Genomic DNA, 50,613 nt, shown 5'->3' with positions numbered 1-50,613 from the left:
CAAATGGACCACTTCAGGATGAAGTCAGGGACACCTCTAGGATAGAGGCATAAAGGAACACTTCAGGACGAAGTAAAGGACACCTCCAGGACGGAGATGAGAGTTGATACAGGATGTGTCGACGGGTCAGGAAGACAAATGGACCACTTCAGGATGAAGTCAGGGACACCTCTGGGATAGAGGCATAAAGGAATACTTCAGGACGAAGTAAAGGACACCTCCAGGACGGAGATGAGAGTTGATACAGGATGTGTCGACGGGTCAGGAAGGCCGAAGGATATTTTCAGGAAGAAAAGAAAAAGGAATACGCTGAAGGATTGCAGCGATTCAATGGAATGATGCAGGGAGCACCATCGTAGCGGGATTGCTGCAAGTAAGACCTAAGGGCGCGACGCAAGTCGCGCCCGCCTTTTTTTGCACAATAAACTCCCCCTACCATCACACTTCTTTCTGTTATGCATGGAATTTTCATGCTGACTATTTATTTCAAATATATTCCCATTTTTATCGTCAAGAAMGTTGTCACTTGAGTTTCTTATAGCCCCATAGCCCATAGCCCATAGCCCATAGCCCATAGCCCATAGCCCGGTCGTCATAATCTCTTTTATCTCGCTTCCGTGTGAGAGATCTCTTACAAAGCTGTGGGAGATACGGGAAAAATGCACGGGCAGATCACGCTGATATTGGCATAAGTGGTTGAATTAAATATAGTTTGCTGGATCTTCTTTAATGTACACCTTTTCCTTACAGATGCGATTGCTCGATCAAGGGTTCTTTTCTTTGCGATTGAGCGTAATCTTAATGGTGTCGGAAGGAACTGACCGGAACGGAACAGGAAATAGCCAAGGATTATGGCAGTCTCAGGATGAGGCCGGTATATCAGGATGATGTATCGAACATGGACTGTGAAGGGAACAAYCGAAGGATYGGTTAATAGTAAGTAGGATACTTACTGGTCAGGAAGRCAAATGGACCACTTCAGGATGAAGTCAGGGACACCTCTAGGATAGAGGCATAAAGGAACACTTCAGGACGAAGTAAAGGACACCTCCAGGACGGAGAAGAGAGTCGATATTGGATGTATTGACGGGTCGGGATTAGGCCAAAGGACAACTTCAGGACGAAGAATTAAGGAATACGCCGAAGGATTACGGCGATTCAATGGAATGATGCAGGGAGCACGATAGTAGCGGGATTGCTGCAAGTAAGACCTTAGGGCGCGACGAAAGTCGCGCCCGTTCTTGTTTCTGGCCCAGAGCCCAGTACGCTTCGCTGCTAGACCCTAGACCCTAGACCCTAGACCCTAGACCCTAGACCCTAGACCCCTTCAGTTTCCGGCATTCGATGTGGTGGCACATGAATGTGCATCGGTCGGAAGCCTTTCATCACCACATAACCTTGATACGCGTCATGGCCATCGGCTGAGAACTCAAACAGATACACTGTTCGCCACCCCCAATTGCCTTTCTTGTCTTTAAGCTTATGAGAGCCTCTGGCGATACTGAGTAACTGTAAGCCAAGACTTTTGCAGCGTTGTTCAATGAATTTTTGAGCAAATTCAGTTTGTCGGCGCTGCTGCCAAAACAGGTAAGCGCCGAAAGTGACCAAGAGTATTGCGAGTAAGTTATCCATTATTTAGAGAGACTGTCCTTAGTGCGGCTGATGCCGTATGTGTCGTCGTTACTGACCACGAGTATGTTGCTGAAGTTGTGTAATCGCTTCAACTAACGCCGGGTTAGCTTGGCTATGAAGCACTTGCAACATGATGCCACGCAGTAAAGGCAACATAACAAGGTCGGCAAAGAGCTGGTTGAACAAGGCTTGATCTTTGGTTTCAGCTAAACGAAGCAAGAACAGGCTTGCAGTGTCAGTATTCGTAAGGCCATTCCAGCAACGTCCCGCGATTGCCACTAATACCTCTGGGTGGCAAAGCTCAGCTCGTTGTAACAGGCGATTTAATTGCTCTGTCAGTGTTTCACTGTTACTGCCCGCCAGAGAGCGAATTAGCGCTGCAACTAAGAAGAGATCAGGCTCCGCCAATGCGGTTTCTGTTAGTAATCGCTCACTTAAACGCTGACTGAGATTATCTGGAATATCACAATGCTCTAAGCAGCCGAGTAATGCATAGAGTGGTGTCATTGGCAGGTTATTCACCGCTTTTCGCAGCAAAGTGCTGTTATTTTCTTGCTTCATACGGGCACAAACATCAGCCAAACCCTGTAGGCCGACACCTTGCCATTGGTCCCAGCCTAGCGCGCCGCTTAAGAAGTGCTGGGCATGTTCGTAATACTGGCTTGCCGGCAGAGAAAGCTGTTGACGCAGTTGGGCATGAAAAATCGCCATCTTGTCGTCATTCGGCTTAAACGTGTATGGATTTGTAGCTAGTTTCTGCTGTTCTTCTTCTGTTGGCTCAGCATTAAGGGTGGCACCCATCGCTTCGATAACATACTTGATGAAATCACCAACCGCAGCTTGTTTTAATAAACCACGCTCATCTAGTGGCAGGCGCAAGAACCAGATCCAAGGTGGATTACCGTTCTGCCAAAAAGAGATGGAAAGGTGAGCATGTTGCTGCAGCGGCCATGGATAAGGTTGGCGGTTTTCTTCAACGGCCTTAAATTGCTCGGTATCAATTTCGCTAACACGGCGACCAAGATCGAAAATCTTGTACTGACAACCGGCGTTATCCAGTAACTGGGTGAGGGTATGAAATGTATCCATGGACATAGCTATCGCTCCTAAATCTGAATCGAGAGTATATCAAAGACCACAATTAACTGACTATTCAATTGCGTAAATCGCGTTGTCAGGTTTTACCTGAGTGATGGGCGATAACGGGTAACATGTTGGGCGTAGAGGGTTGAGGTGGTATCCTTGCGCGCCCATTTCTTGAAGAGCAGGATCATGGATAAATATCGTCATAGCCAGTTGTTGTTAGAAAAGCTTGAGGTTGTCATGCATGAAGCTGGCCTTTGGGAAAGCGTTGCACCAAGTCAGGCATCATTGGCGAGTACAGAACCGTTTGCGGTAGATACACTGACCTGTAGCCAATGGTTGCAATGGGTCTTTATTCCTAAAATGACTCAGCTCGTTACCATGCAACTGCCTCTGCCTGCCCATTTTGAACTGTCACCTTATGTTGAAGAGGTGATGAAGCATGACAAGGGCGTTGATACCATTGTTCGTGTCACACGTGAATTAGATAACCTGTTTAAGGCTCAATAATCGATGGAATTAGAAATTCTTTATCAGGACCAATATTTGGTCGCGGTCAATAAACCTGCGGGTATGTTGGTACACCGTTCTTGGTTAGATAGCCATGAAACGGTCTTTGTGATGCAAACACTGCGAGATCAGCTGGGTCAGCATGTTTTTCCGTTACATCGATTGGATCGCCCTACATCGGGGGTGCTGCTGTTTGGCCTATCCAGTGAAATAGCAGCGTTAATGATGCCGAAGTTTGCCGGGCGAGATATCCATAAAACCTATCATGCTGTGGTGCGCGGTTGGATCAAAGAAGCCGCGGTATTGGATTACCCTCTAAAGAAAGAGCTGGATAAGATCGCAGACAAAAATGCGGTTGAAGAGCAAGAAGCCCAAGAGGCTGTAACGGCATACCAACCATTAGCTACTGTCGAAACGGACATTCCGGTAGGGCGTTATGCCACAAGCCGCTATTGTCTGGTAGAAATGAAGCCTGAGACGGGGCGCAAACATCAGCTACGTCGCCATATGCACCATTTAAGCCACCACATTATCGGTGATGTCAATCATGGTGATGGCCGTCATAACCGTATGTTCCGTGAAAACTATGAATGCCATCGTCTGATGCTGCATGCATCACGGCTACAGTTTGAACATCCTGTCACCGAGCAAGCGCTTGATATTTATGCTGATGTTGATGAAACATGGTTACGTGTTATGGCTGCGTTTGATTGGCCTGCAGACTTACTTGCAAACCAATAAAGCTGGTCGAGTGGTATAACGTCGGTATTCCTGCAGATTTTATAGAGCAGGAATGCCTTGGCACTTATACCCATCGAGATCCTTATCTCTGAACTCTTTCATTTTCGCTGAATGCCCAGACTATCGGTATTATTTCAGTTTTTCTAAATCTGCTTCTATTTCAGCAATCTTATGGCTGACCACCTGCTCTAAGTGGCGTAAGTCGCTGAGAATTTTCTTTTTAATGTCGACATCTTTGGGTTTTCTTTTGGTGATTTGATCGAGCTCATCAATGATGTGGGTAAGCGTGCGATTGATTTCGGTAATTTCTTTGTATTCGCGGTTGCCACTGTTCACGACAACAGATTTGCGCTGACGCGGGAATTTAAACTTCACGCTTTTGGCAAACAGTTCCCCTTTATGCTTAGCAAAATAGATTTTTAAAATATCATTTGCTGTTTCCTGCCGCAGGCTGTAACGCTCAATACTTTCTGGATATTCGATACCGATACTGGTGAGGTGTGGGTACATAGAGGCCTCATTCAATTGTTCTGGTTTGCCATTGATGGAGTGGCTGTACTGATGGAATGGTTATAATGAAATAGTTATAACAGCCACTGTAGCAAGAACCAGTTATAACTTCTTGATGTGGGTGGTGAGATTGTGGGCAAGATCGCGCATCCCTGAGCATCAGGGATCTGATGCTCAGAAGATGGAGTTATATCCCAATCGGTATTAATTGTGTGAATCAAGCCTGGCAATGAGCGCTTCTTTCAATTGCTGCTGTTGTTCGGCAGTCAGTTGAGTGCCCTGTTCATTGATCAGAATAAAGAAGTCTTCGGCCCGCTCACCAATAGTGGTGATTTTTGCGGCCTGCAGGCTGATTTTCTGCTTGGCAAAAACAGATCCCACCCTCGCCAGTAACCCAGGCATATCTAACGCAACCAATTCCATCGTGGTTTTCTTGCCGGTTTTTGTCGGTAAGAAATCGACCTTAGTTTTTACGTTAAAGTGCAGTAGCTGACGAGGAGCTCGTTTGTTTTTGCGCTCCGATTTCATGTGCGTCAGGGCTTTGATCAGGGCGCGACGTATCGAGTGGTGGCGGTTTTTACAAATGGCTTTCCCGGTCGGATCTAACACCATAAAGGTATCGAGGGCGTAACCGTCTTTGCTATTCATGATCTGTGCATCATGGACACTGAGGTTCTTCTTATCCAGCTCAGAAACCACAATGGCAAATAACTTGGCTTTGTCTTTGCTGTAAACAAAGACTTCGGTACCGCCCCGGGTCGCCTTTTTGCTGATCAGGATCAGGGGTTTGTCATGGTCGTCATGGTCCAGGATCGCTTCAGCATGCCAGGCGATCTGCTTGTGAGTGTGACGCAGAAAGTAATCGGCTTTAAAGCGTTGCCATAGCACTTCAATTTCTCGGGGCGTAAAGTTCTTGCTACGTAATATTGCCGAGGCTAGCTGCTGATTATGGCGGATACGCTCTCGAACATCCGGGGTATTTTCCAGCCCTCGGCGAAGTGCTTTCTGAGTAGCATAATAGAGCTCAGAAAGCAGGGTGCGTTTCCAACTGTTCCATAGATCCTGGTTGGTGGCGCAGATATCGGCCACCGTCAGGCAGATCAGGTGATCCAATCGTTCTTCGTCACGGACTTCTTTGGCAAACTCGGACACCACTTCAGGATCATAGATGTCCCGGCGCTGAGCGGTGACCGACATTAGCAGATGTCGTTTGACCAACCATGCCACCAGATTTGCCTCGGGGCGGGAAAGCCCATGCTGCAGGCAGAAATTATACGCCTCTGTGGCACCTAACTCAGAATGATCACCACCGCGACCTTTGGCTATATCATGGAAAATTGCCGCTAAGATCAGAATCTCTTTTTTTATGATCCGCGGATAGACTTCACAGCAGATTGGATGGAGTTGCCGGTTTTCCGGATCATTGAACTTATTGAGGTTATTGAGCAGGCGAACACTGTGTTCGTCGACGGTATAGACGTGGAATAGATCAAACTGCATTTGTCCGACGATCTGGCTCCACTGCGGCAGGTAGGTGGCTAAAACACCATGACGATGCATCAGCCGGAAGGCTTTCTGCAATGCATTAGGCTGGCGGACCAGTTCCATAAATTTTTCTCTGGCAGCAGGGATCTCAACCAGAAAGCGATTTAATCGTCGGCGAGCAGTGCGTAACTGGCGCAAAGTTGGTGCTGCAATACCTTCAATTTCAGAGTTCTGTGCAACATGCATGAACATATCAAGAATGGTTTCTGGACGAGCCTGAAAGAGAGCCGGTTTGGTTGCCTCGATTAAATGGCCGCGAAGCTGAAAATCATCATCCAGTCTGATCGTATCGGTGGTTTTACCGCTGTCGAGAATTGCCTGATCAAACAGCTGCAGCAGCATCTTGTTCAGTTCTGATACCCGGCGCAAAGTGCGGTAGAACTCTTTCATCATCATTTCGACACCGCGGTTACCTTCGCCGGTGTATCCCAGGTTTTCGGCCACTGACGTCTGATGTGCAAAGGTGAGGCGATTGTCATAGCGGCGCAATTCGATATGCAGAGCAAAGCGGATCCGCCACAGGGAGTCCTGGCACTCTACCAGCTCACGGTATTCAGCATCAGTCAGAAAGCCGAATCGACTCATCTCCAACAGGCTGGTGGCACCAAAATGGCGCCGTGCGACCCAGCTTAAGGTATGAATGTCACGTAGTCCGCCCGGGCTGGATTTAATATCGGGTTCGAGGTTATAGGTGGTGTCATGGTATCGGGCATGACGCACTTTTTGCTCTTCCAGCTTGGCGCGGTAAAAGTCTTCGCTGGGCCAGAATTTTCCGGAGTTTACTTGTTCCTGCAGGCACTGGAACAACTCTTCACTGCCACAAAGCAGCCGGGCTTCAGTCAGGTTGGTTGCAACGGTAAGATCGGCCAGGCCGACTTCAACGCAGTCATCAACGGTGCGGACACTATGGCCAATTTCCAGTCGCAAATCCCACAGTAAGGTCAGAAACTCACTGATGATTTTCCCCGTTTCCTCATCCGGCGGCTGTTCACTGAGAACTAAAAGGTCAACATCTGACAAGGGGTGCAGTTCGCCTCGCCCGTAACCACCAACGGCCACGAGGGCGAGATCGGTTTTTTGATCAAAGCCGAAATGTTGCCACAGGCGGATCAGCAGCTGGTCGATAAATGCCGAGCGTGCATGCACTAACTCAGTGATTGGGGAGTGCTGGAGAAACAGTTGCTTTTGTTGTTCTGAAAACTGTTCGAGTGCCGTTCGTAAGTTGTCTTGCGTGAGGGGTTCAGATAAAAAAGCCTGAGGAGCCGGAGAAGTGTCAGTCATCGCAGTCCATGCCATAGAGTAATAATGCTTGTTCTTACTATAACCGGATAACAATAAATAAAAAGCCGGCAATTTGCCGGCTTTCTTAGGGGATTGCGTATTCGGTGCTCTGTCTTACAGAATGCGAGGCAGAGTATCGTCTTTACGTAAGGTCAGAATTTCACAACCGGTCTCTGTGACCAGCAGGGTGTGCTCCCACTGTGCAGATTTCTTACCGTCAACGGTGTAGACCGTCCAGCCATCGTTCTCGTCTGATACGCAGCCAAATTTACCGGCATTGATCATGGGTTCGATAGTGAAACACATGCCTGCTTTCAGTACGGTACGATCGTTGTTCTTGTAGTGGACAACTTGTGGCTCTTCGTGGAATTCGTTGCCAATACCATGGCCGCAGTAGTCTTTGACGATAGAAAAACGGCTATTGCCACTTTTGATGAACTTTTGAATGGCAGTACCGATTTCACCCAGCTTGGTACCTGGCTTCACTTTTTTGATGGCCAGATACAGGCTCTCTTGTGCCACCCGGCAAAGGCGTTTGTCTTCCAGTGATACTTCACCGATTTCAAACATTTTAGAGGTGTCACCGTGGTAACCGTCTTTGATCACGGTAATGTCGATGTTAATGATATCGCCGTCTTTCAATATTGCGGGTTTGCTGTACTTTCCATTCACGTCTTCATCGTTGTCGCTAGGAATACCGTGGCAAACAACGTGGTTAATTGAAGTACAAACCGACTTAGGGAAACCGTGATAGTTCAGCGGAGCAGGAATGGCACCTTGCTCTTTGGTGATGTAATCGTGACAAATACGATCCAGTTCTTCTGTCGTGACTCCCGCCTTGACGTGCGGTTCGATCATTTCCAGTACATCAGCGGCCAAACGGCCTGCAACGCGCATTTTTTCAATTTCTTCAGCCGTTTTGATCTTGATGCTCATTTAATCTTCTCTATGAATGACGGTTTACTATTGCGTATATGTTAACAGTGAGGGCTTAGGATGGAAACCAAGTTTAGTGGCTTCGATTATATTTAGGCTGGATTTTTGGTGGCGAAATATGGTATAAAGCGCGCCGTAATTAGCTAATTCAGTTTCGACTCTGTTAGTTAAATTATACTTACTTTTATTAATCACTCACACATATCGGCACATGCTCCGGGGTGCCCGTCATTCTTTCGTTATGCGGCTGTTCTCTAGATGAGACGGCGAGTTGTTTCGAACGGGTGATAAGGGTCGGTAGGATGGGATATGTGGACGCCTAACCCCATAGAGGAATTATTCAATGGCAACTGTATCAATGCGCGACATGCTTAAGGCTGGTGTACACTTCGGTCACCAAACTCGTTACTGGAACCCAAAGATGAAGCCATTCATCTTCGGCGCTCGTAACAAGGTACATATCATCAACCTTGAGAAAACTGTACCAATGTTCAACGACGCACTAGCTGAAATCAACAAGATTTCTGCTCGTAAAGGTAAAGTCCTTTTCGTTGGTACTAAGCGTGCAGCCAGCGAATCAATCAAAGAAGCAGCGATCAACTGTGACCAGTACTACGTAAACAACCGTTGGTTGGGTGGTATGCTGACTAACTGGAAAACTGTTCGCCAGTCAATCAAGCGTCTGAAAGATCTAGAAGCACAGTCTTCTGACGGTACTTTCGACAAGCTAACCAAGAAAGAAGCGCTAATGCGTACTCGTGAAATGGAAAAGCTTGAGAAGTCTCTTGGTGGTATCAAGAACATGGCTGGCCTGCCAGATGCAATGTTTGTAATCGATGCTGATCACGAACACATCGCAGTTAAAGAAGCTAACAACCTGGGTATCCCAGTATTTGCAGTTGTAGATACTAACTCTAACCCAGACGGCGTTGATTTCGTTATCCCTGGTAACGATGATGCAATCCGTGCTGTCCAGCTTTACACTGGTGCTGTAGCACAAACTGTTACTGAAGCTCGCAACCAAGATATCGTTGTGCAAGCTGAGCAAGACGGTTTCGTCGAAGCTGAGTAATAGCCTGCTCCTTTGAGCATCTTAAGTTACCTTGTGTAAACTAAGTATGGTTAACAGGGGCCGCTAACAGGCCCCTGATTTTTATACCGAGTATTAAAACTGAGGATATAACAATGGCAACAGTTACAGCTGCCCTAGTTAAAGAACTGCGCGAACGTACTGGCGCAGGCATGATGGATTGTAAAAAAGCGCTTGTCGAAGCTAACGCTGACATCGAGCTAGCGATTGAGAACATGCGTAAGAGCGGTGCTGCAAAGGCTGCTAAAAAAGCGGGCCGTGTTGCTGCTGAAGGTACAATCCTGGTTAAAGAAGAAGGCGGCGTTGCTGCAATTCTTGAAGTTAACTGTGAGACTGATTTCGTAGCTAAAGATGCTAACTTCCTGGCATTCGCTAATACTGTTCTAGACGCTGCACTAGCTGAAAAGCTAGACACTGCTGCTGTACAAGCAAAATTCGAAGCAGAGCGTGCAACGCTAGTTGCTAAAATCGGTGAGAACATCAGCGTTCGTCGTGTTGAGTTCATCGAAGGCGCTAAAGTCGGTTCTTACCGTCACGGTAACCGTATCGCTGTTGTTGTTGCTTCTGATGCAGATGCAGAAACAATCAAGCAAGTTGCAATGCACATTGCGGCATCTAAGCCTGAGTTCGTAACTCCTGAAGATGTACCAGCTGACGTTGTTGCTAAAGAAAAGCAAATCCAGATCGATATCGCTATCCAATCTGGCAAGCCAGCTGAAATCGCAGAGAAAATGGTTGTTGGCCGCATGAAGAAATTCACCGGCGAAGTTTCTCTGACAGGTCAGGCATTCATCATGGATCCAGCACAAACTGTTGGTCAAATGCTGAAAGAAAAAGGCGCTACAGTAACTAACTTCATCCGTTTCGAAGTTGGCGAAGGTATCGAGAAAGCGAAAGAAATGAGCTTCGCAGAAGAAGTAGCAGCTGTTCAGAAGGGTTAATCCTTCGCACAAGAACTTCAAAGACCGTAGCCTAGGCTGCGGTCTTTTTACAACTCCATATCTCTTTAGTTAAGCCTGGAAGGTAATACGCATGACCACAAACCCTAAACCGACTTATCAACGCATTTTGCTCAAACTTAGTGGTGAAGCACTACAGGGCAACGAAGGTTTTGGCATTGACGCACAAGTTCTTGACCGTATGGCTCAGGAAATCAAGGAACTCGTTGAATTAGGCGTGCAGGTAGGCCTTGTTATTGGTGGTGGTAACTTGTTCCGTGGTGCGGGTCTTGCTGAAGCGGGTATGAACCGAGTTGTGGGCGACCACATGGGTATGCTAGCCACGGTAATGAATGGTTTGGCAATGCGTGATGCATTGCATCGTGCCTATGTGAACGCTCGAGTGATGTCTGCAATTCCATTAAACGGTGTGTGCGACAGCTATAACTGGGCAGAAGCTATCAGCCAGCTGCGTCAGGGCCGTGTAGTGATTTTCGCTGCCGGTACCGGTAACCCTTTCTTTACTACCGACTCAGCTGCATGTCTTCGCGGTATTGAAATCGAAGCAGAAGTAGTATTGAAAGCAACGAAAGTTGATGGCGTATATACTGATGATCCAGTTAAAAACCCAGATGCTGTTCTTTGTGATAAGCTTGGCTATAAAGATGTTCTTGAAAAAGAACTAAAAGTGATGGACTTAGCTGCGTTTACACTTGCTCGTGACCATGGCATGCCAATTCGTGTGTTTAACATGAATAAGCCAGGTGCGCTTCGCCGTGTGGTGATGGGTGAGCAAGAAGGCACTTTGATTTCAAATAGCTAGGTTTCTAACGACTAAGATTTCGAACGACTAATTCAGGATGGGGCGGCTTTGCCTCTACTTTGACCGAATAATCAAGGGAACTAATTGTGATTAACGAAATTCAACAAGATGCGCAAGTGCGCATGCAAAAGAGCGTTGATGCGCTAAAAAATCAACTGGCTAAAGTGCGTACTGGTCGTGCACACCCAAGCTTGCTGGATACTATTTACGTAGAATACTACGGTGCTAATACACCGCTTAAGCAACTGGCAAACGTTGTTGCTGAAGATTCACGTACGTTATCAATCACGGTATTTGATCGTGAGCTAGCGCCTAAAGTTGAAAAAGCGATCATGATGTCTGACTTGGGTCTGAACCCAATGTCAGCAGGTACGACGATTCGTGTTCCTCTTCCTCCGCTGACAGAAGAGCGTCGTCGTGATCTGGTTAAGATCGTACGTAAGGAAGCCGAGCAGGCACGTGTTGCGATTCGTAATATCCGTCGTGATGCGAATGCTGACATTAAAGCGCTGCTTAAAGACAAAGAAATCTCTGAAGATGATGATCGTCGCTCTCAAGATGAAATTCAGAAGCTGACAGACGTAGCCGTTAAGAATATTGACGCTGTGCTTGAAGCGAAAGAAAAAGAGCTGATGGAAGTTTAAGACGCTTGACGTAAGTCCTAGCGGCATCAAAGATTAGCTTTATGAGACTTAAAGCGCTGTGCGTGCAGTACGGCGCTTTTTTTTTGAGGGAAATGTATGGCAGAGCATACAATCGAAACTGCACTTTCTGTGGACTGTTTACCGAAGCACGTAGCCGTGATTATGGACGGCAATGGTCGGTGGGCAAAAGCGAAGGGCAAGACTCGAGTGTTTGGCCATAAGGCTGGTGTTGAAGCAGTACGTAAAACCGTCTCCACGGCTAACCGACTTGGTGTCAAGGTGCTGACTTTATTCGCTTTTAGTAGTGAGAATTGGCGTCGACCGGAAGACGAAGTGTCACTGTTAATGCAGCTATTCATGACAGTATTAGGTCGTGAAGTTAAACGCTTGCACAAGAACAACATTCAGTTACGCGTCATCGGTGATAAAAGTCGATTCAGCCGCCGCCTGCAAGACAAGATAACAGCGGCAGAAGTCTTAACGGCAAGCAATACCGGGTTGGTATTGAATATTGCCGCTAACTATGGCGGTCAGTGGGATATCTTGCAAGCGACTAAACGGTTGGCTCAGCAAGTTGCCGATCAAAACCTGACGGTTGAAGAGATCACGGAAGATATGATAGCCGCCGGAATGTCGACTGCCGATCAGCCAGATGTCGATCTCATGATCCGTACCAGTGGCGAATGTCGCATTAGTAACTTTATGTTATGGCAAGCGGCTTATGCTGAGTTGTATTTTACAGAGCAGCTCTGGCCGGATTTCGATGAAGAAAGCTTTGCCAATGCCATAGCATGGTTCGTGAACCGTGAGCGCCGTTTTGGCTGCACGGGTGAACAGATTCAAGCTTTATTACAAGAATAACCATTATTCAGCAAAATGCGTTTTTTATCATAAAGCGCATTGATTAAGATAGCTGCACATTGAACAGCTACAAGTAGGCTGAAATAGTGATAAAACAAATGATAAAACGAGAGGACGCAGCTTGCTAAAGCAACGTATTATTACCGCCTTAATCCTCGCGCCGTTAGTGATTGCAGGGATTTTTCTACTACCTTTCTCTGCCTTTGTAATTGCTTTAGCGGCGATTACCATGATCGGTTTTTGGGAATGGACACAATTTGTTGACGCTAAATCGCGTATGGCTGCCATGGTGGTGCCTGCGATTACACTATGCTTGACCTTAGTGGCGATACCGTCTGACGTTACGGCACTATCAGCATTAGCCGAATCACACCATATAATGTTACTTGTTGGTGGTATTTGGTGGCTAATTGCATCTACCTTAGCAATAACTTACCCGTCGAGTGCCAAACTTTGGATCAAAGCCCCTTCTTTAAAATACCTTTTTGGCTTGCTTACCTTAATCCCATTCTTCTGGGGTATCTTGATGCTCCGCGCCGTTAACTATGTCGAAAATCCATACCATGGCGCAAAATTAGTGTTGTTAGTTTGTTTTCTGGTTTGGTCTGCAGATTCTGGTGCATACTTCTCAGGTAAGCGTTTTGGTAAACATAAAATGGCCCCCGCGGTTAGCCCGAATAAAACCATTGAAGGTTTAATCGGCGGTGCTGCATTGGCTCTGCTAGTAACATGGGGTGGGGCTGCAATGATGGATATTCCGTTTACCAGCCTGGGTGGACTGTTTGTTATTGCCATTATTACTGTTATCGCTTCTGTTTTAGGCGATCTGGTCGAGAGTATGTTTAAGCGTGCCTCAGGTATCAAAGATAGTGGTAATATCTTGCCTGGTCATGGCGGCATTCTTGATCGTATCGACAGCCTGACAGCAGCCCTTCCTGTTTTTGCTTTATTGTATCTTTGGTTACTATAAGCAATGTCATATAGTGGGCAGCGGTTCTCAGGCTGCCCTTCATAGCTGAATTAAGTGATTTTATGCGTAAGTTAACGATTCTTGGTGCTACGGGTTCAATCGGAAGCAGTACGCTGGCCGTCGCAGCACAAAACCCACATTTGTTTAATGTCGTTGCTTTGGCTGCAGGTTCAAATAGCCAGAAAATGTTTGAGTTATGCTGTACCTGGAAGCCAAAATATGCCGCGATGGCGTCGCCGCAAGCGGCAGCAGAATTGTCAGAATTACTTAAGCAGCATGGCATAGATACTGAGGTCTTCGCTGGTGAAGATGGCCTGTGTCAGGTCGCCGCGCTTGATGAAGTGGATACCGTCATGGCCGCAATTGTCGGTGCTGCGGGCTTGCTGCCAACCATGTCGGGGGTCAGGGCGGGCAAGCGTATTTTGCTGGCGAATAAAGAAGCCCTGGTGATGTCGGGGCAGATGTTCATTGATGCCTGTGAGCAGTCCGGCGCTGAGTTGTTACCGGTTGATAGCGAGCACAATGCGATCTTCCAGTGTTTGCCGGCTGAAATACAGCAAGCAATGGGCCGTTGCGATCTCGACAAGCACGGTATCAGTAAAATTATATTAACCGGCTCCGGCGGGCCTTTCCGCTATACTGAGGTGTCAGAATTATCAGCGGTGACACCAGAGATGGCAATAGCCCATCCTAATTGGTCCATGGGACCAAAAATCTCTGTTGATTCCGCCACCATGATGAACAAAGGGCTGGAGTACATTGAAGCTCGCTGGCTGTTCAATGCGTCCCGTGAGCAACTGCAAGTGATCATTCATCCGCAATCTGTTATTCATTCGATGGTGCAGTATAAAGATGGCTCAGTACTGGCACAGATGGGCTTGCCGGATATGCAAACCCCGATCGCTTGTGCAATGTCCTATCCTGAAAGAGTAGATGCGGGTGTCGCCCCACTGGATTTTAGCAAGGTCGGTGAGTTTACCTTCCTGCAACCGGATTATTCCCGATACCCATGTCTGAAGCTGGCGATAGATGCCTGCTACGAAGGTCAGGCGGCAACAACAGCTCTGAATGCAGCTAATGAAGTCGCGGTAGCTGCATTTTTGAATAAGCAGATTACTTTTACCGATATCGCCCATATTAATGCGCATGTTCTCGAGTCAGCTCAAATGACAGTACCCGCGGACTTGGAAAGCGTGATTGAGCTGGATAAGATGGCCCGAATGTTGGCTCAGAAAGTGATTCAGAAGGTATCAGTATGATGGGATTTTTATGGAACTTTGGTGCATTTCTCCTTGCATTAGGCATTTTGATTGCCGCTCACGAGTTCGGTCACTTCTGGGTAGCCCGTCGATGCGGTGTTTACATCGAGCGCTTCTCTATCGGTTTTGGCAAATCTCTGTGGAGTAAAGTGGGTAAAGACGGTACGGAATATACCCTGGCCATGATCCCGTTAGGGGGGTATGTCAAGATGCTTGATGGGCGTGTTGATGAGGTGCCAGATGACAGAAAACACTTAGCATTCAATAATAAAACTTTGTGGCAGCGTAGTGCTATTGTCGCTGCAGGGCCGATTGCGAACTTTCTTTTTGCCATTGTTGCTTATTGGGTTGTCTACCTGATTGGGGTGCCCGCCGTGCGCCCGGTGATCGGTGAGGTTGCCCCGCAGTCGATTGCAGCAGAAGCAGGAATTCGCACAGGAATGGAACTTAAATCCATTTCAGGAATCAAAACCGCTGATTGGGAATCTGCTAATATGGCAATGATTTCTCATATTGGTGATAAAGAAATGGTTATCACGGTCACTGAACCCGATGCAGAGTATGAAGTTCAGCGCACTTTAGACCTGACGGGATGGTCTTTTGACCCTGAAAGTGAGCGGATACTGACAACCTTAGGGATCACACCCTATTCACCGCCAATTACCCTTTCTATCTCACAACTTGTTGATGATGGAGCAGCAATTGCTGCAGGTTTAAGGTTAAATGATAAGATTGTTGCCATCGATAATGCGCCTATTGTGAAATGGGAAGAGGTTGTCGAGGCAGTGCGTTCAAAACCGGATCAATCTATGCTGGTTGAAGTCGAGCGTGAAGGTGAGCGTGTTACGCTAACCCTTACTCCGGCAGTAAAAAAACTGGCTAATGGGGATATGATTGGTTACGCAGGTTTTGCACCTAAGGTGGAAGCCTGGCCTGAATCATATCGGATCAATTTGCAGTTTGGCCCGTTAGAAGCGGTGAGTAAAGCCGTTGAGAAAACCTGGCGACTAACCACCTTAACCTTTGATATGGTTGGCAAGTTGGTGACGGGTGATATTGCAATTAAGAATTTAAGTGGCCCAATATCGATTGCGAAAGGGGCAGGGATGACAGCCGATTACGGGATAGTCTATTTCCTTGGCTTTTTGGCTCTGATAAGTGTCAATTTGGGCATAGTTAACTTGTTACCGCTTCCCGTGTTAGACGGTGGACATTTGCTGTTTTTTGCAATTGAAGCGATAACTCGTCGTCCTGTTTCTGAACGAGTTCAGGATATTGGCTATAGAGTGGGATCAGCCATTTTGGTTGCGTTAATGGCCGTTGCGCTATTCAATGATTTTACCCGCCTTTAATAAATGCGTTTTTAGCAAGGAATAATTAGAACAGTAATGGCGATAAAAAATCTGTTGGCCGCATCACTTTTGCTTGGTAGCAGTGTTGCGCAGAGCGCGGAACAATTTGTAGTTGATGATATTCGCTTTGAAGGCCTTCAGCGTGTCACATTAGGTGCTGCATTGTTAAAAATGCCAGTCCGTGTAGGTGATAGCGTTGATGATCGGGATGTGGCAGAAATTATTCAGGCTCTTTTTGCTTCCGGCAATTTTGAAGATATCAAAGTCTTTCGTGATGGAAATGCGATTTTAATTAACGTATTAGAGCGTCCGACTATTGCCAATATTACATTTTCTGGTAACAAAGCAATTAAGGACGAGCAACTCACTGAAAACTTAGACGCGTCTAATCTTCGGATGGGTGAAGCGCTCGATCGGACGACGCTAAGTAAGATAGAGAAAGGCTTAGAAGATTTCTATTATAGCGTTGGTAAATACAACGCCAGCGTAAAAGCAGTTGTCACTCCACTGCCTCGTAACCGTGCAGACTTGAAGTTTGTGTTTACCGAAGGCGTCTCGGCCAAGATCCAGCAAATTAATGTTATTGGTAATGAAGTCTTTAGCGATGACGAGCTGAAAGACAAATTCAACCTTCAGGCAGAAGTGCCGTGGTGGAATTTCCTCGCGGATGAAAAATACCAAAAGCAGGTATTGGCAGGTGACTTGGAAGCACTTCGTTCGCAATATCTGAATAACGGGTATCTGAAATATAAATTAGAATCGACTCAGGTTGCTATTTCACCGGACAAGAAAGGTGTTTATATCACCCTCAAAATCAATGAAGGTGAGCAGTATCGTGTAAAAGGTGTGAAATTCCGAGGCGAACTGGTTGATCGTGACAGTGAATTCGACAAGCTGGTGACGTTTAAGTCTAATGATATTTATAACGGCGCTCAGGTAACAACACTGGAAGAAACGGTGAAGCGCAAACTGGGTGAATCTGGTTATGCCTACCCGCAAGTGACCACGATCCCTGACTTTGATGACGAGAACAAAGAAGTTTCACTGCTGGTGAACGTTGAACCGGGTAAACGTATCTACGTGCGTAATATCCAGTTCTCTGGTAACACATCGACCAAAGATGAAGTATTACGTCGTGAAATGCGTCAGATGGAAGGTAGCTGGCTGAACTCTAAATCGGTCGAGCGTGGTAAAGATCGCCTGAACCGAACCGGTTTTTTCGAAACCGTCGACGTACAAACAGTGCGTGTGCCGGGCTCTGAAGATCAGGTTGATGTTAAATACGTCGTGAAAGAATCGAATGCCGGTAGTATTAACTTCGGTGTTGGTTTCGGTACGGAATCGGGGATCAGCTTCCAGGCCGGTATTCAGCAGGATAACTTCTTAGGTACCGGTAATCGTTTTGGCATTAATGCCATGATGAACGATTACCAGAAAAACGTTAGCCTGGAATATCGCGACCCGTACTTCACCCTCGATGGGGTTAGCTTAGGCGGTAAAATTTACTACAACGAGTTTGAAGCCTCTGATGCCAACATTTCGGACTATACCAACCAGAGTTATGGTACCAGCCTGACCTGGGGCTTCCCGTTTGATGAGCTGAACTTCTTCGAATTTGGCCTGGGTTATGATCACAACAAGATCTCGAACACCCAAGAATACTACCAGATTGAGAAGTTTAAGAAGATCCATGGCTTCGACCGTGGTGAGAACATTATCGAACTGGATGATTTCGACTGGTCAGTCTCCTGGACGCGTAATAACCTCAACCGGGGTTATTTCCCAACGGCGGGTAACCATCAGCGGGCGTCGTTCCGAATGACCGTTCCGGGATCTGATGCGCAGTATTTCAAGACTCAGTATGATGTACGCCAGTACTTTGCATTAAATGAAGGGCATGATTTCAGCCTGTTATTACGTGGTCGCTTAGGTTACGGTAACGGCTACGGCAGCACTGATAACGGAAGTGATCATCTGCTACCATTTTATGAGAACTTCTACGCGGGTGGTTTCAGTACCATGCGCGGTTTCCGATCCAATACGGTGGGGCCAAAAGCCGTTTATGTCGAAGGCTGTAGTACAGGCAGTTCGATTGGTGGCAACAATAATTGTGCGACGGGTACGGATGATGCGGCCGGTGGTAACGCGGTTGCGTTAGCCAGTGTTGAGCTGATTGTACCGACCCCCTTTGCCTCAGACGAAGTGCGTAACCAGATCCGGACCAGTGTGTTTGTTGATGCCGGTACAGTCTGGGATACCGAGTATGATTTAAAAGACAATGATGGCTCTTTTTTGCATGACTACTCTGATCCATCATTAATTCGTGCGTCATATGGTGCAGCACTGCAGTGGATGTCACCAATGGGACCACTCGTATTCTCGATTGCTCGTCCGCTCAAGAAATACGACGGTGATGACGAAGAGTTCTTCACATTCACTATTGGACGAACATTCTAATCTTTAAGGAGAAGCCTTTTGAAACAGTGGATTAAAGCGGCAAGTCTTAGCCTGGTTATTCTTTCATCATCCATGTATGCTCATGCAGCAGAAGCAGCCCAGAAAGTGGGTTATGTTGCAACGGGTCAGGCGATGGCTCAGCTTGCTAAGCGCTACAATGTGCCAGAGAAGCTCCGTAAAGAGTTTAAAGATCGCATTGATGAGCTTCGTGGTCTGGAAGGGCGCATGAAGACGAAAGTTGAAAAAATGAAGCGTGACGGCGAACTAATGAGTGCGAGTGATCGTACTAAGATCCAGCGTGAATTAGCCTCTTTAGATTCAAACTACAAACTGAAAGCGAAAGCACTTCAGGAAGATCAGCGTCGTCGTGGTCAGGAAGAAGAGCAGAAACTGGTTATGAAAATTCGTCAGGCAATCCAAGCGGTAGCAAAGAAAGAAGGCTACGATCTGGTTGTTGACGCGCAAGCTGTTCTTTACGCAAACCCGAAAGATGACCTGTCTGCTAAGGTTATTTCTGCAGTAAAATAAGCAACGTATAATCTAATGGCCGCTTTTCATAGTGATAAGTGGCCGTTAGAGCGCCACAGCCACCTTGCGTGGCTGTAGTTACAAAAGAATAAGGTAAATAATGACTGGTATTACTCTTGCTGAATTAGCGGATAAACTGGGTGCAGAGCTGCATGGCGAAGGCTCTGTTGAGATTCAATCAATTGCCGGCATGGAAACAGCAGGGGAAGGACAAATCACGTTCTTGTCTGCCAGTAAGTACCGTAAACACCTGTCAGGGTGTCAAGCTTCAGCCGTGATGTTGAAAGAAGCGGATTTGCCTTACTTTGAAGGCAATGCGCTGGTACTGAATGATCCTTACCTGGGTTATGCCTTGGTGGCGCAATTATTGGATACAACCCCAGCATCTGCTGTGAGCATTGCACCTTCTGCATACGTGGCAGACGATGCAATCATCGGTGAAGGCGTTGCCATCGGTCATAATGCCGTGATTGAATCAGGCGTAAAAATCGGGGCAAACACTCAGATTGGTGCGGGTTGCTTTATCGGTAAAAATGCAGAAATCGGTGCCGACAGCAAGCTATGGGCAAACGTGACCATTTATCATGATGTGGTATTGGGTTCACAGTGTTTAGTGCAATCGAGCACTGTCATTGGTGCTGATGGTTTTGGTTATGCGAATGACAAAGGCGAGTGGGTGAAGATCCCGCAGTTGGGTTCTGTTCGTATTGGTAACCGTGTGGAAATCGGTGCGTGTACTACGATTGACCGTGGTGCACTGGATGACACGATTATCGAAGACAATGTCATCCTCGACAACCAAATGCAGATCGCCCATAACGTGCAGATCGGATATGGTTCGGCCATGGCCGGTGGTACTATTGTCGCAGGCAGTACTAAAATAGGTAAATACTGTATTATCGGCGGTGGATCTGTAGTGAACGGTCATATTGAGATCGCAGATGGCGTGACGATTACCGGTATGGGCATGGTGATGCGCAGCATTGAAGAGAAAGGTATGTTCTCTTCCGGTATCCCCTTACAGCCGAACAAAGAATGGCGTAAAACCGCTGCGCGTGTCATGAAGATTGACGAGATGAATAAACGTCTTAAATCCGTTGAAAAAAAACTGGATGAGAGCAACTAAGTAATCTTCAGTAGAGCCCGCTGAACAGGCCTGCGCATGCGTAGGCCGTTTTGCGTTTTACCTGTACGGTATTTTAAATAATTTTTCATAGGCGCTAAGCTGCCTATTTTGAACAGGAATTTAGTTTTGACTAGCGAAAACAAAACGCTAAATATCACAGAGATTCAAGAGCTTCTTCCTCATCGTTACCCGTTCTTAATGATTGATCGAGTAACTGATTATGATGAGGGTAAGACCTTAACCGCAATTAAGAATGTTTCCGTAAACGAACCTCAGTTTACCGGCCATTTTCCAAAGATGCCGATCTTCCCTGGTGTGATGATCCTGGAAGCAATGGCACAGGCGACGGGTCTTCTGGCATTCAAAACCTTTGGTGCGCCAACTGAAAATGAGCTGTATTACTTTGCGAGCATTGATAAGGCAAAATTCCGTAAGCCTGTTGTTCCTGGTGATCAACTGGTGATCGAAGTTGAATTCCTGAAAGAACGCCGCGGCATTGCTATGTTTAATGGTGTAGCAAAAGTTGATGGCGAAGTGGTTTGCTCTGCTGAGCTTAAATGCGCAAGACGAGAATTCTAATGATCCACGAAACTGCAAACATTCACCCATCTGCAGTTGTTGAAGATGGGGTTAAAATTGGCGCGAACGTAAAAGTTGGTCCATTTAGCTATATTGGTACTGACGTTGAAATCGGCGAAGGCACTGAGATCATGTCGCACGTTGTGGTGAAAGGCCCGACCAAGATTGGTCGTGAGAACCGTATTTTCCAGTTCGCTTCCATCGGCGAAGAGTGCCAGGACCTGAAATATGCCGGCGAGCCGACCCGTTTGGAAATTGGTGATCGCAACACGATTCGTGAAAGCGTAACCATGCACCGTGGTACAACCCAGGATAATGGCATTACCAAAGTGGGTAACGATAATCTGTTCATGATTAATACTCACGTTGCCCATGACTGCGTGATTGGCGACCGTTGTATCTTTGCCAACAATGCGACTCTGGCCGGGCACGTCACTATCGGTGATCATGCCATCATTGGTGGTATCTCGGCTATTCACCAGTTCTGCACCATCGGTGCACACTGTATGCTGGGTGGTGGCTCGATTGTGGTAAAAGATGTGCCTCCATATGTGATGGCGCAGGGCAACCACTGCGCGCCTTTCGGCATTAATGTCGAAGGCCTGAAACGCCGCGGCTTTGAAAAGACTGAGATCAAAGCGATTCGTGCGGTGTATAAAGAGCTTTACCGTTCAGGGAAAACCCTGGCGGAAGTGAAGCCGGTGATTGAAGATATAGCCAAAGAGCATAAAGCGGTTGGGCTGTTTACTGAATTCTTCGAAAACTCGACACGCGGTATCATTCGCTAATATGACGAAGCCACTTCGAATAGGAATTGTCGCCGGGGAAATCTCCGGCGATATTTTAGGTGCCGGTTTTATCCGTGCCGTTAAAGCCAAATACCCGGATGCTGAATTTGTTGGCGTTGCTGGTCCCCGTATGGAAGCAGAAGGCTGTGAATCGCTGTTTGATATGGAAGAGCTGGCCGTGATGGGCATTGTGGAAGTGTTAGGTCGCCTGCCACGCTTATTCAAAGTAAAAGCTGAGCTGGTCAAATACTTCTCTGATAACCCGCCCGATGTCTTTGTCGGCATCGATGCGCCTGATTTCAATCTGCGTTTAGAGCTGGATTTGAAACGACAGGGCATTAAAACCGTTCATTATGTCAGTCCATCGGTATGGGCCTGGCGCCAGAAGCGTATTTTCAAAATTGAAGCTGCGACCAATTTGGTTCTGGCTTTCTTGCCTTTCGAAAAAGCGTTTTATGATAAATTCAACGTGCCTTGCGAATTTGTTGGCCACACGATGGCCGATGCGATCCCTTTGCAAACCGATCAACATGCTGCACGCGAGTTACTCAACCTCAATGACAGTCGTTATAGCGCGACGAAACGGTGGTTAGCCGTACTGCCAGGCAGTCGTGGCGGTGAAATGGGGATGCTCGCTGCCCCTTTCATTGAAACCTGTAAGCTGCTTAAGCAGAAGCACCCGGATCTTGGTTTTGTGGTGGCGTTGGTGAACCAAAAACGTCGAGAGCAATTTGTACAAGCATGGCAGGAAACCGCGCCAGAGCTGGATTTTGTGCTGGTAGATGATACCGCCCGTAATGTCATGATCGCCTCTGATGTGGTACTGCTGGCATCTGGTACTGTCGCGCTGGAATGTATGTTGGTGAAACGTCCGATGGTGGTTGGCTATAAAGTCAAAGCGCTGACGGCCTGGCTAATGCGGCGGATGCTGAAAACCAAGTATGTATCATTGCCTAATATTTTGGCTGATCAGCAACTTGTGCCTGAGTTACTGCAAGAAGACTGTGTTCCCGAGAAATTATTTGAGCAAGTTGACCATTATTTATCGGCGGATAACTCCGCTTTGATGGCTGAATTTTCTCGTATGCACCAACTAATAAAATGTGATGCTGATAGGCAAGCCGCTCAGGCGGTATTGTCGTTGATTGGTAAAGCTTGAGCTAAGAAAAATGACTAAAGATTTTGAACCGTTCGAATATCCGCAAGCCAACCTGATTGCCGGGGTTGATGAAGTCGGTCGCGGGCCGTTAGTCGGCGCGGTTGTGACGGCCGCGGTGATCCTGGATCCGAATAACCCGATTGAAGGCCTTACGGACTCCAAGAAGCTGAGTGAGAAAAAACGCAACCTGCTGTTTGATGAAATCAAAGAGAAAGCATTAGCTTGGTCACTCGGTCGCTGTGAGCCGGAAGAAATTGATCAGCTCAACATTTTGCAGGCGACCATGGTGGCGATGCAACGTGCCGTTGCGGATCTGTCGGTACAACCTGACTATGTGTTAGTTGATGGTAACAAAATTCCACAGTTGCCGATGGCGGCTCAAGCTGTGGTTAAAGGTGATTTGCGGGTGGCTGAAATCAGTGCTGCATCGATTATCGCCAAAGTAACGCGAGATCGTGAAATGGAAGAGCTTGACGCTTTGCACCCTGAGTATGGTTTTGCCAGGCACAAGGGCTACCCGACCAAAGCGCACTTTGCAGCCTTAGAGCAATATGGTGTTATTGAGCAATACCGTAAGAGTTTTAAACCGGTGAAGCGTATCCTCGGTATAGACTAAGTCGCGACATGCTTTATATTTACAGGGTTAGCAGTGAGTACTGCTAAGTCGTACACGGTGATGATGTTAAGGCTTTAGGCTATAATCATTGCTTCGAATCAAGAACGTATCAAATCTGGTTGTCATGGCTGAACCTCGCTTTATTCATCTTCGTATCCACAGTGACTTCTCTATGGTTGATGGGCTGTCAAAAGTACCGCCATTAGTCAAAAAAGTTGCCGAACTGGGCATGCCGGCAATGGCGCTGACAGACTTCACTAACTTGTGTGGTCTGGTGAAATTCTACTTTGCAGCACATGGTGCCGGAATGAAGCCCATCATTGGTGCTGATTTTAAAGTTCAGTCCGAAGAGCTGGAAAATGAGCTCTGTGATCTGACGATACTGGCCGCCGACAATGACGGTTATCAGAACCTGACCATGCTGATATCGAAAGCGTATCTGCGTGGCCACGTTCAACACAAGCCTGTTATCGATAAAGAATGGTTAGCTGAACATAGCAAAGGACTGATTTTACTATCAGGCCGTTGTGGTGATGTCGGTAAAGCGCTGTTGAAAGGTAACCAGACCATGGTTAACCGCTGCGTCGAGTTTTATCAGACCCATTTTCCGGATAGCTATTATCTTGAGCTGGTACGAACAGGACGCGCCGATGAAGATGTATATCTGCACTTTGCTGTTGAGTTAGCTGAAAAAGCCGGGCTTCCTGTCGTTGCAACTAACGATGTACGTTTCCTTTCATCGGAACAGTTTGAAGCTCATGAAATTCGCGTTTCTATTCATGATGGTTATACGATAGTTGATCCAAACCGGCCTAAGTTATACAGCCCGCAACAGTATTTGCGTACCGAAGAGGAAATGTGTGAGCTGTTCTCAGACATTCCTGAAGCGCTGGCAAATAGTGTTGAAATCGCTAAGCGTTGTAATGTAACCGTTCGTCTGGGTGAATACTTCCTGCCTAACTTCCCAACCGGTGATTTGAGCACAGAAGATTTCTTGGTCGTGAAGTCGCGGGAAGGCTTAGAGCAACGCTTAGCGTTTCTCTTTCCTGATGATGCGGTACGTGCTGAACGCCGTCCTGAATACGACGAACGCCTAGAGATAGAACTCGAAGTGATCAATCAGATGGGGTTCCCCGGTTATTTCCTGATCGTAATGGAGTTTATGCAGTGGTCAAGAGATAACGACGTACCGGTAGGTCCGGGCCGTGGTTCGGGTGCGGGTTCACTGGTGGCTTATGCGTTGGGTATCACCGATCTTGATCCGTTGGAATTTGACTTACTGTTCGAGCGATTCTTGAACCCGGAACGTGTATCCATGCCCGATTTCGATATCGATTTCTGTATGGATAAACGTGATTTGGTTATCGATCACGTCGCGGAAATTTATGGTCGTGATGCGGTCTCGCAGATCATCACTTTTGGTACCATGGCGGCCAAAGCGGTGATCCGTGATGTGGGACGTGTTCTTGGTCACCCATATGGCTTCGTTGATCGTCTTTCAAAACTGATCCCTGCTGAACCGGGTATGACGCTGGCAAAGGCCTTTGATGCGGAACCGCAACTGGGTGAAGCGTATAATGCTGACGAAGAAGTTAAAGCTCTGATTGATATGTGTCGCATTCTTGAAGGTGTGACACGTAATGCCGGTAAACACGCGGGTGGTGTTGTTATTTCACCGACCACGATCACCGATTTTTCCCCGCTGTATTGTGATGCCGAAGGCGCCAACCCGGTTACCCAGTTTGATAAGAATGACGTTGAAACCGCAGGCTTGGTTAAGTTCGACTTCCTGGGTCTGCGAACATTAACCATCATTGACTGGGCACTTGGCCTGATCAACCCCCGTCTTGAAGCGGAAGGCAAAGAGCCGGTTAATATTGCGGCTATTCCAATGGCTGATGCTAAATCGTTCGCCATGTTGCAGCGCTCAGAATCGACCGCGGTATTCCAGTTGGAATCCCGAGGCATGAAAGATCTGATCAAACGTCTTCAGCCCGACAGCTTTGAAGATATGATCGCACTGGTCGCTTTGTTCCGACCTGGACCATTGCAATCGGGCATGGTTGATAACTTTATCGACCGTAAGCATGGCCGTGAGGCGGTCTCTTATCCCGATGAAAAATGGCAACATGAATCGCTGAAAGAGATCCTTGAGCCAACCTACGGCATCATCCTGTATCAGGAACAGGTCATGCAGATAGCTCAGGTTTTAGCGGGCTATACGCTCGGCGGTGCCGATATGCTTCGCCGTGCTATGGGTAAGAAAAAACCTGAAGAGATGGCTAAGCAGCGAACCATTTTTGAAGACGGTGCCATTAAAAACGGGGTTGATGGCGAGCTCTCGATGAAAATCTTTGACCTGGTAGAGAAATTTGCCGGTTATGGTTTTAACAAGTCTCACTCTGCTGCGTATGCATTGGTTTCTTACCAGACGTTATATCTGAAAGCGCACTATCCTGCTGAATTCATGGCGGCAGTAATGACTGCTGATATGGATAACACCGATAAAATTGTCGGCCTGGTGGATGAATGCCATCGGATGAAACTGAAGCTGTTGCCGCCTGATGTCAATAAAGGCCTGTATCGCTTTAATGTCGATGAAAACGGTGCCATTGTTTACGGTATCGGCGCAGTAAAAGGCGTGGGTGAAGGGCCGATTGAAAATATCATTGAAGCGCGTAATAAAGGCGGCCACTTCAAAGATTTGTTCGATTTCTGCGCCAGAATCGATACCAAGAAGGTTAACAAGCGAGTACTTGAGAAGCTGATCAAGTCGGGGGCGATGGATCGTTTAGGCCCTAACCGTGCCACAATGATGGCAACGCTGAACGATGCTATTAAGGCGGCAGGCCAGCACCATCAGGCCGAAGCCTTTGGTCAGGCTGATATGTTCGGTGTACTGACTGCTGCACCGGAAGAGGTAGAGCAGGCCTATTCCAACATTCCTGAATGGCCAGATAAAGTCTGGTTAGAAGGGGAGCGGGAAACCTTAGGGCTGTATTTAACCGGCCACCCGGTTAATGCCTATGTCCCTGAACTGAAGCATTATACAACATGGCGTTTGAAAGATGCCCACCCAACCAGCCGTGATAAAGTGGCGTCTGTGGCGGGGTTGGTGATTGCGGCGCGAGTGATGACCACCAAACGCGGTACCCGTATTGGGCTGATGACATTAGATGATCGTTCGGGCCGGATGGAAGTAATGCTTTTCTCTGATGCGTTAGAACGGTATCTTGATTTGCTGGAAAAAGATAAAATATTAGTGGTTTCCGGACAGGTCAGCTTTGATGATTTCAATGGTGGCCTTAAAATGTCAGCCAGAGAAGTACTGGATATCTCAGAAGCCAGAGAAAAGCACCTGAGAGGTCTTGCTATCTCAGTGACTGAGAAGCAAGTTGATGAACAGTTTTTTGCGCGCTTCAGCCAAGTGCTGGAGCCTCACCGGGCAGGTACAGTACCTGTCAATGTGTATTATCAGCGCTCGAATGCACGTGCCAAACTCACTTTAGGGACAGAATGGCGTATTACGCCAACAGATCAGTTAATTCTTGATCTCAAAGCCTTACTGGGTGAGAAGCAAGTCGAGCTTGAATTTAATTAATTTAGCCCATGTTTACACTGATAATCATGGGCAAAAGGATTTAAAGTGGTATGAGCCTGAATTTCCTCGAGTTTGAACAGCCGATTGCAGAATTAGAAGCAAAAATTGAAGCCTTACGTGACGTGTCGCGTCGTGATGAATCGGCATCGGTTGATTTAGATAAAGAAATTGGACAGCTGGAAAAGAAAAGCCTGGAACTCACTAAAAAGATCTTTAGTGATTTAGGTGCATGGCAGGTGGCTCAATTAGCTCGCCATCCGCAGCGTCCGTATGTTTTTGATTACATTGAGCACATCTTTACTGAGTTTGATGCATTGGCTGGTGATCGTGCTTTTGCGGATGATAAAGCACTGGTTGGTGGTATTGCTCGTCTCGATGGCCGCCCTGTGATGGTAATTGGCCATCAGAAAGGTCGCGATACCAAAGAGAAAGTATTCCGTAACTTCGGTATGCCAAAGCCTGAAGGTTACCGTAAAGCACTGCGTTTGATGAAAATGGCTGAGCGTTTTAAAATGCCCATCATCACTTTCATCGATACTGCAGGTGCTTATCCTGGTGTTGGTGCGGAAGAGCGTGGTCAGTCAGAAGCGATCGCGACCAACCTGAAGTATATGGCTGGTTTAACCGTACCCGTGATCTGTAATGTGGTCGGTGAAGGTGGTTCTGGTGGCGCATTGGCAATTGGGGTGGGTGACTGCGTCAATATGCTGCAATATTCTACGTATTCAGTGATTTCGCCAGAAGGCTGTGCGTCTATCTTGTGGCGTGATTCAGATAAAGCGCCTCAGGCTGCTGAAGCAATGGGTTTGACGGCCGATCGCCTGAAAGAACTTGAGCTTATTGATACGATAATTGAAGAGCCATTAGGCGGTGCACACCGTGATTTAGCTGCAATATCGGCATCACTAAAAGCGCAGCTGCTGGCTAGCCTGGCTGAACTTGAAGCGTTAGATACTGATGAGTTACTAGAGCGTCGTTATCAGCGTCTGATGAGTTACGGTTACTGCTAAATGTAGCAGCGAGCTAAATCGCTACTATAGGTAACAAAATCGAATATAAAAGCGGGTCAACTTAGGTTGGCCCGCTTTTTTATTGGGTTTTGTCTGGCGCGGTTGATTGGTAGTATTGGAGCATTCCTTAAAAGGCGAACTCACTCACCATGCTTTATTCTCAACTGTCGGCATGTCTGCAAGCACATGCTCCTCGCTCTAAACGTTTTATTCTCGCGTTAAGCGGCGGATTGGATTCTCGGGTGCTGTTGCATTTAATGGGGCGTTTCATCAGGCAGCATCCGCAGTACCAGTGTCTGGCAGTGCATGTTCATCATGGCTTAAGCACCAATGCCGATGCGTGGGTGCAACGCTGTCAGGAATGGGCACAGGAAGAAGGCATCGAGTGCCGGGTTGAATCTGTCACTCTTGCGCTGGGGAACCGAATAAGTGTTGAACAGCAGGCAAGAGAGCAGCGTTATCTTGCATTAGCAAGGCATGTAGAGCCTCTCGATGTCTTATTAACGGCCCAGCATGCAGATGATCAGTTTGAAACCTTTCTGCTGGCGTTAAAGCGCGGCAGTGGCCCTGCCGGGTTAGCTTCCATGCCGGTGCACACCGAATTTGCCGCAGGGTATCACCTGCGTCCGTTACTGCACGCCAGTCGCCAGGAGATCATGGCCTACGGCGCAGATCACCAGCTTCGCTGGGTCGAGGATGAGAGTAACCAGGATCAGCGTTACGACCGTAACTTTCTTCGTCATCAAATCACGCCTCGCTTGCTGGAACGTTGGCCGGGCATGCGTAAAGCCGTGGCGCGTAGTGCAGCGCTATGCGGTGAACAAGAAGCGCTTTTACGCGAATTACTTGCCGCCCAATTAGCGAATGCACTGCATTCAGATCATAGTTTAATTATTGGTGAATTATCGTCCGAACGTATTGGTAAGCAACTTATTCGTCAGTGGCTAAATCGTTTTGATGTCCGTATGCCCTCACAAGCTCAGCTACAACAGATTTGGCACTCAGTCGTTATGGCACAAGATGATGCCAATCCGCAACTTTGCTGGCACAACCATCAGGTCCGCCGTTATAAGCAGCGGCTGTATGTTGTTAATCAGTGGCCTGATATCAGTGACTGGCATCAGGTATGCGAAATAGATCAGGCTTATTCGTTACCGCAAGGGCTCGGTAGCATCTATCTTCGTCATTCTGCTCAGGGCATCTTGCGCCTGCCACAAGATGACGAGGTAGTATCGGTTCGATTTGAGCCGGAAGGGCTTGAGGTGAAACCACAAGGTCGCGTGGGAAAACGTAAGTTGAAAAAACTGTTTCAGGAATATGGTATACCGAGCTGGAATCGGCGGCGAACGCCATTGCTCTTTTATGGTGAGCAGTTAGCGGCAGTGGCTGGATTATTTGTCGTTGAAGAATTTGCAGGCCAGGATTGTGAACTAGATTGGCAGTATGACGCGTCTTAAGTGCATTATGTATATAAAAGGTGCACAATTCGTTATGAGGATTATAACAATATTAAAGAGGACAAAATGAAGAAAGTTCTTGCATTTGCAATGTTAGCCGCAGTGATTTCATCCCCTACCATGGCCGCAGGCGATCCTGTCGCAGGGAAAGCAAAAGCCGCGCTTTGTGCCGCTTGCCATGGTGCCGACGGTATCGCCATGATCCCCGGTTACCCAAACCTGAAAGGTCAGAACGAACAGTATCTGGTGAGTTCATTAAAAGCGTATAAAAGTAAACAGCGCAATGGCGGAATGTCGATGGTGATGCAGCCACAAGCCGCGCTGTTAAGTGATGATGATATTGCCAATGTAGCGGCGTATTTTTCACAGCTAAAATAGTAACGACCGACCTCTTTACTCTTGAACCAACATGCGTCGAGCTGAATCGCTGTAACTTAGATACCCAAACCACCTCAAGGTGCGGGATTCAGAGCTTCCTCTGGGAACTCAATTCGAATGAAATGTGTGTAGGAATGGCGCCCCCCTTTCAAACACATTTTGTGAAGAAGTGATTTTCCAGAGGAGCTCCCAAAGGGCGAGTTTCATTGACTTTTATTCTGTGTTAGCCATTATCTAAATAGAACCACCATTCAATCAAATGGCTGCCTTGCCTAAAAGCCAATGAATTCTCGCTGAACTCTGCATCTTGAGGTAGCTTGGGTATAACACCATATTGAGCCGTCATCTGCATTAAATGCAGCTGGCGGCTTTTTTGTTGATTTGTACCGATCTTGTACTGTGGCGCAATATTTACATCTGCATGGTTACTATTTATCCAGTTAGATTTCCCGCTATTGCTAAATATGACGGTAGGTATTATCGTACTAGCACGCTGATACGGTGGTTTTCAAAATATATGAGTGCGGATAATGGCTGGAAATAGAGAACATTTTGGTTCAAGAGTAGGATTTGTGCTGGCGGCAGCCGGGGCGGCTGTCGGGTTAGGGAATATTTGGGGTTTTCCAACTCAGGCTGCCAGTAATGGTGGCGGTGCGTTTGTACTGGTGTATCTTCTTATGATCCTGGTCGTCGCTTTTCCGATGCTGGTCGCTGAAATGGCGATTGGCCGTCATGGTCAGGCTAACCCTATCGATAGCATGCGTAGTCTGTCTGATAATCCGCTGGCGAAAAAAGCAGGGGCAATGGTCGGCTGTATTGGCTTGCTTGTACCATGTTTAGTTCTCGCTTTTTACAGTATTGTCGCCGGCTGGTTGATCACCTTCATGTTTGCGGCTGTGACCGATATTCTAGGTTTTGAATCAGCCTCTGCGTGGCTTAAAGAATTCTCTGTTTCACGAAACCTTTTCGGTGCGATCATTTTTTATGTACTGACTATTTTGATTGTCCAAAGCGGTGTTAAGCAAGGTATTGAAAAATGGTCAACACGCCTAATGCCGGCGCTGTTTGCGCTGTTTGGTTTAATGTTCCTGTATATCATGACCCAAGATGGCGCAATGGAAGGTTTGAAGCACTTTATCATTCCTGACTTTAGCAAAATCTTCGACCGCCGGTTGTTGCTTGCCGCAATGGGACAAGGCTTCTTCTCGCTGACCATCGGTGGCTGTTCAATGCTGGTCTATGGCTCATACCTGAGTAAGAAAGAAAACCTGCCTAAAATGGCACTGAGCGTCACATTAGTTGATACCGCCGTTGCGATTATTGCCGGTATGGTGGTGATGCCGGCCATGTTTGTTGCGATGCAAAAAGGCGTGGCCATTTATGCTGACGATGGCTCATTACTGAGTTCAGATACCCTGGTGTTTACGGTACTCCCTATGCTGTTTGATAGCTTGGGCTTTGTCGGCGAGCTGCTGGCGCTGGTTTTCTTTGTGTTGATGACCATTGCTGCTCTCACCTCGTCCATTTCGATGTTGGAATGTCCGGTCTCGCTGGTGAGTGAACGCTTTAATACCAGTCGTAAACCAACCAGCTGGGTGCTAGGGGCTGTAATCGCGATTTTCAGTGTCGTGATTATCTTTAATTTCGGCGAGATGTTTGGCTTGGTTGCAACAATCGCAACGCAGTATTTCCAGCCGGTAGCGGCATTGCTGTTCACTCTGTTTGCCGGTTGGGTGTGGTCTCGTAATAGTAAGCTGAAAGAATTGAGTGCAGGCTGTCCGGAACTTGAAAACAGTCTGTTCTGGAAAATCTGGCCGCTCTACCTGAAAGTGGTTTGTCCTATCTTCGTTGCGACAGTGCTATGGGCTTCATTTTCTTAACGGATTGACCGCTTCACTCATAAATAACAGAGATAAAAAAACGGAAGCCATTGGCTTCCGTTTTTGTCTGTGTCGTCGCCGTTATTGGCTTAACGGAACTGCTCTCATGACTTAATCCTCGTGATCACTCATTAGTAAATTAGCAGCAGCAAAGGCGGCGCGTTCACGAACCTCTTTAGGTAACTCTTCATTACCGGCAATATAATCTAACGCTTTAATTGCGCAATGAATGGCATTTGGAATATAACCCAGTTCACCGCCACCGATTTGCGCATAGATCTTACGGGTAAATTCACAGCATTCATGAACTTTCATGGTCTTTCCTTAAATCAATGAGTCTTCTAATTAGCTTTCGCTGAATAAGAGTAAAAGCGAATTGGAAGTCTTATCAAAGCTTGGTTTATCGAGATAACTATACATGGGGGAGTAAAAAATGAATATGGTTCAGAGCAAGGTTCTTGGCAGGCTGGTTATTTATTGCGCTTTTGCTTATAGAGCTGGCGGTCGGCACGATCAATCATGGAGGTGGCCGTATCACCTTTGTTGTACTGGGCATAACCAAAAGAAGAACCGATCTTGAGGGTGCGCAGGGTCGGGTCTTCAATGGTTAACTGCTGCACTCGCCTTGTGACTTTCTGCGCAGATTCCGCCGTTGCAGGCTGAAGGATCATAATAAATTCATCTCCACCTATTCGGTAGCAACGGTCTGATGCACGGACAGATTGCTTTAACACCATAGCAAAGCGGCGGATCACTTTATCGCCGTCTAAATGACCAAAACGATCATTCACTTGTTTGAAATTATCCAGATCGAAGAGCAATACAACCAGGCCGACATTCCTGCGTTCGCTCATCGCGATGGCATGCTGTATGTCTTGCTCAAAGCTGGTACGGTTGCCAAGACCTGATAAGTAGTCACTCATTGCCATATTTTTGACGCGACGGTATTCGAGCGCATTGGTAAGCGGACCGGCAAAAAGGCGGTGATAGGTATGGAGTAGATTAATTTCGTCTTTGTCTAATTTGTAAGGGGTGCTGTATTGCAGTGTACCAAGTTCAATGTCGCCAAAACGAAGGACAAAAGTTTGACGGAATTCGGTTGATTTTCCTCTGCGTATCAGAGTACAGGTATCATCAAAATCCCAAATCAGACGGCTGATATCGATCTGTTTTTCAATTTCGCGGGTGAAAATCTCGAACAATAATCCAAGATCTAATTTTCCTTGCAATTTTTGCAGCATTAGCAAGCGCTGATCAGCCCCAAGCGGCTTAGCCCTTGGTTTTCGCTCGTCTGCAAAAATTTTATCCCAGAGAATCGGATCCATAACAGCGTCATAAAAATGTTAAGTGCTTAACTATAGGCAATTATTAAGCCAAATCAACATTTAGATCTTTGTTTTTTCAATAATTCACTGATTTTATTTCAGAAAATTGCGGAGGATCGTCTCTTGTTCTAAAGCATCCTGATAACCCATATCGATTAGTGCATGAATATATTCAGGTTCAAACAAGATATAGCTGGTGATTGCGGCATCATCTCTGGGGCTGATCCCGGCTAATCGCATCAAAGCGCGGGTCATTGGCGGCATATGGCAATAATATTCCTGAGCCAATGGCTCAAATGATTGGCTCGGTGAAAGGTGAATATAGTCGACGTATTTGAGTTTTAATTGTTGCCGCTCTTTTTCTGACAGAGTCTGAAAAATCGTGTTTGTCCGTGATAAATTTTCCAGGTCGGCGGCTAGGGTATCACTGAAAATGGTATCCATCAGGTGTCCGCCCAGTGATGCCAGCCCTGGTGCTTTGGTATGATCCCTTTCATTGATTTTCTGGTTGATTAAATTAATGATCAAAATTTTATCAGCCCCCATTTTCAGTGAAGGGCGAAGGGGAGCAAGCTGGTGAATCGATCCGTCACCATAATAGGTCTGGCCAATACGAGTAGCAGGAAAAACCAGAGGGATCGCAGAAGAAGCCAACAGATGTTCAGTGGAAATTAAGGCACGCCGACCTTTAGATTTAGCCCGATCCCATTCAGTCAGTTCCTCTTGCCCTTGGAAAAAGCTGACAGAGACCCCGCTCTTGTAGCTCGACGCGGTGATCGATATACCATGAAGGTTGCCGGCTAAAATTTGTTTTTCTAGCCGTTCATAGTTATTGACCTGATTAAGCAGGTGACGCAAAGGACGGTTATTTAGCAGGCCAAAAGGCGGGCGTTCATGATAGTCGGCTTGTAATCGTGCAAACCATTGTTTAGCCAGGTAGCTTGTCATGCCATAAGAGCTGGCACTGAACACCCTTCTGCTATGTAATTGCGCCCAAATCCATTCCAGTTTCTTGACCCCAAGGCGGAAGCAAGAGGCATAACAGGCAATTGAAATGGCATTGATAGCACCAGCCGAAGTACCACAATAGATGGAAAACGGGCTGTGGTGTACCCTGGGGTACCACTCAGCAATCGCCTTTAGTACCCCAACCTGGTAAGCCGCTCGCGCGCCGCCACCGGTCAGTAATAAGCTGATTTTAGGCTTATCCGTTGCCATGCAATCTGCCCTCTTGTAACACTCCATCTCTTTGCTATTTCATACAATAACAGTATCGGGAGTGCTCATTAATGCTTATGCTCTGTTGCATAAAAACAGGCGCGCTTCCTCTTTGCTCTGGTATAAAATGGCTGCGAGCTAAATCGTTACGTAGGTTAAGAAAACTTCTATAAGATTATGTTTAGTTACTACTTAACTATATAGCTAAACGTACTGAGTTGAATAATGATAAAGTGAAATTTGGATGTTTAATGAGCTGAGTTTGAGTTAGCGGAAAATAAAAAGCCTCCGCGAGGGAGGCTTTAAAATTTGAGATGATGCTGCGGATTAAGCCAGCTTTTGCTTGATCAGTTCGACTGCTTCTGCAACAGGGACACCGACTTTACTGCCATCGCGACGGTTTTTGTATTCCACTTCGCCATTTTCAAGGCTGCGGTTACCGATAACGATTGTGTGTGGAACACCGATTAGCTCCATGTCTTTAAACATGACACCCGGGCGTTCTTTTCGATCATCAAACAAGACTTCGATGCCTGCTGCGGTAAGTTCAGCGTACAGTTTCTCTGCCGCTTCTTTCACTTCTTCAGACTTCGCCATGTTCATCGGCACGATAGCTACCTGGAACGGCGCAATGGCTGCCGGCCAGATAATACCGCTGTCATCGTGATTCTGTTCGATAGCTGCAGCCACAACACGGGTACAGCCAATACCGTAACAACCCATTTCCATAATGGTGTTTTTACCATCAGGGCCAAGAACGGCTGCGTTCATAGAGGTGGAGTAGTTATTACCAAGCTGGAAGATGTGACCCACTTCAATACCACGCTTAAGCTGCAGGGTACCTTGACCACAAGGGCTTGGATCACCTTCAACAACGTTACGTAGATCTTCTACCTGACCCAGCTCAACATCACGACCCCAGTTGATACCGAAGTAGTGTTTGTCGTCGATATTTGCGCCAGCACCAAAGTCACTCATGACGGCAACGGTACGGTCAACGATGAATGGCAGTTTAAGACCAACAGGACCTAATGAACCTGGGCCTGCACCGATCAATGCACGGATTTCTTCTTCCGTTGCCATTTCTAGTGGAGATGCCACTTCTTTCAAGTTTTCTGCTTTGATTTCATTTAGTTCGTGATCACCGCGAATGATCAGACCGATGATATCAGCATCCACCTCGTCAGAGGCTTTAACAAACAGGGTTTTCACTGTTTTGTCGATAGCGATACCGTGTTGCTCAACCAACTCTGCGATGGTTTTTGCATTCGGTGTGTCAACCAACGTCATTTCTGTTGTTGGTGCTGCACGCTCAGCGGTTGGTGCAACGGCTTCAGCTTTCTCGATATTCGCTGCGTAATCAGATTCAGTCGAGAAGGCAATTAAGTCTTCGCCGCTTTCGGCCAGCACGTGGAACTCGTGAGAGCCAGAACCGCCGATAGAACCCGTATCAGCCAATACTGGGCGGAAATCCAAGCCCATACGGCTAAATACATTGCAGTATGCCTGATACATAATCTCGTAGGTTTCCACCAGGCTTTCTTTGTCCAGGTGGAACGAGTAAGCATCTTTCATGATGAACTCACGAGAGCGCATCACACCAAAGCGCGGACGAACTTCGTCACGGAATTTTGTCTGGATCTGGTACAGGTTCAGAGGAAGCTGCTTATAAGATTTAACTTCGTTGCGAACCATGTCCGTGATCACTTCTTCGTGAGTCGGACCTAATACAAACGGACGGCCATGGCGGTCAGCGATACGAAGCAGTTCGGGGCCAAATTTGTCCCAGCGACCAGTCTCTTGCCATAGATCAGAAGGCTGAACGACGGGCATAATCATTTCGACTGCACCTGCATTGTTCATTTCTTCGCGAACAATGTTTTCGACCTTACGCAGAACACGCAGACCTGTAGGTAGCCAGGTATAAAGACCTGAAGCCAGCTTACGGATCATACCTGCACGTAGCATTAGCTGGTGGCTAATAACTTCTGCGTCGTTTGGAGTCTCCTTCAGGGTGGAAAGAAGATATTTACTGGTACGCATTGATGGTATCCGTTGGTTGATGAATTTTAAGTGAAGGGCGATATATTACCAGCTTATAGCAAGCGGAACAATTTGGTGGTATTCACTATTCGCCAAAGAGATCAATTGCTCGCGGGATCAATCACCAATAGATTCTAGCGCAGTAACTGTGACTTGTTCATGATTAACAGTAAATCTGACATTGAAATTAAACAAGTGCACTGCATATTCCTTGCTGTCTGTTTTGCCTTTTTTATAAGCAGGTCGGGGATCTTGGGCTAATACCTCGGCAATAACGTTCTGCTGGTAGCGACCATGCTCACTCTGGAGCTTATCTATTGCGGTATCACTGAATACCACGTTCAGGGTCTCTGGCTGTTCAGAGGCAAACCCACCCAGTGCATCAGGCAGGCTGTCGGAATACGGTACGTATGGCTTGATATCAACAATCGGGGTGCCATCAACTAAGTCGACGCCACCGAGCTCGATGATCACATGACCACCTTGTTGGCGAATGCCTTTTAACTCAACCGCTGACATACCAATACCATTCGGGCGAAAGGTCGCACGACTGGCAAATACACCAATACGCTCGTTTCCCCCTAAGCGGGGAGGGCGAACGGTTGGACGCCATCCTGCTTCCAGATTCTGATCAAACAAAAATAGCAGCCACAAATGACTGAACTGTTCGATGCCTCTGACGGCTTCGAGAGCATTGGCTTCACCTTGCAGCACAATTTCAGAACGGGCACTGGGAACTAAACCGGGTTGGCGTGGCACCGCAAACTTTTCTTTGTAGGGTGAGCGAATAACACCAATAGGCTCAATGTTGTATGACATAAAGGTTTGGCCTTGCTGCATTTCAATTATTTGGGGTTTATACCATAAAAAAAGCCCCAGACTAATGTCTGAGGCTCTGAACAATCTGTTGTTTGATGGAATCACCAGCCTTTGACTACGCCACCCTGGAAGATCTCTTGTGCCGCTGCGTAAACGGCTTCTGACTGATATGCTTTAACGAACGTTTTTACATTCTCAGCATCAACATTGTCTTCACGGGCCACAATCAGGTTCACGTATGGTGATTCTTTGTCTTCAACGAATACACCGTCACGCTCTGGAGTCAGGTTGATACTGCTTGAGTACGTAGTGTTGATGATTGCAAGCTGAACATCGTCAAGAGAGCGCGGTAGCTGGGCTGCTTCCAATTCAATAATTTTCAGGTTTTTCTCATTACCAATAATATCCAGTGCGGTTGCCGTTAGACCCACACCTTCTTTCAGGGTGATCAGGCCTTGTTGTTGAAGTAGCAGTAGTGAACGTCCGAGGTTTGTCGGATCATTCGGTACCGCAATTTGATCACCGTCTTTTAGCTCATCAATTGATTTTACTTGGTTAGAATAGGCCGCGATTGGATAAACAAAGGTGTTACCCGCGATGGCGAACTTGTAACCACGGTCAGCGATTTGTTGATCAAGGTATGGCTTGTGCTGGAAAGCATTGAGATCAATAGAGCCATCTTCAAGTGCTGCATTTGGTGCAACGAAATCAGTGAAAACGATTAGCTCAACATCCAGACCGTATTTGTCTTTTGCTTCCTTCGCGGCCACTTCTGCTACCTGTGCTTCAGCCCCCGCAGCTACCCCAACTTTGATCTTATTTGCATCAACCGCGGCTGTTTCTTTCTCGCCACAACCGGTTAGAACTAATGCAGACGCCAGACCTGCGACAGCAAAAAGGTTTTTTAGATTAAATGTCATGTTACTTCTCCTTAGACTGGGGTATTCCCTAAAATGTGTACTTTTTTAGAATTTTGGATTATCGGTGATCGACGCGTTTCACTAAGTGATCGCCGACAGATTGAATAAGCTGAACCAGGATGACCAGCATGATGACAGTGATCATCATGACAGTGCCATCAAAGCGTTGGTAGCCGTAACGAATACCGACATCGCCTAAGCCACCGCCACCGACGGTGCCTGCCATTGCAGAATAGCCCACCAGCGTAACCAGTGTAATAGTGATGGCATTAATAATGCCGGGCAGTGCTTCTGGTAATAGTACTTTGGTTACGATTTGTTTCGGTGTCGCCCCCATCGCCTGAGCAGCTTCAACCAGGCCTGATGGTACTTCCAGTAATGCCCCTTCAACCAGCCGTGCGATAAAAGGAATAGCCCCCACGGTCAGTGGAACAATTGCTGCCGCGGTGCCGATAGAGCTGCCTACAATAAAGCGGGTAAACGGAATAATGGCGACCAGCAGAATAATAAACGGAATGGATCGGCCAATATTCACAACGATACCCAAGACTTTATTCAGGGTGCGGTTTTCCAGTTGCCCGCCTTCTTTACTTAAGTGCAGCGCGACACCTAGAGGAATGCCTAATGCAAAACCGATGATGCCGGATGCAAGTACCATAGTTAGGGTCTGACCGAGTGCTTCAATGAGCAGGTAGGTCAGACGTTCATTGGTTTGCCACCAACTGGCAATAGAATCAAGCCACATAACCTAATACCTCAACATTTACTTTATGATCGTGCAGAAAAGCGATCGCTTGTTCTGCTGCTTGCTCTGTTCCCAGGAATTCAGCCAGCATCAGGCCAAATTTAACGCCGCCCGCGTAGTCCATATCAGAACTCAGGATACTGATATCGATATTAAACTCTCGCGCAACCTGGCTGATCAGGGGAGCATCAACAGAAGCCCCCGTAAATTCCAGGCGTACCAGAGGGAAGCTACCGGCCACTCGTTCTGCAGTCATTCGCACTTGATAATCATCTGGTATTGATAAGTCTAACGTCGAACGAATAAACTCGCGTGCCAGGTCTGTTTTCGGGTGGGCAAAAATATCTCCGACCGGGCCTTTTTCTACCAGCTCACCATCGCCAATAATCGCGACTTCAGAACAGATACTTTTAACCACATCCATCTCATGGGTGATCAGTAGAATCGTCAGGTTCAGCTTACGGTTGATTTCTTTCAGTAGTTCAAGAATTGACTGGGTTGTAGCCGGATCCAGTGCGCTGGTGGCTTCATCACAAAGCAATACTTTAGGATCGGAGGCTAACGCTCGCGCAATGGCGACGCGCTGTTTTTGACCACCACTGAGATTGGATGGATAAGTGTCCCTTTTATCAGCCAAGCCAACCAGTTTCAGTAACTCGTCGACTTTCGTCGTGAGTTCCGTTTTTGGTGCACCGGCCAGCTCTAAAGGAAGTGCGATATTATCAAAGACAGTACGAGACGATAGCAGATTAAAGTGCTGGAAAATCATGCCAATTTTACGGCGGGCTAATGTCAGCTCCTGATTCGATAGCTGAGTAAGATCGATACCGTCCACAATAACATGGCCGCTGGTGGGCTTTTCCAGTAAATTTACGCAACGAATCAGCGTGCTTTTACCGGCGCCAGAAGAGCCGATCACCCCGAAAATGGTACCTTGCTCAATCGTTAGGTTGATATCGAGGAGGGCGTTTATTGCTCTTTCACCCTGATAGAACACTTTATTGACTCTATTAATTTCTATCATCGAACTTCCTGAACTTAGATAAATCGATTGGTATTTGTTGTTTTAATATTGTAATCGTTTGGTTTGAAAGGTTGATTTATATCATATTCTGTTGCTGTGATGCTAGGATGTCTAGACGGCTAAGTCAATAGCTATTTTTACGTCTGGACGTCTAGATGTTATTTTTTATTATTTTCTTTTATAGAAGAGGCGATGCATTACCGGGAAACAGGTGAATACCAGTCTCTGGCATGCCATAATCTGCTTAACGCAATAATACAGAGGGCTAACTCTTGGCCAAACCAGCAGTCTTTATCGATCGTGATGGCGTGATCAACGTTGATCATGGTTATGTTCATACCGTGGATGATTTCGAATACATTGAAGGAGTTTTTGATGCTTGTAAAAAACTCAAAGAAATGGGGTATATGCTTGTACTGGTGACCAACCAGGCCGGTATTGCGCGTGGTATGTATACCGAAGATGAATTCCTGAGTCTGACAGAATGGATGGACTGGAATTTTGTCGATCATGGTGTTGAGTTTGACGGTATTTATTATTGTCCGCATCACCCAACAGAAGGTCAGGGTGATTATAAACAGGACTGTGAGTGTCGTAAGCCTAAGCCTGGGATGTTTATTTCGGCTCGTGATTTTTTAAAAATCGATATGGCTAATTCCGTTATGATCGGCGATAAAGCGGAAGATATGATTGCTGCAGAAGCTGCGGAAGTCGGAATGAAAGTTTTAGTTCGTACGGGTAAGCCTCTCAATGAACAAGGTGAATTATTAGCAACGGCTGTGTTAGACAGTGTTGCAGATGTACCTGCTTGGTTAGCCACTCGTTAAGTTCAATCTCGATAGAAGAAGGTCGCCTTGGGCGGCCTTTTTTATGCTTGTAATTCAATGGCTAACAGGCAAAAGTGACACATTTACTGAAAGTACTTTAAATTGAAACTCTTTTTTTTAGAGCTATTTGGAATTAAAAAACCACTGGTTAAATCATTTGGATATATGAGAGCTAACCTTTCAATCTGCCGGTTGTGACTAATTATTCAATATAGCGCATATGTGAGGCGGTGTTATGGTGGGGGTTATTGTCCTCTAGCCTTTTAAACAAGGCGATAGGCTCAATTTGGCATGATGTTTCGCTATGAAAAATTATGCACCAATTGATCTTGTGGTAATTTTGTTAAATATAGTTCGTTCTGTTTATTTTGATCTAATTTATAGATTTATGTTGCGTTGATAAGAAAGTGGCTTATTGCTAGGTTGTTCAGGCTGAGTTCAGGAAGGACTTGGTTTTAAGGAAAATAAAAATTACAGGATAGTATGATGAAAAAAACACTTCTAGCAGTCGCAATCCCTTCTCTTTTGTTTGCAACATCTGTAAATGCCGTTGAAATCTATAAGTCTGACGAAGGATCTGCCGACTTTTACGGCCAGCTTCGAACTCAGCTAGAAAAATATGAAGATAAAGAAGTCACGTTAAACGCCGGTTCTTCTCGTGCAGGCGTTCAAGCGCAATACAAGCTTACCGATACCGTGGATGTGTTTGGTAAAGTGGAGTTTGGTTTGAACTTCAACACCAAGAAAGAAGATTACTCAATGAAAAACCGCCTGCATTATGCCGGTGTAGATACAGATTTCGGTAAGTTTACTTTTGGTCGTCAGTGGATTGTTTCGGATGACTCATATGGCGCTGAGTATTCTTATTTCTTTGGTGGTTCAGCAATGCTTCATGCGACGCTTTCTGGTGCGCGTCACGATTCTCTTATTAAGTATAACTATGAAGGCGAAAACTTCTGGGTTGCTGCTAACTATGGTCTGTCGGAAGATGATACCAACCAGGAGCTGGCTGAACTGTATGCCGGTACCAGTTTAGGTGGCTTTAACTTCCATCTTGGTGGCGGGCAGAATCGCGATAAAGCATATAACGTCGGTACATATGAAATAGAGGAAGTGAAAGATCCAGCTACAGGCGCATTGACAACTCTGAAGAGTGAAAAGTCGATAACGGCGGATCTTCAAAATACGTATTTCGAAGGTACGGTCGAATATACCGTTGGTGCTGCATTGATTGGTTTTACCTACTACAACGCCGAACTTGAAAGCCAAGCTGGCCAGGAAATCAAGCAAAATGGCTACAGTTTAGGCGGTACCTATAGCTTAGCTGACAACGCGTCAGCTTATGTGGGGGTTGCTTTCACTGATCAGGATGCATCAGAGTCATCAATCAAAGATGGTGATAGCAAAGTATTCAACATCGGCTCTGTTTATCACTTTAACAAGTGGGCTCGTATCTATGCCGAATACGCTTACGCTGATGGTCGTACCCTGGGTTTCAGTAACAAAGAATCTGACGCAGTCATTAAACCAACAGAAGTTGATAGTGAAAGTAAATTTGCTATCGGTGCGCGTGTTTACTGGTAATTTCTTCTAAGCATTGCCTTTTCTTTTTACCCGGCCTTATTGGCCGGGTTTTTTGGCCGGGTTTTTTGGTTTCAGGGGGGGAGTATAAGAAATACGGGTGCATCTAACTCAATGGGTAACAGACAAAAATGACACACCTATTGGAAAAAGTTCCAATATCCCCCTCCCTTTTTAGATTAATTAGGCATTAAAAAGAAGTTGTTATTCTATTTTATTATAATTAATCCTGACTGATGCATTCATCAATAGTGAATGGGTATTCACTTTGCGCATATTATTGAGACTGTCATTACTAGAGTTTTTGCTCATCAGGCTTTATAAAATAAGGTGATGAAATTAGTTTGGTATGAAATTTCACTATGAAAAATTATTCATGAAATAACCTTGTGGTCTTTTTGTGAAATGCAGGTTGTTCTATTGGTTTCTTTTGTTTTCATGGTGTTATGTCGTGTTGCTATGAAGGTGGCTTGTTGTTAGCTTGTTCAGGCCAGGTTCAGGAAGAGCTTGGTGTTAAGGATAATAAAATCACAGGAACGTATAATGAAAAAAACACTTCTAGCAGTAGCAATCCCTTCTCTTTTTTTCGCCGCATCATCAAACGCCGTTGAAATTTTTAAGTCTGACGAAGGATTCGCCAACTTTTACGGTCAGCTTCGAACTGAAGTAAAAAAACTTGAAGACAAAGATGTCACGTTAAACGCTGGTTCTTCTCGTGCCGGCGTTCTTGCGCAATACAAGCTTAACGACACCGTGGATGTGTTCGGTAAAGTTGAGTTTGGTTTGAACTACGACACCGCGGAAGAAGATTACGCGATGAAAAACCGCCTGCATTATGCCGGTGTAGATACGGATTTTGGTAAATTTTCTTTTGGCCGTCAGTGGGTCGTAGCGGATGATGTATACGGCGCTGATTACTCCTACTTCTTCGGTGGATCTGCACTGCGTTACGCAACGCTTTCTGGTGCGCGTCATGATTCACTGATCAAGTATAACTATGAAGGCGAAAGCTTCTGGGTTGCTGGTAACTATGGCCTGTCTGAAGATGATACCAACCAGGAGCTGGCTGAGCTGTATGCAGGTACAAGCTTAGGTGGCTTTAACTTCCACCTTGGTGGCGGTCAGAACCGTGATAATACAGACAGTGAAGCAAGAGATCTCGAGAATACTTATTTTGAAGGTACGGTAGAATATACTGTTGGTGCAGCGTTGATTGGTTTTACTTATTACAATGCAGAGCTTCAAGATAAAGATAGTGATCAGCAGATCAAAGAGAATGGCTACAGCTTAGCCGGCACTTACAGCTGGGCTGACAATGCTACCGCCTATGCGGGTTATGAATTCACCGATCAGGATGCATCAAAATCCGATGCTAAAGATGGTGATAGTAAGTTGTTCTATATCGGTTCTGATTACCACTTCAATAAGTGGTCTCGTATCTATGTTGAATATCGTTATGCAGATGGCCGTACGCTGGGTTACACCAACAAAGGATCAGACACTGCTATTAGCGTAGCGGAAACTGACGGTGACAGTGCATTTGCTATCGGTGCACGCGTTTACTGGTAATCCCCACTGAATATTGCCTTTTTCTTTTTACTCGGCCTCATTGGTCGGGTTTTTTGGCCGGGTTTACTGGTAATCCTCGCTGAAAATTGCATTTTACTTTTTGCCCGGCCTTATTGGCCGGGTTTTTTGGTTTCAGGGGCAGAAGAAGTACAGATGCATGTAATTCACAGTCGCGGAGTGCGCCATACGCTAGAATAAAAAGTAATCATCAATGTGGTTTTTATTCAATCGGTATTCTTTATAGTGACTGTTCTTTCTCACATATTCGTTGTTGTTCGTTGCTATTGCTCTGTATGGTGATTGATAATGTTATTATTAATGGCAGGAGCCTACATTACTGAAGACAAGGAGTTAGTCTGCAGATGTTGTCCTATTTTCTTCGTCGGATGTTGTTAGTCATCCCGACATTTCTTGGTATCACCCTTCTTATATTCACCATCACCCGTTTTGTGCCGGGTGGTCCGGTTGAACGAATGTTAGCGAGTATGCAGGCCCGGGGGGATGCAGCATCATCCATGACAACACCGGGAGGCAGTAGCGCGCTATCAGAAGATCAGATCGCAGAATTGAATGCTTTTTATGGGTTAGATAAACCGGCACTGGAGGCCTACACCGACTGGCTTGGTAAATTAGTCGTGCTCGATTTTGGTGAATCGACCCGTTATTACGAACCTGTCTGGGACATGATAGCTGAGCGGCTACCCGTGTCGGCGTTTTATGGGGGAATGACCTTTTTTATCAGCTACTTTATTTCCATTCCTCTTGGCTATTTCAAAGCAATGAGACATGGCAGTGTTTTTGATTCTGGCTCTTCTATTCTGATTTTTGTCGGCTATGCGCTTCCTGGTTATGTCGTCGGGGTTTTGCTGATCACCATATTTGGCTATCACCTCGAATGGTTTCCTATGGGGGGCTTTGTCGGTGATGACTTTGAAGACTATGAGAGCGTTTACGATCAAGCAAAAGACATTATGTGGCACGCTGTGCTGCCTTTGATCTGTTATTTGATTGGTGATTTTGCCACGCTAACCATGACAATGAAAAATAACCTGATGGAAAACTTGTCATCAGATTATGTACGAACCGCTATTGCCAAAGGTCTGCCGTTTAAACAAGCCGTTCGAAAACATGCTTTGCGTAATAGCTTGATACCGGTTGCCAGCCATTTTGGTAACTCCCTGCTGTTTTTTATGACCGGCTCATTTCTTATTGAAGTTATCTTTAATATCGATGGTGTTGGTTTGCTAGGTTATGAATCGATCATGGAACGGGATTACCCTGTTGTTATGGGCATCGTTGCTATCAATGCCGTATTACTGATGGTTGGCAATATTCTGTCTGATGTTTGCGTCGCTATTGTTGATCCTCGAGTGAAGTTCGGAGCCTAGACTGATGAAGATAAATCCGCTAACACTAAAAAAAATCAAGCGATTCAAAGAAATTAAACGTGGTTATCTGTCATTTTTAATATTGTCTTTTTTGCTGATACTCTCTCTTTTTGCCGAGTTTTTGATCAATAGCCAGGCGCTAATCGTCAGATACAGTGGTGACTACTATTTCCCGGTAATGAGTGATGTCAGGCCGGGGACAGATTTTGGTTTGAACTATTCTAAAGAGGCTGATTACAGAGAATTACAGCAGCTTTTTGAGCAACAAAATGGTGATGACTTTGTTATTTTACCGTTAGTGCCATGGAATCCTTATGAACAGGATTTTAGTGGTGAATACCCGCCAACAGCACCAAGCTTTGAAGATCAACATTACCTGGGTACCGATACCATTGGTCGCGACATTTTGGCCCGTCTTTTTTATGGTTTTCGTATTGCTATGGGCTTTGCCTTAATAACTATGGTGATTTCGTATGCAATAGGCGTTTCTGTCGGTTGTGCGATGGGGTTTTGGGGCGGAAAATTTGACTTGATAGCTCAACGCTTTATTGAAGTCTGGTCAATGGTTCCTTTCCTGTATGTGATTATGATCCTGGTATCGATCACCCGGCCCACGTTTACCCTGTTTGTCGCGATAAATGTATTGTTTGGCTGGATGGGGATGACCTGGTACATGCGTACCATGACTTATAAGGAGTCGGCTCGGGAATATGTTATGGCTGCCCGTGCATTAGGTGCTTCGACGGCAAGGATTGTGTTCAAGCATATATTGCCGAACACCATGGTTATGATTGTGACTCTGGCTCCTTTTACCATTGCGGCCAATATTACCGCGTTAACTGCGCTGGATTATTTAGGACTTGGTTTGATGCCCCCCACACCAAGTTGGGGCGATCTGTTGCAACAGGGAAAATCTAATCTGGGTTCGCCATGGATAGCTTCTTCTGTTGTTGCTGCCATTGTTATGGTGCTGGTCATGGTGACCTTTATTGGGGAGGCAATTCGTGAAGCTTTCGATCCAAAAAAATATACACGCTATATTTAAGGTCTACCGTACAAACAAGGATGTTAATAATGAATAAAAAAATAAAGTTATCCGCCTTCGCGGTAATAGCAGCACTTGGCTTTACGGTTAATGCTGCACAGTTGCCTGATGATCTAGAGTGGATATCAAACCCGAATGAACCTATTTTTGCGTCGAGTGATGCTCAGTTCGGTGGGACTTTCCGTACCTACCTTCAGAGCTTTCCACAAACTTTCAGGATCGTTGGGCCCGATTCTAATGGTAGTTTCAGGCAGTGGTTATTAGATACTCGTCCTAACTTAGTCAGGCGACACCCCATTACATATAAATGGATCCCGGAGCTCGCGAATGAATGGGCTTATGGAAAGGATAACAAAAGTATCTATTTTCGAATTAATCCTAATGCCCAGTGGTCTGATGGTAAACCCATTACTGCAGAAGACTTCAAATTTGCCGTCCAGTTAATGCGTTCAAAAGATATTGTGGCGCCTTGGTACAACAATTACTTTACCGAGCAGGTTGATGGAGTGAGTAAAATTGATGATCACACCATTGTCATTAAGTCGACAAAAGCTAAAAACCGTGAAGATCTCATGACGACGCTTTATGACATTCAACCTCGTCCAGCCCATTTTTATAAACCGAAAATTGACAAAAACAGTGATGGGGTTGATGACAACTTCGTTCGTGTTTATAACTTTAAAGCTGAACCGTCATCGGGGCCATACTATGTGGATAAAGTAAAAAAAGGTAAATCCATTAGCTTTAAACATGTTGGTCAGGATTGGTGGGGCTACTCTAACAAGTATTATAAAAACCGTTATAACGTAGAAAAGATCCGGATCAAAGTGATCCGCGATCAGGATATTGCGCAAAAATATTTTGAAAAAGGTGATCTCGATGCCTTTGGTTTGATTATGCCTTCGCTTTGGCATGATAAATCGAATGGTAAGCCTTACCAGAAAGGTTATATCAATAAGTTCTGGGGGTATAACCAGGTGCCTCAAGGTAGTGGTGGAGTCTGGATCAACACAGCCAAGCCTCATCTGGATGATATCAATGTCCGGAAAGGTCTGGCATTCGCCATTGATTTTGATGGCATGATTGAAAAAGTATTGCGTGGCGACTATGTCCGTAAACCGAATGGACTCGGTGTTGGGCATGGTGAATATACCAATACCGATATTAAGCCTGATCCGTTTGAACCGAATCTTGCTGCAGACTATTTTGCTCGGGCTGGGTTTGATCAGATAGGGCCTGACGGGATCCGAGTAAATAGTCGTGGCGAGAAGCTGATATTTGCCGTGACCTATTCCTATTCTGCCCATACACCGCGTATTGCCTATCTGAAAGAGCAGGCTAAGCAAGCAGGTCTAGAGTTAACGTTGAATTTAGTTGATGGATCTTCTGCATTTAAGTATGTGCTTGAGAAAAAGCATGAACTTTCATTCCATAACATGGGAACCAGTTATATTCCGCAATATTGGGAGTATTTCCACTCGGATAATGCCATCAAGCCACAGACGAATAATTTTACTAATTACAGCACACCAGAGCTGGATAAGCTGATCATGGCTTATCGGGCTGAATTTGATTTAGGCAAGAAGAGATCGATATCCCGTCAAATTCAACAGATTGTTGCAGATGCGAGTGTGATCATTCCAGGGTATATCGTGCCGTACACCCGGGAAGGGTATTGGCGTTGGCTGAAATATCCGACTCCTGCGATGACTAAGCTGACAGAGGCCATGTTTTCTCCGATAGATCTGTCAACATTCTGGATTGACGAGAAAATGAAGAAAGAAACCTTGTCTGCCATGAAAAAGGGTAAGAATTTCGAACCTGTCACCGTTATTGATGATACCTATAAACTATAGACATGGAAGAAGCGGTTATGACCCATGAGGTATTACTGGAAGTTAACGATCTTGTGACGGAATTCACGACCGATGATGGTGTAGTGCGTGTGCTTGATGGTGTGAACTTTACCGTAAAGAAAGGGCAAACATTAGGGATTGTCGGTGAGTCTGGGTGTGGTAAGAGTGTGACCGCTTTGTCCGTCATGGGCCTGCTGCCGCGACCTTACGGGCAGGTTGCTGGTGGAAAGATTATTTATAGGGGCTCGAACATTGTCGATTTGCCACCTGAAAAGCTCTATGCGATGCGGGGTAACCGCATCTCTATGATATTTCAGGATCCGATGACAGCGTTAAATCCGGTGCACAGCGTCGGTAAGCAATTGTGTGAGGTTCTCGAATTACACCGACGTGATTTAGATAAAAAAGATCGACTGAAATTTGCGATTGGCATGCTTGCTAAGGTGGGGATCCCATCACCGGAACAACGTATAACAGAATATCCGCATAACCTTTCAGGCGGAATGCGTCAGCGAGTCATGATAGCCATCGCGCTGGCGTGTAAGCCCGATATCCTTATCTGCGATGAACCAACAACGGCACTTGATGTGACCGTGCAGGCGCAGATCCTCGATTTAATGCGTGAGCTACAACGTGAAACAGGGATGGCGATTATTTTCATTACCCATGATTTAGGCGTGGTCGCTGAAATGTGTGATGACGTTGTGGTTATGTATGCCGGGCGAGTGGTGGAAATGGCTGATATTTTCACCTTATTTGAGAAGCCGAAGCATCCCTATACGCTTGGCTTGCTTAAATCGATGCCGACGCAGCATACCGCGCATAAACAAAAGCTGGATACGATAGCGGGCAACGTTCCACCGTTAAATGAAATGCCTGATGGTTGCCGCTTCTGTACTCGTTGCCGCTATGCTACTGATGAATGCCGTGACATTGTCCCAATCTGGACTCAGTTAGAGGGATCTCACAAGGTAAGTTGCCATCATTGGAAGGAGGTAGACTAATGTCGGAATTACTGCGTGTTGAAGATATTAAGCAATACTTCTTTTCCGGTGGCGGTATCTTAAGAAAGGGCTACACGGTGTATGCCGTAGACGGGATTAGTTTTTCAGTTAAACAAGGGGAGACTCTGGGCGTGGTTGGTGAATCAGGCTGCGGGAAAAGTACACTCGGGCTAACCCTATTAAAACTGTTTGAACCTACCGCAGGTAAGATCTTTTTTGAAGGGCGCGATATTACCCATTTATCTGTAAAAGAGATGCGCTCACTTCGCAAGGAAATGCAGATTATCTTTCAGGATCCGACGGAATCACTGAATGCTCGTCATACCGTTGGAATGATAATTGAAGAGCCATTTATTATTCATAACATAGGTAAACCTGCGGAACGCAAACTATGGGTAAAAGAGCTGCTGGTAAAAGTCGGCTTACCTGTCGGTGCTGCAGAACGTTACCCTCATGAGTTTTCTGGTGGTCAACGTCAGCGTATTGGTATTGCCCGTGCCATTGCGTTAAAGCCTAAGCTCATCGTATGTGATGAATCGGTATCGGCTTTGGATGTATCAGTGCAGGCGCAAATCCTGAACTTATTGTTGGAACTTCAGCAAGAGATGGATCTTACTTTAATCTTTATTGCCCATGACTTATCGGTAGTGAAGCATATATCTGATCGCGTCGCTGTCATGTATCTGGGGAAAATAGTGGAGATAGGGCATGCATTAGAGGTCTATAACTCGCCCCGCCATCCTTATACTCAGGCATTATTGTCTGCAATACCGATTGCCGATCCCCGGCAAAGGAACAGTGGACGGATCGTATTGAAAGGTGAGTTGCCTTCACCGATCAATCCACCTCAAGGTTGTCATTTTCATACTCGCTGCCCATATGCGACAGACAGGTGTCGAGAAGAAAGGCCGCTGTTATTGGCAAAAGTTGGAGAGCATGCTGATGCGTGCCATTATTCGACCACTAGCCAGGTAAAGACTGAACTACGACAAACAGCATGAAACACCCTCGGCTTTGTCGTAGTTGGCTAAAAAATAATCACTCAAACGTTTTGATGAAATTAAGGCTTGCGGATTGTCGGGGACTCCCTATAATTCGCTCCGTTGTCACGACAAACTACTTAGTAGATAGCCGAGATAACAACGTTCTTTAACAATTTGACCATGCAATCTGTGTGGGCACTCGTAAAATGATTCGTCGAAAGATTTATCAATGAACTGAGTGACCAAACGATGTAGTTACTGCAGAGTAATTATATTGGCACAGTCAATTTATGCTTCAACTTCGGTTGAAACAAGAAAATCAGTAAAAATCATTGAGCCGTTCCGAAAGGAACAACAAAACTTTAATTGAAGAGTTTGATCATGGCTCAGATTGAACGCTGGCGGCAGGCCTAACACATGCAAGTCGAGCGGTAACAGGAAGAAGCTTGCTTCTTTGCTGACGAGCGGCGGACGGGTGAGTAATGCCTGGGAATATGCCTTGATGTGGGGGA

43 protein-coding genes and 1 rRNA gene are annotated in these 50,613 nt (G+C 46.2%); 31 read left to right on the top strand and 13 right to left on the bottom strand.

The window, feature by feature from the left end:
* Positions 1-1,317: 1,317 nt before the first annotated feature.
* Together L4D76_RS22105 and L4D76_RS22100 are read right to left on the bottom strand one after the other, a co-directional pair.
* On the bottom strand, positions 1,318-1,632 hold the full coding sequence (locus tag L4D76_RS22105; RefSeq protein WP_428443038.1) for a DUF3301 domain-containing protein: 315 nt from the start codon (positions 1,630-1,632) through the stop codon (positions 1,318-1,320).
* Positions 1,633-1,680: 48 nt separating this feature from the next.
* A complete protein-coding gene (locus L4D76_RS22100; RefSeq protein ID WP_428443041.1) occupies positions 1,681-2,721 on the bottom strand; it encodes a DUF3549 family protein in 1,041 nt (346 codons plus the stop codon).
* A 183-nt stretch (positions 2,722-2,904) separates the two neighbouring features.
* Between L4D76_RS22100 and L4D76_RS22095 the strand changes: the two genes are divergently transcribed.
* Positions 2,905-3,225: a YqcC family protein gene (locus L4D76_RS22095; RefSeq protein ID WP_428443037.1), complete on the top strand. Its 321-nt coding sequence runs from the start codon at positions 2,905-2,907 to the stop codon at positions 3,223-3,225.
* Positions 3,226-3,228: 3 nt separating this feature from the next.
* The gene (gene truC, locus L4D76_RS22090; RefSeq protein WP_428443036.1) at positions 3,229-3,966 is read left to right on the top strand and encodes a tRNA pseudouridine(65) synthase TruC; all 738 of its coding nucleotides are present in this window, start codon (positions 3,229-3,231) and stop codon (positions 3,964-3,966) included.
* Between the two features lie 129 nt (positions 3,967-4,095).
* On the opposite strand, the gene L4D76_RS22085 is transcribed toward truC, so the two are convergent.
* The 3 genes from L4D76_RS22085 to map form a co-directional block, all read right to left on the bottom strand.
* Positions 4,096-4,476 (bottom strand): DUF3461 family protein, encoded by a 381-nt coding sequence (locus L4D76_RS22085; protein ID WP_428443035.1) that lies wholly within the window; start codon positions 4,474-4,476, stop codon positions 4,096-4,098.
* Positions 4,477-4,680: 204 nt separating this feature from the next.
* Positions 4,681-7,302, bottom strand: coding sequence for a bifunctional uridylyltransferase/uridylyl-removing protein GlnD (gene glnD, locus L4D76_RS22080; protein ID WP_428443034.1), 2,622 nt, complete (start codon positions 7,300-7,302; stop codon positions 4,681-4,683).
* 114 nt (positions 7,303-7,416) lie between these two features.
* The gene (gene map / locus L4D76_RS22075; RefSeq protein ID WP_428443033.1) at positions 7,417-8,238 is read right to left on the bottom strand and encodes a type I methionyl aminopeptidase; all 822 of its coding nucleotides are present in this window, start codon (positions 8,236-8,238) and stop codon (positions 7,417-7,419) included.
* 343 nt (positions 8,239-8,581) lie between these two features.
* Here map and rpsB point away from each other — a divergent pair, with 343 nt between their 5' ends.
* From rpsB to L4D76_RS21975, 20 genes are all read left to right on the top strand, one after another.
* Complete coding sequence (rpsB, locus tag L4D76_RS22070; protein ID WP_428443032.1) at positions 8,582-9,310, top strand: 30S ribosomal protein S2; 729 nt, start codon at positions 8,582-8,584, stop codon at positions 9,308-9,310.
* A 113-nt stretch (positions 9,311-9,423) separates the two neighbouring features.
* The gene (tsf, locus tag L4D76_RS22065; RefSeq protein ID WP_428443031.1) at positions 9,424-10,269 is read left to right on the top strand and encodes a translation elongation factor Ts; all 846 of its coding nucleotides are present in this window, start codon (positions 9,424-9,426) and stop codon (positions 10,267-10,269) included.
* 91 nt (positions 10,270-10,360) lie between these two features.
* The gene (pyrH, locus tag L4D76_RS22060; protein ID WP_428443030.1) at positions 10,361-11,089 is read left to right on the top strand and encodes a UMP kinase; all 729 of its coding nucleotides are present in this window, start codon (positions 10,361-10,363) and stop codon (positions 11,087-11,089) included.
* Between the two features lie 86 nt (positions 11,090-11,175).
* On the top strand, positions 11,176-11,733 hold the full coding sequence (gene frr, locus L4D76_RS22055; RefSeq protein ID WP_428443029.1) for a ribosome recycling factor: 558 nt from the start codon (positions 11,176-11,178) through the stop codon (positions 11,731-11,733).
* Between the two features lie 96 nt (positions 11,734-11,829).
* Entirely contained in the window at positions 11,830-12,594 is a 765-nt protein-coding gene (gene uppS, locus L4D76_RS22050; protein ID WP_428443028.1) for an undecaprenyl pyrophosphate synthase, read from the top strand.
* A 121-nt stretch (positions 12,595-12,715) separates the two neighbouring features.
* Positions 12,716-13,564, top strand: coding sequence for a phosphatidate cytidylyltransferase (locus tag L4D76_RS22045; protein WP_428443027.1), 849 nt, complete (start codon positions 12,716-12,718; stop codon positions 13,562-13,564).
* A gap of 62 nt (positions 13,565-13,626) precedes the next feature.
* Positions 13,627-14,823 carry a 1-deoxy-D-xylulose-5-phosphate reductoisomerase gene (gene ispC, locus L4D76_RS22040; RefSeq protein ID WP_428443026.1) on the top strand — a complete coding sequence of 399 codons (1,197 nt, stop codon included), beginning with the start codon at positions 13,627-13,629 and terminating at the stop codon, positions 14,821-14,823.
* The gene (rseP, locus tag L4D76_RS22035; RefSeq protein WP_428443025.1) at positions 14,820-16,175 is read left to right on the top strand and encodes a sigma E protease regulator RseP; all 1,356 of its coding nucleotides are present in this window, start codon (positions 14,820-14,822) and stop codon (positions 16,173-16,175) included. The genes ispC and rseP overlap by 4 nt, the downstream gene beginning before the upstream one ends.
* Before the next feature lie 36 nt (positions 16,176-16,211).
* A complete protein-coding gene (bamA, locus tag L4D76_RS22030; protein WP_428443024.1) occupies positions 16,212-18,632 on the top strand; it encodes an outer membrane protein assembly factor BamA in 2,421 nt (806 codons plus the stop codon).
* Positions 18,633-18,650: 18 nt separating this feature from the next.
* Positions 18,651-19,160, top strand: coding sequence for an OmpH family outer membrane protein (locus L4D76_RS22025; protein ID WP_428443023.1), 510 nt, complete (start codon positions 18,651-18,653; stop codon positions 19,158-19,160).
* Positions 19,161-19,260: 100 nt separating this feature from the next.
* Positions 19,261-20,286 carry a UDP-3-O-(3-hydroxymyristoyl)glucosamine N-acyltransferase gene (lpxD, locus tag L4D76_RS22020; protein WP_428443022.1) on the top strand — a complete coding sequence of 342 codons (1,026 nt, stop codon included), beginning with the start codon at positions 19,261-19,263 and terminating at the stop codon, positions 20,284-20,286.
* Between the two features lie 126 nt (positions 20,287-20,412).
* The gene (gene fabZ / locus L4D76_RS22015; protein WP_428443021.1) at positions 20,413-20,865 is read left to right on the top strand and encodes a 3-hydroxyacyl-ACP dehydratase FabZ; all 453 of its coding nucleotides are present in this window, start codon (positions 20,413-20,415) and stop codon (positions 20,863-20,865) included.
* Entirely contained in the window at positions 20,865-21,653 is a 789-nt protein-coding gene (lpxA, locus tag L4D76_RS22010) for an acyl-ACP--UDP-N-acetylglucosamine O-acyltransferase (protein ID WP_428443020.1), read from the top strand. Before fabZ ends, lpxA begins: the two co-directional genes overlap by 1 nt.
* A gap of 1 nt (position 21,654) precedes the next feature.
* Entirely contained in the window at positions 21,655-22,812 is a 1,158-nt protein-coding gene (lpxB, locus tag L4D76_RS22005; protein WP_428443019.1) for a lipid-A-disaccharide synthase, read from the top strand.
* A gap of 10 nt (positions 22,813-22,822) precedes the next feature.
* The gene (rnhB, locus tag L4D76_RS22000; protein WP_428443018.1) at positions 22,823-23,428 is read left to right on the top strand and encodes a ribonuclease HII; all 606 of its coding nucleotides are present in this window, start codon (positions 22,823-22,825) and stop codon (positions 23,426-23,428) included.
* 124 nt (positions 23,429-23,552) lie between these two features.
* Complete coding sequence (gene dnaE / locus L4D76_RS21995; protein WP_428443040.1) at positions 23,553-27,029, top strand: DNA polymerase III subunit alpha; 3,477 nt, start codon at positions 23,553-23,555, stop codon at positions 27,027-27,029.
* 50 nt (positions 27,030-27,079) lie between these two features.
* The gene (gene accA, locus L4D76_RS21990; RefSeq protein WP_428443017.1) at positions 27,080-28,039 is read left to right on the top strand and encodes an acetyl-CoA carboxylase carboxyl transferase subunit alpha; all 960 of its coding nucleotides are present in this window, start codon (positions 27,080-27,082) and stop codon (positions 28,037-28,039) included.
* A 149-nt stretch (positions 28,040-28,188) separates the two neighbouring features.
* Positions 28,189-29,496, top strand: coding sequence for a tRNA lysidine(34) synthetase TilS (gene tilS, locus L4D76_RS21985; RefSeq protein WP_428443016.1), 1,308 nt, complete (start codon positions 28,189-28,191; stop codon positions 29,494-29,496).
* A 66-nt stretch (positions 29,497-29,562) separates the two neighbouring features.
* Positions 29,563-29,874: a c-type cytochrome gene (locus L4D76_RS21980; protein WP_428443015.1), complete on the top strand. Its 312-nt coding sequence runs from the start codon at positions 29,563-29,565 to the stop codon at positions 29,872-29,874.
* Between the two features lie 530 nt (positions 29,875-30,404).
* On the top strand, positions 30,405-31,754 hold the full coding sequence (locus tag L4D76_RS21975) for a sodium-dependent transporter (protein ID WP_428443014.1): 1,350 nt from the start codon (positions 30,405-30,407) through the stop codon (positions 31,752-31,754).
* Positions 31,755-31,865: 111 nt separating this feature from the next.
* Here the strand turns inward: L4D76_RS21975 and L4D76_RS21970 are convergent, their stop codons facing one another.
* The 8 genes from L4D76_RS21970 to metN all read right to left on the bottom strand — a co-directional run bounded on the left by L4D76_RS21970 (position 31,866) and on the right by metN (position 39,848).
* Positions 31,866-32,069 carry a YaeP family protein gene (locus tag L4D76_RS21970; protein ID WP_428443013.1) on the bottom strand — a complete coding sequence of 68 codons (204 nt, stop codon included), beginning with the start codon at positions 32,067-32,069 and terminating at the stop codon, positions 31,866-31,868.
* A gap of 155 nt (positions 32,070-32,224) precedes the next feature.
* On the bottom strand, positions 32,225-33,079 hold the full coding sequence (locus tag L4D76_RS21965; RefSeq protein ID WP_428443012.1) for a GGDEF domain-containing protein: 855 nt from the start codon (positions 33,077-33,079) through the stop codon (positions 32,225-32,227).
* 93 nt (positions 33,080-33,172) lie between these two features.
* Entirely contained in the window at positions 33,173-34,297 is a 1,125-nt protein-coding gene (locus tag L4D76_RS21960) for a patatin-like phospholipase family protein (protein WP_428443011.1), read from the bottom strand.
* A 327-nt stretch (positions 34,298-34,624) separates the two neighbouring features.
* A complete protein-coding gene (locus L4D76_RS21955) occupies positions 34,625-36,340 on the bottom strand; it encodes a proline--tRNA ligase (RefSeq protein WP_428443010.1) in 1,716 nt (571 codons plus the stop codon).
* 117 nt (positions 36,341-36,457) lie between these two features.
* Entirely contained in the window at positions 36,458-37,159 is a 702-nt protein-coding gene (gene tsaA / locus L4D76_RS21950; RefSeq protein ID WP_428443009.1) for a tRNA (N6-threonylcarbamoyladenosine(37)-N6)-methyltransferase TrmO, read from the bottom strand.
* Positions 37,160-37,260: 101 nt separating this feature from the next.
* Positions 37,261-38,079 (bottom strand): methionine ABC transporter substrate-binding lipoprotein MetQ, encoded by an 819-nt coding sequence (gene metQ / locus L4D76_RS21945; RefSeq protein WP_428443008.1) that lies wholly within the window; start codon positions 38,077-38,079, stop codon positions 37,261-37,263.
* A gap of 58 nt (positions 38,080-38,137) precedes the next feature.
* Positions 38,138-38,824 carry a methionine ABC transporter permease gene (locus L4D76_RS21940; RefSeq protein WP_428443007.1) on the bottom strand — a complete coding sequence of 229 codons (687 nt, stop codon included), beginning with the start codon at positions 38,822-38,824 and terminating at the stop codon, positions 38,138-38,140.
* Positions 38,814-39,848: a methionine ABC transporter ATP-binding protein MetN gene (gene metN / locus L4D76_RS21935; protein ID WP_428443006.1), complete on the bottom strand. Its 1,035-nt coding sequence runs from the start codon at positions 39,846-39,848 to the stop codon at positions 38,814-38,816. The genes L4D76_RS21940 and metN overlap by 11 nt, the downstream gene beginning before the upstream one ends.
* A gap of 272 nt (positions 39,849-40,120) precedes the next feature.
* On the opposite strand from metN, the gene gmhB reads away from it, so the two are divergent.
* From gmhB to L4D76_RS21890, 9 genes are all read left to right on the top strand, one after another.
* Positions 40,121-40,675 (top strand): D-glycero-beta-D-manno-heptose 1,7-bisphosphate 7-phosphatase, encoded by a 555-nt coding sequence (gene gmhB / locus L4D76_RS21930; protein WP_428443005.1) that lies wholly within the window; start codon positions 40,121-40,123, stop codon positions 40,673-40,675.
* Between the two features lie 486 nt (positions 40,676-41,161).
* Positions 41,162-42,259 (top strand): porin, encoded by a 1,098-nt coding sequence (locus L4D76_RS21925; RefSeq protein WP_428443004.1) that lies wholly within the window; start codon positions 41,162-41,164, stop codon positions 42,257-42,259.
* Positions 42,260-42,799: 540 nt separating this feature from the next.
* Positions 42,800-43,825, top strand: coding sequence for a porin (locus L4D76_RS21920; RefSeq protein WP_428443003.1), 1,026 nt, complete (start codon positions 42,800-42,802; stop codon positions 43,823-43,825).
* A gap of 362 nt (positions 43,826-44,187) precedes the next feature.
* Complete coding sequence (locus L4D76_RS21915) at positions 44,188-45,213, top strand: ABC transporter permease subunit (RefSeq protein ID WP_428443002.1); 1,026 nt, start codon at positions 44,188-44,190, stop codon at positions 45,211-45,213.
* Between the two features lies 1 nt (position 45,214).
* Complete coding sequence (locus tag L4D76_RS21910; RefSeq protein WP_428443039.1) at positions 45,215-46,258, top strand: ABC transporter permease; 1,044 nt, start codon at positions 45,215-45,217, stop codon at positions 46,256-46,258.
* A 29-nt stretch (positions 46,259-46,287) separates the two neighbouring features.
* A complete protein-coding gene (locus tag L4D76_RS21905) occupies positions 46,288-48,114 on the top strand; it encodes an extracellular solute-binding protein (RefSeq protein WP_428443001.1) in 1,827 nt (608 codons plus the stop codon).
* Positions 48,115-48,131: 17 nt separating this feature from the next.
* The gene (locus L4D76_RS21900) at positions 48,132-49,118 is read left to right on the top strand and encodes an ABC transporter ATP-binding protein (RefSeq protein ID WP_428443000.1); all 987 of its coding nucleotides are present in this window, start codon (positions 48,132-48,134) and stop codon (positions 49,116-49,118) included.
* Positions 49,118-50,119: an ABC transporter ATP-binding protein gene (locus L4D76_RS21895; RefSeq protein WP_428442999.1), complete on the top strand. Its 1,002-nt coding sequence runs from the start codon at positions 49,118-49,120 to the stop codon at positions 50,117-50,119. The genes L4D76_RS21900 and L4D76_RS21895 overlap by 1 nt, the downstream gene beginning before the upstream one ends.
* Positions 50,120-50,464: 345 nt before the next feature.
* Positions 50,465-50,613 (top strand): 16S ribosomal RNA (locus L4D76_RS21890); the annotation flags it as partial.

The organism is Photobacterium sagamiensis, from assembly GCF_050337085.1.
Lineage (GTDB): Bacteria > Pseudomonadota > Gammaproteobacteria > Enterobacterales > Vibrionaceae > Photobacterium > Photobacterium sagamiensis.
Note: the sequence above shows the minus strand (reverse complement) of the source record. Positions and strands in the feature narration are given on the sequence as shown.

What these genes read in the sequence shown, in the direction of transcription:
- bamA (WP_428443024.1), top strand. Translation starts at nt 16,212, where the DNA reads ATGGCGATAAAAAATCTGTTGGCCGCATCACTTTTGCTTGGTAGCAGT.
- uppS (WP_428443028.1), top strand. Translation starts at nt 11,830, where the DNA reads ATGGCAGAGCATACAATCGAAACTGCACTTTCTGTGGACTGTTTACCG.
- pyrH (WP_428443030.1), top strand. Translation starts at nt 10,361, where the DNA reads ATGACCACAAACCCTAAACCGACTTATCAACGCATTTTGCTCAAACTT.
- metQ (WP_428443008.1), bottom strand. Translation starts at nt 38,079, where the DNA reads ATGACATTTAATCTAAAAAACCTTTTTGCTGTCGCAGGTCTGGCGTCT.
- lpxB (WP_428443019.1), top strand. Translation starts at nt 21,655, where the DNA reads ATGACGAAGCCACTTCGAATAGGAATTGTCGCCGGGGAAATCTCCGGC.
- L4D76_RS21900 (WP_428443000.1), top strand. Translation starts at nt 48,132, where the DNA reads ATGACCCATGAGGTATTACTGGAAGTTAACGATCTTGTGACGGAATTC.
- L4D76_RS21970 (WP_428443013.1), bottom strand. Translation starts at nt 32,069, where the DNA reads ATGAAAGTTCATGAATGCTGTGAATTTACCCGTAAGATCTATGCGCAA.
- dnaE (WP_428443040.1), top strand. Translation starts at nt 23,553, where the DNA reads ATGGCTGAACCTCGCTTTATTCATCTTCGTATCCACAGTGACTTCTCT.
- truC (WP_428443036.1), top strand. Translation starts at nt 3,229, where the DNA reads ATGGAATTAGAAATTCTTTATCAGGACCAATATTTGGTCGCGGTCAAT.
- tsaA (WP_428443009.1), bottom strand. Translation starts at nt 37,159, where the DNA reads ATGTCATACAACATTGAGCCTATTGGTGTTATTCGCTCACCCTACAAA.
- map (WP_428443033.1), bottom strand. Translation starts at nt 8,238, where the DNA reads ATGAGCATCAAGATCAAAACGGCTGAAGAAATTGAAAAAATGCGCGTT.
- L4D76_RS21980 (WP_428443015.1), top strand. Translation starts at nt 29,563, where the DNA reads ATGAAGAAAGTTCTTGCATTTGCAATGTTAGCCGCAGTGATTTCATCC.
- L4D76_RS21955 (WP_428443010.1), bottom strand. Translation starts at nt 36,340, where the DNA reads ATGCGTACCAGTAAATATCTTCTTTCCACCCTGAAGGAGACTCCAAAC.
- tilS (WP_428443016.1), top strand. Translation starts at nt 28,189, where the DNA reads ATGCTTTATTCTCAACTGTCGGCATGTCTGCAAGCACATGCTCCTCGC.
- L4D76_RS21920 (WP_428443003.1), top strand. Translation starts at nt 42,800, where the DNA reads ATGAAAAAAACACTTCTAGCAGTAGCAATCCCTTCTCTTTTTTTCGCC.
- L4D76_RS21940 (WP_428443007.1), bottom strand. Translation starts at nt 38,824, where the DNA reads ATGTGGCTTGATTCTATTGCCAGTTGGTGGCAAACCAATGAACGTCTG.
- rpsB (WP_428443032.1), top strand. Translation starts at nt 8,582, where the DNA reads ATGGCAACTGTATCAATGCGCGACATGCTTAAGGCTGGTGTACACTTC.
- L4D76_RS22085 (WP_428443035.1), bottom strand. Translation starts at nt 4,476, where the DNA reads ATGTACCCACACCTCACCAGTATCGGTATCGAATATCCAGAAAGTATT.
- ispC (WP_428443026.1), top strand. Translation starts at nt 13,627, where the DNA reads ATGCGTAAGTTAACGATTCTTGGTGCTACGGGTTCAATCGGAAGCAGT.
- L4D76_RS21895 (WP_428442999.1), top strand. Translation starts at nt 49,118, where the DNA reads ATGTCGGAATTACTGCGTGTTGAAGATATTAAGCAATACTTCTTTTCC.
- L4D76_RS22095 (WP_428443037.1), top strand. Translation starts at nt 2,905, where the DNA reads ATGGATAAATATCGTCATAGCCAGTTGTTGTTAGAAAAGCTTGAGGTT.
- tsf (WP_428443031.1), top strand. Translation starts at nt 9,424, where the DNA reads ATGGCAACAGTTACAGCTGCCCTAGTTAAAGAACTGCGCGAACGTACT.
- L4D76_RS22105 (WP_428443038.1), bottom strand. Translation starts at nt 1,632, where the DNA reads ATGGATAACTTACTCGCAATACTCTTGGTCACTTTCGGCGCTTACCTG.
- L4D76_RS21965 (WP_428443012.1), bottom strand. Translation starts at nt 33,079, where the DNA reads ATGGATCCGATTCTCTGGGATAAAATTTTTGCAGACGAGCGAAAACCA.
- glnD (WP_428443034.1), bottom strand. Translation starts at nt 7,302, where the DNA reads ATGACTGACACTTCTCCGGCTCCTCAGGCTTTTTTATCTGAACCCCTC.
- L4D76_RS21915 (WP_428443002.1), top strand. Translation starts at nt 44,188, where the DNA reads ATGTTGTCCTATTTTCTTCGTCGGATGTTGTTAGTCATCCCGACATTT.
- L4D76_RS21905 (WP_428443001.1), top strand. Translation starts at nt 46,288, where the DNA reads ATGAATAAAAAAATAAAGTTATCCGCCTTCGCGGTAATAGCAGCACTT.
- accA (WP_428443017.1), top strand. Translation starts at nt 27,080, where the DNA reads ATGAGCCTGAATTTCCTCGAGTTTGAACAGCCGATTGCAGAATTAGAA.
- lpxD (WP_428443022.1), top strand. Translation starts at nt 19,261, where the DNA reads ATGACTGGTATTACTCTTGCTGAATTAGCGGATAAACTGGGTGCAGAG.
- metN (WP_428443006.1), bottom strand. Translation starts at nt 39,848, where the DNA reads ATGATAGAAATTAATAGAGTCAATAAAGTGTTCTATCAGGGTGAAAGA.
- rseP (WP_428443025.1), top strand. Translation starts at nt 14,820, where the DNA reads ATGATGGGATTTTTATGGAACTTTGGTGCATTTCTCCTTGCATTAGGC.
- rnhB (WP_428443018.1), top strand. Translation starts at nt 22,823, where the DNA reads ATGACTAAAGATTTTGAACCGTTCGAATATCCGCAAGCCAACCTGATT.
- L4D76_RS21960 (WP_428443011.1), bottom strand. Translation starts at nt 34,297, where the DNA reads ATGGCAACGGATAAGCCTAAAATCAGCTTATTACTGACCGGTGGCGGC.
- lpxA (WP_428443020.1), top strand. Translation starts at nt 20,865, where the DNA reads ATGATCCACGAAACTGCAAACATTCACCCATCTGCAGTTGTTGAAGAT.
- L4D76_RS21975 (WP_428443014.1), top strand. Translation starts at nt 30,405, where the DNA reads ATGGCTGGAAATAGAGAACATTTTGGTTCAAGAGTAGGATTTGTGCTG.
- L4D76_RS21925 (WP_428443004.1), top strand. Translation starts at nt 41,162, where the DNA reads ATGAAAAAAACACTTCTAGCAGTCGCAATCCCTTCTCTTTTGTTTGCA.
- L4D76_RS22100 (WP_428443041.1), bottom strand. Translation starts at nt 2,721, where the DNA reads ATGGATACATTTCATACCCTCACCCAGTTACTGGATAACGCCGGTTGT.